Here is a 57671-nt window from a genome sequence, read left to right as displayed (position 1 = left end):
GTTGGTCGCCGCCAATAACTTTGCTAATAAGCTCATTATCATTCAGTCCGGTAGACATGTATCTATAAGACTACAATTGGTGAGTTTTGGTTACAACGTAAAGTACGATTTTATCCCGCAAACCATCCTTTGACAAGCTCGGGAGGGTTTCGAAGGATTTTCTACTCCTAACCTAATATATTATATTGGAAAATTGCTTGTAACCTGTTTGAAACAGGTGTAGTCATAGTTATTGTACAACGATTTTTAAAAAAGTTTGGAAATGACTGTAACCTGGGTTTAAAAGCTGTAGTCATAGAAGAACAAAACACAAACAAACTACTTAAAAAATAAAATTTACAATTATGAGCGGTCCAGAAGTTTTAGTTCCACTAACCATGTTCGCAGGCGGATTTGCTATGATATTCGGCATTGTTTATCTGAAAACAAGGCAAAATCTAGCCATGATAGAGAAAGGCATGAATCCCAAAGAATTTGCCAATAGGCCAGCACCCTACAAAAACTTGAAATGGGCCTTATTATTAATCGGTGCAGGCGTTGGTTTATTTTTGGCTTATTTGCTGGATAATTATGTGCTATATCAAAATCTCCGCAACGGTCACTATGACGATGATAAAAACATACCGATCTATTTTGCATTGATCGCTATCGGAGGAGGGTTAGGCCTTTTCGGTTCATATAAAATGGAAAAGAAATGGTGGGATGACAACAAAATAAATAATCAACAATAATCAACCAGTACTTTATCCTGCAAGCAGTCCGCCGGGGCGGACTGCTTTTTATTTCTTTACCTGTTCAAATGCCTTTGCAAAAACAGTGTCCTCGCTATTCAGCACCTGGAAGTAACCGCTGTTTCTCCAGCGAAACCTCGCCAGGTAGGCTTCTAATCTCTTTTGCAAGGTTTCTTTTTGTTTTGGGGTAACGCCTTCGAGCTTAGCAGAATCTTTTTTTGCATACACTACAAATTGCTTCCACATATCTTCCAACTGGTTAAATTTTTTTATATAGTCAGTTGGTGAACTATACTGGTCTATTTGCTTTTTATGCTGTAAATAATAGGTGTACACAAAACTATTGAAGCTGCCATTTACAAAAAGCTTATTCACACTTCTTGGATAAGTAGCTGTATCAATTGGCACAAAAATATCGGGCATGATGCCACCACCACCATACACAATCCTTCCTGCGGCTGTTTTATATTCTTTTCCATTATTGACTTTGTTGGAATCAGCATATAATGATTCACCGTTGGAATAGCGTTCCCATATCTCATCCATATACACTTTTTTCCCTTTATCATAGGGACGTTGAATGCTGCGGCCAAGCGGTGTATAATAGCGGGCAACGGTCAGGCGGATGGCTGATCCGTCACTCAGTTGATATTGTTCCTGCACTAACCCTTTACCGAAAGTACGACGCCCGATTATATCCGCCCTGTCCCAATCTTGTAAAGCACCGGCAAGCACTTCACTGGCACTGGCAGAAAGTTCATCTACAAGGATTGTCAATTTTCCTTTTTCAAAAAGCCCGGGACGCTTGCAACGATATTCTCTCTTCTTACTGTTTGTTCCTTCGGTATAAACAACCAGTTTATCGCCTTCTAAAAATTCATCCGCCATATCAATGGCTTCATTCATATAACCGCCGCCATTGCTGCGCAAATCGTAAATAAGCGCCTGCAAGCCCTGTTTTTTTAAACTCTCCAGGGCGGCCATAAATTCTTCGTAACTATTCTCGGTAAATTTATTCAGCTTGATATAGCCAGTGGTATTGTCAATCATATAAGCCGCATCAACAGCTGATACAGGAATACTTCCCCTGGTAACCTTGATGGTTTTGACATGGTCGTTTCTTGAAATTTGAATGGTCGCAACGGATCCTCTCTCACCTCTTATATATTCTTTTATTTTAGAAGTAGGCAAGCCGATCAATGATGAATCACCCACCTTCAAAAGTTTGTCGCCTATTTGTAAACCGGCTTTATCACTGGGGCCACCCGGAATGACGTAAACAATATTGACCGTGTCATTGAAAATATTAAACTCCACACCAATACCGTCAAAATTGCCGGCGAGGTCCTCATTCGCTGCCTTTAGTTCTACAGGGGGGAAATACACGGAGTGAGGATCCAGTTCATTCATCATTTCTTTGATAGCACCTGATTGAATAGAATCAGTGTTGACCTTATCGACATATTTTAACCTGATCAGATCAAGAGCTTCCTGCAGCGATGTAGTCTTAGAAACTTTTAAAAAACCTCTGCTGCTACCGCTATTACCCATTTTATATCCGAAGAACATTCCTGCTATCAATACCATTGAAAAGATCAGTGGTAGCCACACTTGCAGTTTTTTATTTCCCATCATCTAACTTTACATTAATTTGGCGCAAAATACTGGATTTGAACGGAATGTTTTTTTCGTTCATCCATTTCAACAAATCTTTATATGGATTCGGTAAAATTGATAGCTGATAGCGGTGCTACCAAGGCTGAGTGGAGTCTTATTACGAACGGAAAACGAAAAACATTTCTCACACAAGGTATTAGCCCTTATTTCTTGAACCAGGCAGAGATTAGTGCCTTGCTTTTGAAAGAATTAAAACCAAAGCTAAAAAATATCCAGGTAGACGAGATCTATTATTATGGTACCGGTTGCGCCAGCGCTGAAAATGCAAAACTGATGAAAAAAGCCATCAGGGCCGTTTTTCCTGAAGCAGCCATTGATGTAAATCACGACCTGTTGGCGGCAGCAAGAGCTTTGTGTGGTAACCAAAAAGGAATTGCCTGTATTTTAGGAACAGGATCTAACTCGTGTTATTATAGCGGAAAGAAAATTGTGACCAATAGCCCGGGCCTTGGTTATGTGCTGGGCGATGAAGGCAGTGGTGCCTATTTGGGCAAAAGGGTGTTGCAATATTATTTATACAACACCTTTGATGACGAATTGCGGGGCCGGTTTGATGTTACCTATCTGACCAATGCGGCGGAGATATTAGAAAATGTTTATAAAAATCCATTACCCAATCGTTATCTTGCCAGCTTTGTAATGTTTCTTGCAGAAAACAGGGGTCATTACATGATCGAAAATATCATTGAAGATTGCCTGAACGATTTTTTCTTTACACATTTATGTAAGTATAAAGAAATATGGAGTCACCCGGTCAACTTTGTGGGCAGTGTAGCCTTTGGATTTAAGGATGTACTGGAAGAATTGTGTCACAGTTATGAATTTGAATTAGGAAAAGTTTTAAAGAAACCTATGAGCGGCCTCATAGAGTACCATAGCTAAACGAAGATGTATGGCGTTTGAAAAAATTACAGAAAAGTCGAGTTCGTATCATCACCTGGAAAAAATGAGTGTGGCTGATCTGTTGTCCAATATCAATAAAGAAGATCAATTAGTACCCGATGCGGTTGCAAAAGCAATTCCCCAGATAGAAAAATTGGTAGAGGCCGTTAGCGACAAGATGCTCATGGGTGGCCGTTTATTTTATATTGGCGCTGGCACCAGTGGCCGTTTGGCTGTGGTCGATGCCAGTGAATGCCCGCCTACTTATGGTGTTCCATACGGATTGGTGATTGCGATCATTGCTGGTGGAGATAAAGCCATTACAACGGCTGTTGAATTTGCCGAAGATGATAAAGAACAGGGATGGAAAGATCTGCAGGCGCATAATGTATCCGATAAAGATGTGGTGATTGGCATAGCAGCAAGCGGAACCACTCCTTATGTAATTGGCGCATTGGATGAATGCCGCAGGAACGGGATTTTAACCGGGAGCATCTCCTGTAATCCAGACTCACCCGTTAGCGCAGCAGCCGATTTCCCAATAGAAGTGGTAGTGGGGCCTGAATTTGTAACCGGCAGCACCAGGATGAAAAGCGGAACCGCTCAAAAGCTTGTGCTGAATATGATCTCCACTTCCGCTATGATCCAACTGGGCAGGGTAGAGGATAATAAAATGGTGAACATGCAATTGACCAACGAAAAATTGGTTGACCGAGGAGTAAAGATGTTGATGGATAGGCTGGGTGTTACCGATTATGAGCAAGCAAAGAAGTTATTGCTACAATATGGCAGTGTAAAAAAAGCTGTTGCCGCAGCCGCTGCAAAATAACTAACAGTAGTTTGCTGTGCAATATTTGAATGGGCAGAAATTAAATTTTCTAATCATTCTTCTGTATATTGCGCCCTATTAAAAAATCGTGTTGAATAATAGTCATATCATCTCCTCCTCTGCAGTGGGCTCTACTTCCACTACCACTACTATTATTACAACAATCCGCTAAAGCGGATTATACTTATTATATCACCCCCGGGGCTTAATCGCTGAATCTTCAAAAGGAAGAACTTTGTTTACACATAATTGAAATCATTTAAATAAATAATCGGTCATGCAGGTTTTAAAATTTGGTGGTACATCAGTAGCCAATGCAGATAATATCAATAAGGTCATCGCCATTGTAAAAGAGTCAATAAAAAAAGATAAGACGATAGTGGTTGTTTCGGCACTGGGTGGTGTCACGGATCTGTTGCTGGGAGCGGCAGCACTGGCGGCTGATGGTGATGAAGCGTACAAGAATAAATTGAATTTACTCGAACAGCGTCATTTGGAAGCGGCCAAACAGTTGATACCCGTTGCCAATCAAAGCCAGTTGCTAAGCCTGGTGAAAAAAAGCTGCAATGAAATTGAAGACATCTGCAATGGTATTTTTTTGCTGCGTGAACTTACACCCCGTTCAAAAGATCGTATCGGCAGCTATGGTGAATGGCTCTCCTCACAAATTATTTCTGCTGCATTCAGGGCAGCAGGCGTAGAAAATGTGTGGAAGGACACAAGGGAACTGATCGTGACCAACGCCAATTTTACCAATGCAGAAGTTGATTTTGCGGCAACTTCTCAAAATATCACTGAATTCTTTCCTCACCAGGATGCTTCACTTTTTATCGTTCCGGGTTTTATTGCCGCAACAAGCAATGGTGTTACAACTACACTAGGCAGAGGCGGATCTGATTATACTGCTGCTATTATTGCAGCAGCGCTAACCTCTAAAAACCTGGAGATATGGACAGATGTCAGCGGTATGATGACAGCCGATCCGCGATTGACAGCCAATGCCCGCATCATTCCGCATATTTCTTACCAGGAAGCGATGGAGTTATCTCATTTCGGCGCCAAGGTTATCTATCCGCCAACCATACAACCGGTGATGACAAAAAACATTCCTGTATGGATCAAAAACACTTTTGCGCCGGAAGATAAAGGAACATTGATCGAGTCAATTGCCAACAAAAACGGAAACATCGTAAGGGGTATTTCATGCATCAACAATATTGCATTATTGAGTCTCGAGGGAAGCGGTATGATCGGCATACCTGGTTTTTCAAAAAGATTATTTGAAGCATTAAGCAATGAAAAAATCAATGTCATATTAATCACCCAAAGCTCATCGGAGCATTCCATCTGTGTAGCGGTAGACGCAGTTTCTGCCAGCAAAGCGAAACAAGCTGTTGATCATGCTTTCGCCAATGAGATCGCTTTGGAAAAAGTGGAGCCGCTGAAAATTGAAATAGAACACTCTATTGTTGCATTAGTGGGAGAAAATATGAAGAGCCACCCTGGTATCAGTGGCCGCATGTTCAGCGCCATGGGCAGAAATGGTGTCAATATCCGCGCCATTGCACAAGGTTCTTCCGAAAAAAATATTTCTGCGGTTATCGCCACCAAAGACGTTCGCAAAGCAATCAACGTGTTGCACGAAGAGTTTTTTGAAAAAACCTACAAACAGGTCAACCTCTTCATCATTGGCACCGGCAACGTCGGAGGTAAGTTATTAGATCAAATAAAACAACAGCTGGGCTTCCTGCAAAAACAAATGCAATTGCAATTAAGAGTAGTGGGATTGTCAAACAGCCGGAAAATGATCTTTAAAGAAGAAGGCGTCGATCCTGCAAAATGGAAGGAGCAACTGGAAGCAGGTGAAAATGCTGATCTGCAAAATTATGTACAGGAGATCATCAACCGCAACCTGCGCAATTCCATATTTGTTGATATCACAGCCAACGATAAAGTAGCGTCAGTATATGACCAACTCTTACAAAAAAGTATCTCGGTAGTTGCCTGCAATAAAATAGCCGCCTCTTCTGCGTTCGATAATTACAAACATCTGAAAGACCTTGCGGCTGAGTATAATTGCCAGTTTCTTTTTGAAACAAACGTTGGCGCCGGCCTCCCCATCATTGGAACATTAAACGACTTGCTGCGGAGCGGCGACCGGGTGCATCGGATCGATGCTGTTTTGAGCGGAACATTAAATTTTGTTTTCAATAATTATGACGGCAAACAAAGATTTGCGGATGTGGTGAAACAGGCGCAGGATGAGGGCTACACCGAACCTGACCCACGACTGGATTTGAGCGGAACTGATGTAATGCGTAAGATCATGATCCTCGCAAGAGAGTCCGGGGAAAAAATTGAAATGAATGATATCGCCAATAATTCCTTTATGCCGGCTTCATGCATGCAAGGTACCGTTGCTGATTTTTATTCGGCCATGGCGAAAGAAGAAGATCATTTCAAAAAGCTTTATGACAAGGCACATGCAGAAGGTTGTAAGTTAAAGTTTGTCGCCTCCTATAAAGACGGAAAAGCTTCAGTAGGCTTACAACATATCGATCCGAACCACGACCTTTATCACTTATATGGAAAGGATAATGTGGTGTTGTTTTATACCGACCGGTATAAAGAGCAACCATTGGTTGTAAAAGGTGCGGGGGCCGGGGCCGAAGTCACAGCCAGCGGTGTTTTTGCCGATATTATCCGTGCTGCAAAACAATAATGACGAGCTGAGTTTAAATAAATTTGAAAAATCTGCTGAATGGATAATAAACAGTTTGATGCAAAGGAAGGAGCTATTAAAGTATTTTGCCCGGGTACAGTTGCCAACCTTGTTTGTGGCTTTGATATTCTGGGATTGGCACTAAGCGATCCAAGTGATATCATGGAGGTAAAACTATTGGATGAGCCAAAGGTGATCATTCATAATCGTGACAATTATAACTTGCCCACCGAGCCGGAAAAAAATGTGGCCGGTGTCGTTCTTTTATCGGCTATGGAAAAAGCCGGCAATAATAAAGGCTTTGAAGTCATTATCGAAAAACACATTAAGCCCGGAAGTGGCATTGGGTCGAGTGCTGCCAGTGCAGCGGGTGCGGCTGTTGCTGCCAATCATTTATTCGGAAATATATTTTCGTCTGATGAAGTAGTACAGTTAGCAATGAATGGGGAAAAGCTGGCTTCGGGTGTGAAGCATGCCGACAATATCGCTCCCTGCATCCTGGGCGGCGTAAGCCTGATTCGCTCTATTCATCCTTTGGATATCGTATCTATTCCTTCGCCTGATTTGCATGTGACCGTTATTCATCCGCAAATAGAAGTAAGAACATCAGATGCCAGGCAGATATTGCGGCAACAAGTGCTGTTAAAAGATGCCATTCGCCAATGGGGAAACATTGCAGGTCTTGTCACGGGCTTTTTGAAGAATGATCTTGATCTTATTGGCCGGTCGCTGGAAGATGTAATCATTGAACCGGTAAGAAGCATTCTAATACCCGGCTTTGATGAAGTAAAAGCGAAATGCAAAGAGACCGGTGCGTTAGGTGGGGGCATTTCGGGTTCCGGGCCATCTATATTTATGCTGAGCCGTGATAAAGCAACGGCGCAGGCCGTAGAAAAGGTGATGAAGGATGTGTATGACAGGATCGGAATCGATTATCATACGTATGTCACCACTATTAATAAAAAGGGTGTAGAAATTGTCTGAACCATGACCTGCCTGTCGGCAGACAGGTTTATAGGATTTAAAGATTATTGAGATAAAAATGAAATATTACTCGACAAATAAACAATCACCATTAGTTGATTTTAAAGAAGCGGCGATACAGGGACAGGCGCCGGACAAAGGATTATATTTTCCCGAGCAAATACCGCAGGTAGATAAAAACCTGATTAGTGAAATCGAAAACACTTCCAACGAAGAAATTGCCTTCAGCGTAATCAAACCTTATGTTGGGAATACGATACCGGAAGATCGGCTTTTCAAAATTGTGAAGGAAACGATTAATTTCCCCATACCACTCGTTAAAGTAAATGATACGATAGCTTCCCTGGAGTTATTTCATGGGCCAACCCTCGCTTTTAAAGATATAGGCGCACGATTCATGAGCCGTTGCCTTGGTTATTTTTTGCAGGATAACACTAAAAAAGTAACGGTATTGGTAGCAACATCCGGAGATACCGGTGGTGCTGTGGCCAATGGCTTTTATAACGTACACGGAATTGATGTAGTCATTCTATACCCATCCGGCAAAGTAAGCCCGGTGCAGGAAAAGCAATTAACAACTCTTGGCAAAAATATCCATGCGCTGGAAGTGCAGGGAACATTTGATGATTGCCAGCAAATGGTAAAACAAGCTTTTACAGATGCTGAATTGAATCAAAAACTTTTTCTTACTTCTGCTAATTCTATCAACGTAGCACGTTGGTTGCCGCAGCAGTTCTATTATTTCTTTGCTTATAAACAGTGGGCTTATAAAAAATATCCGCCGGTAGTTTGTGTGCCCAGTGGAAATTTTGGAAATATTTGCGCCGGCATTTTAGCCAACAAATCCGGCTTGCCCGTTGATCATTTTATTGCGGCATGCAATGTAAATGATATTGTAAGTGATTATCTCGAAACAGCCGAACTGACACCGAAACAGGCTGTTCCCACGCTTAGCAATGCCATGGATGTGGGTAATCCAAGCAATTTTGTAAGAATACTGGAAATATTTCAACACCAATTCCCTGATTTGAAAAGCAAGCTTTCTTCCTATAGTATTTCCGACAAAGACACTCTCGCCACGATCAAAAAAGTGTACGATCAACATCATTATTTATTGGATCCCCATGGTGCGGTGGGTTACCTGGCTTTAGAAAAATACCTGGATTCGCATCCTTCTGCGAAAGGAATTTTCCTGGAGACGGCGCACCCGGTGAAGTTTCCGGATGCTGTTGAAAGCACCACGGGGAAAAAGATTGAAATACCATCCTCCCTGACAACCATCATGGCTAGTGAAAAGAAGAGTGTCCAAATGAAGAATAATTACAATGAGTTGAAAAGTTATTTACTGAGCTAGGGGATCAAAGAGTAAAGAAGAAAAAGAGCAAGGCTGTTTTGGATAGCAACTTGCATGATGAAATAAAAGAATAGCGGTTTGGCCAACTGGCTGGCCTCCGCAGGGCTCCATACGTAGAAAATGAATTTTCAACCAACTCTTTCTCTCTTTTTCTCCTTCATCTCTTAGCTATTCTCTCTTTCAACTCTTAGTCTATCTTTGCAGGAAGAATTTTTCTATGCATACCATAGAACCCTTTTATAACTGGCGACATATTTATGTAAGTGAGGAGGATCAGCTTTCGCCTTTCTATGGCCGGCAGTATTCTGAGTTTGAATTCACCCAAACTGTTTACAACTACTTTATACATCCGCAATGGGATGATTTTGGCAGCCGCACCCTGTATCTCAAGGTATTGATGGCAGACAGTGATGAGAAATACGCCATCATCGAAATGATAGGAGAGTGGAATGATGCAATCGAAAACGATATCATGGAGCTGAAAAGAGAAGTACTTGAGAAATTCATGTACGAAGGGATGGTGAAATTCATCCTCATCGCTGAAAACGTCCTGAATTTCCATAGTGGCGGTGCTGACTATTATGAAGAGCTTTACGAAGAACTGATGGATGAAAATGGCTGGATCGTTTGTTTGAATATGCCGTCACAAACGCAATATGATTTTAAAAAAGCGCATCTTAACCGGTATATTGAATTGATGGAAATTGAAAACTGGCGCACCTATAAACCTTACCACCTCTTTAAGAAAATAGACAATGAACTGGCTGCACGGTTGCAGTAAATATTAGCCAAAACAATAAACTTACAGTTGTTTTGATTGCAAAATTATTTTTTGTCATTGTTTGGTCATTGGATACTATTTTTGCGCAAAATTGAACAACCAAATTGATGATTGCTTATGAAGACCCCGGTCATTTATAGCAACACGCTAAATATCTGGCAACAGGTAAAACAAATAATACAAGATGAAACGCCCATGCTAAAATTTTCATTTTTATCACACAGGGGAATGAAAATTTTTACATGATAAGTTTCCCGAACAAGTTCGGGACCAAAATCAAATAAAAAATATACGGATGAAATGGTCTGATTTTCTCAAGTCTGCAGTTGGCAAGAAGTTAGTAATGGGTTTGACGGGTTTGTTTCTTATTTCTTTTCTGGTAGTACACGTTGGAGTAAATGCCTGTATCTGGGCCAATGATGGCGGAGTTATGTTTAACAAAGCCGCTCACTTTATGGGCGCCACTGTTGTTATCCGCATCATGGAGGTTGGGCTTTTTTTGGGTATTTTCCTCCATATCATACAAGGCTATATGCTTACAGCCAGCAACCAGTCCAAAAGAAAAGTAGGGTACGCGGTGCCTATGGGAAACCAGGGCAGTAAATGGTATAGCCGCAGCATGGGACTTTTAGGAACCATTCTTTTATTGTTTTTCATTTTGCATTGGTGGCATTTCTGGATTCCTTCACGGTTTACAGGCGTAGTACAAACGGCTATTGAGGGAAAAGAATTGCATGATATGTATACGTTGATGAAAGTAACTTTTTCGGAGCTGTGGGTGGTCATCGTTTACGTGGTTGCCTGTTTCTCTCTTTTCTGGCATTTATTACACGGCTTTCAGAGTTCATTCAGAACGTTGGGCCTGTCGAATACACGTCACATTGCAGTAGTTCAGTCACTTGGTGTCAGCTTTTCCGTCGTCGTTTCACTGGCATTTGCGATGATGCCGGTAAGTATGTATTTGGGTTGGGTGTAACCCCCCTGTCCCTCTAAAGGGGGAACTTAGGTCGGAGATACTTATAGAGTGTAAATATGTATAGAGGGTAAGATCGTACTGAGAGGTGATATTCGAAAGGCTGGGGTTGTGTGATGATGGTCCCGACTTAACGTCGGGATCAGGGAGGGTTATCAAGAATAATTTTTTAAAAGAACAATATGCTCGATTCAAAAATTCCTTCGGGGCCATTAGAACAGAAGTGGACAGATTACAAGGGACATTGTAAGCTGGTAAACCCGGCGAATAAGCGTAAACTGGAAATTGTTATCATTGGAACCGGTCTTGCCGGCGCTTCAGCAGCCGCTGCATTGGGCGAATTAGGTTACCAGGTAAAGGCATTTTGTTTCCAGGATTCTCCACGCCGTGCACACAGCATCGCAGCACAGGGCGGTATCAATGCTGCCAAGAATTATCAGAATGATGGTGATTCGGTTTTCCGCTTATTTTATGATACGATCAAAGGCGGTGACTATCGGGCAAGAGAAGCCAATGTGCACCGGCTGGCGGAAGTAAGTGCCAACATCATTGATCAGTGTGTGGCACAGGGTGTTCCCTTTGCAAGAGAATATGGAGGATTGTTGAATAACCGTTCATTTGGTGGCACACAGGTAAAAAGAACTTTTTATGCTGCAGGGCAAACCGGGCAGCAATTATTGATAGGCGCTTACCAGGCATTGGAAAGACAGGTTGCATTGGGTAATGTAAAAATGTACAATCGTCATGAAATGCTCGACATTGTACAGATAGATGGAAAGGCGAGAGGCATCATTGCAAGAAATCTAGTCACCGGTGAACTGGAAAGACATTTTGGGCATGCGGTGTTGCTTTGCAGTGGTGGCTATGGCAACGTTTTTTATTTAAGCACCAACGCCATGGGCAGCAATGTTACTGCGGCGTGGAAAGCGCATAGACGTGGTGCCTTTTTTGGTAATCCCTGCTTTACGCAGATACATCCTACCTGTATCCCGGTAACAGGCGATCATCAAAGCAAGTTGACGCTGATGTCGGAATCATTACGCAATGATGGTCGTATTTGGGTGCCTAAGAAAAAAGATGATCCCCGCAAAGCCAATGATATTCCTGAAGAAGAAAGGGATTATTATTTGGAGAGAAGATATCCGGCATTTGGTAACCTTGTACCCCGTGACGTGGCGTCGAGAGCCGCCAAAGAAAGATGTGATGCCGGTTATGGCGTAGGTACTACCAAACAAGCAGTGTACCTCGATTTTAAATACAACCTGATCAATAAATACGGTAAAGTAGAAGCCAGCAAACAAGGCATCGAAAATCCCGATTTGGAAACACTGGTACGTTTGGGAAAAGAAGTGGTGAAAGAAGAATACGGTAACCTTTTCGATATGTATGAAAAGATCACCGGCGAAAACCCCTACGAAGTGCCAATGAGGATTTATCCTGCTGTGCACTATACGATGGGTGGATTGTGGGTAGATTATGAATTGCAAACAACAATCCCCGGCTTGTATGCATTGGGTGAAGCTAATTTCAGCGATCACGGGGCGAATCGTTTGGGTGCGTCCGCATTGATGCAGGGATTGGCAGATGGTTATTTTGTAATCCCCTATACAATCGGTAATTACCTCGCCAACGAAATTGCAGTGAAACCAATCCCAACATCGCATCCTGCATTTGAAGAAGCAGAAAAAGCCGTGGGTGACCGCATCAATACACTGATGAATATAAAAGGGAAGCAGTCGGTAGAAAGCATGCACAAGCGGTTAGGAAAAATCATGTGGGAGAAGTGTGGTATGGCCCGTAATGAGCAAGGATTGAAAGAAGCGATTGCGGAAATTCAACAGTTGAAAAAAGAATTCTGGAGTGATGTTCGCATTCCCGGTGAAATCAAAGAAATGAATCCTGAATTGGATAAAGCCAACAGGGTAGCTGATTTTATCGAGCTGGGTGAACTGATGTGTTTGGATGCATTAAACCGAAACGAAAGCTGTGGTGGCCACTTCCGTGAAGAAAGTCAGACAGAAGAAGGTGAGGCAAAGCGTGATGATGAGAAGTATAGCTATGTGGCTGCGTGGGAATACAAAGGAGAAAGTCAATGGCAATTGAATAAAGAAGAGTTGAGATTTGAAGTAGCGAAGCCGACGCAACGGTCATACAAATAATTTAAAACGAAGAATATTTTTGTTTATGGAACATTACTTAATGAATCTTAAGTTGAAAGTGTGGAGGCAGAAAAATGCAAAGAGCCCGGGTCGTTTTGAATTATTTGAGGTTTCTGGCATTTCTTCCGAAATGTCTTTTTTGGAGATGTTTGACGTGCTGAATGAAAAGTTGATCAGCGAAGGAAAAGATCCCATTGCTTTTGATCATGACTGCCGCGAAGGTATCTGCGGCGCTTGTTCGATGTATATCAATGGCCGGCCACATGGTCCCTGGCATGCTAATACTACCTGCCAATTACACATGCGGGCATACAAAGATGGTGATACAATTACGGTAGAACCCTGGAGAGCTAATTCGTTTCCGGTTATAAAAGATTTAATGGTAAACCGGGATGCGTTTGATCGCATTATACAAGCGGGAGGTTATATATCGGTCAACACCGGTAATGCCGTCGACGCCAATGCCATTCCTGTTGAGAAAGACAAAGCGGACGATGCGTTTGCATCAGCCGCCTGTATAGGTTGTGGTGCTTGTGTGGCAGCTTGTAAAAATTCATCGGCCTTATTATTTGTATCTGCCAAAGTAAGCCACCTGGCCTTGTTGCCACAGGGAGATCCTGAAAGAAAAAAACGTGTAGTAAATATGGTTGCTCAAATGGACAAGGAAGGTTTTGGATCTTGTACCAATACAGGCGCCTGCGAAGCAGTATGTCCCAAAGAAATTTCCATCACCAATATTGCCCGCCTGAATGCTGAATACATGGTGGCAGGTGTTACTGCTGATAATAAATAAAAAAATTCTTCTTATTTTTTGAAAGCCTTTTTACAAAGGCTTTTTTTGTTTTCAGAAGGTCGTATATTCAAGGATAAACTTGTCTGCATGAGCCACAAAAACTTTTGGCCCCTGGCACTGTTATTTATTATGTCATGTCAAAACGCTTCAACTATCAGTAAAGAAACCTATAAATGGCCGGAGGGTGTAATAGCCCCGGTGGCAGAGAAAAAGCCGAAAGAACTGGTGGCACACGGTGACACACGGATCGACAACTATTATTGGATGAATGACTTTTTCAAGAAAGGTCCGGATAGCACCAAAGTAGTCGATTATCTGAAAGCCGAAAACGCCTACCTGGATACCATGTTATCCGGCGCAAAAAAACTACGGGACGATCTTTTTACCGAACTCAAGGCCCGGATAAAGGAAAAGGATGAATCAGTTCCCTATAAGGATAATGGATATTGGTATTATCGCCGTTTTGACGAAGGAAAACAATACCCGGTCTATTGCCGGAAAAAAGAAAAACTGGATGCGGCTGAGGAAGTTATTCATGATGCTAACAAAGCGGCAGAGGGAAAGACTTATTACAATGCTACAGGCCTTGTAGTAAGCGATAATAATGAATTGCTGGCAATCGGCGAGGATGACGTAAGCCGGCGTTTGTATAAGCTTCGCTTCAAAAGTCTCCAGACCGGCGAATACTTTCCCGAAACCATCATCAATACACAGGGTGGCGCTTATGCGTGGGCCACTGACAACAAAACGGTTTTTTACATAAAAAAAGATATCGTCACATTGCTGGGCTACCAGGTATGGCGTCATGAATTAGGCACCGATCCTTCAAAAGATGTATTGATCTATGAAGAAAAAGACAACCGCCATTATATCAATGTCAGCCGTACAAAATCGAAGAAATTTATTTTGATTGGTTCTGAGCTGAGCGAACAACAGAGTGAGAATCGCTTCCTTGATGCTGCTAATCCAACCGGTGCCTTCACTGTTTTTTATCCAAGAACCATGGGATTGGTATATGATATCGATCATTACAATGACAAGTTTTATATCCGCACCAACCTGGATGCCCAAAATTTCCGCCTGATGGAATGCCCGCTGGATAAAACGGCAAGAGAAAACTGGAAAGAAGTAATTCCTCACCGGCCGGATGTTTACCTGGCTTCTTTCAGTATTTTCAAAGATCACCTGGTTGTTTCGGAAAGAAAAACTGGCTTAATGAACCTGCGTGTGATCAATCAAAAGGATAAGTCAGAACATTATATACAATTTGATGAGCCGGCCTATGATGCGGCGGTTAATATCAATCCTGATTTCAACACCAATATTCTTCGTTTCAGTTACCAGTCCCTGGTAACGCCGCCTTCCATTTACGATTATAACATGGACGCTAAAACGAAGGAGCTAAAAAAACAGCAGGAAATATTGGGCGGATATAACAAGGAGGAATATGCCACAGAAAGAATTTTCGCTACTGCGCGGGATGGTGCAAAAGTTCCGGTGTCAATCGTCTATAAAAAGGGATTTAAAAAAGATGGTGGCAACCCCTTATTACTGTATGCCTATGGATCGTATGGCGCCAGTATGGATGCAGGTTTCGATCGGGATGTGATCAGTCTGCTAAACAGGGGATTTGTATATGCCATTGCACATATTCGTGGTGGGCAGGAGATGGGCCGTCAATGGTACGAGGATGGCAAGATGATGAAAAAGAAAAACACTTTCACGGATTTCATCGATTGTGGTGAATTTTTGATAAAAGAAAAATATACTTCAAAAGGGCACCTGTATGCGATGGGTGGAAGTGCCGGGGGCTTGTTAATGGGAGCTGTTACGAATATGGCGCCTGATCTCTGGAACGGAGTAGTGGCTGATGTGCCCTTTGTAGATGTAGTTACCACCATGAGTGACGCTGATATCCCATTAACTACCGGCGAGTACCTCGAATGGGGCAACCCGGCAAACAAGGACGAATATTTTTACATGAAATCTTATTCACCGGTTGATAACGTAGAAAAAAAAGGCTATCCCAATTTGTTGGTGTTGACAGGTCTGCATGACAGCCAGGTGCAATATTTTGAGCCGGCCAAATGGGTGGCTAAGCTCAGGGAACTAAAAACCGATAACAATAAAATATTATTTCATACTAATATGGATGCGGGCCATGGCGGAGCTTCCGGCCGGTTTGATTACCTCAAGGAGGTAGCGCTGCAATATACATTCCTGCTGGTGTTGGAGGGAATTAATAACTGATCTAAAAAAAATAACTGGCAGCTATACCGGCGCTCCATAAAGCAGCTGTGTTGGAAAATTTTCGAAAATGGATCGCCGGTCCTGCGGAGATTTTTTCCGTTAAATAATAACCCGTAAAAAGATTAGTGCCAACGCCAACCCGGATATTTTGTTTATAAAGGTTAGCACCTGGTCCTGCAGATAGCCTGACAATTGATCGTTTAAATGGATGATATATAAGTCCCGGCATGATATGGATGTCGAAGAAATTACCAAATTCAAATCTATAACCATTTACAGTAATACTCTTTCCGATAAAGTAATGGACACCGCCGTTAACGGCAAAATCAATCTGTTTTGAATCGTTGCTATCCTTATATGGATGAAAGGGTTTCCACCAATAGTCAATTCCGGCACCGATGATATGCGAGTCACTGAAGCCGGTCAGTGGAGCATACAGACCAACTGATAATGCATTATTTTTTTTATCAACCTGTGTTACCTGCGCCGAAGATGTAGAAACAACAAATACTAAAAGGAAAAAGCTGAAGACATTTTTTTTCATGACTGGCTCAAACCGACATTAAATTTTTCATCCCAAAATTACAGGCAGGATGAAAATTTAATCAAAGGTTCCTCCTGACCCTATAATAATAAAAATTTACAAGAGAAATTTGCTTCTTTTTCCCTGAAATAACAGGGGGAGATATTTTTGGCGCAATAAAACACCGAATTTTGCGCTTTTGATAAAAACTCACTGCTATTGAATGGTTTGCGAAGGATATCGTTGATTTTGTTCGCCCTAGTTTTGACCCTGTGTAGCAAAGCCCAGTTGCCCGGTAAAAACAGCTCCAATCTGCGCCAGCGGGTTTTTGCTGTTGCAGCTGACAGCATCATCGTGGACACCACCAGTATCATTCCACAAACATTCACGGTTCAGGGGATAGATCCTGCTGATTACCGTCTCGATTTTATCAACGCCATTCTTCATTGGAATAAGCGACCTGCTACTGATAGCATTCGTGTTACTTATCGTGTGTTCTTTTATAAACTCAATCCCGTCGTTCAGCGAATGCAGGTTGACAGCGTTATCAATAGCATGGCCGTTGCGCCTTATGAGTTCAACAATGAATTGAGTGAAGAGCAGAAAGGCATTTTCAATTTCGGCAATATAAAAGCGGAAGGAAGTTTTGGTCGTCAAATCGCATTTGGCAATAGCCAGGATGCGGTATTAAACTCGACGCTTAACCTGCAGTTGAGTGGCATGCTGGGTGACAGCATCGAAATTCAGGCTGCTATTACCGATAACAATATTCCCATTCAACCGGATGGCACCACACAACAACTCAATGAATTTGACCAGGTGTTTTTGCAATTTAGAAAGAGAAACTGGCAGCTTAATCTAGGTGATATTGACATCCGCCAAAACCAAAGTTATTTCCTGAATTTTTATAAACGTTTACAGGGAGTCGCTTTCCAAACGACTAACAAGATTGGCAAAAAAGTGGAATCGAAAACACTGGCCAGTGGATCCATTGCAAAAGGAAAATTTACCCGAAATGTGATACAGGCACTGGAAGGCAACCAGGGCCCTTACCGCCTTACCGGCGCCAACAATGAATTTTTCTTCATCGTACTGGCTAATACAGAAAGAGTGTTTTTAGACGGCCAATTGTTGCAGCGGGGCGAAGACCAGGATTATGTGATTAATTACAACACGGCTGAAGTGACATTTACTCCCAAACGAATGATTACAAAGGACAGCCGTATTCAAATTGAATTTGAATATGCAGATCGTAATTTTTTAAACGCCAATTTTTATGTGTCGGAAGAGGTTGATTTTAATAAAAAATTGAAGCTGCGTGTCGGCGCATTTACCAATAGCGATGCAAAGAACTCCCAGATCAACCAGGTACTCAGCGTAGAACAAAAACAATTTTTGGCTGGCATCGGTGATAGCATTCAACGGGCTCTTTATCCTTCTGCCGCCATCGACACTTTCGCAGCAGGCAAAATACTATACGAAAAAGTTTATAACGGCATTGATTCTTTTTATCAATACTCCACTGATCCTTCATTGGCCCAATATAGTTTGTCTTTTATTGACGTCGGTGTTGGCCGGGGTAACTACATTCCTGATTTCAACGGCGCCAACGGGAAAGTGTATAAGTATGTGCCACCGGCAGGCACTCAACGCCAAGGCAATTTTGAACCTGTGACATTATTGGTGACACCGAAGAAACAACAGTTGGTAAATCTTGGAGTGGACTACGCTTTCACGGATAATACATTGTTGAAAACAGAAGTAGCCATGAGTAATTATGATGCCAATACTTTTTCAAAAATCAGCAATGGCGATGATAAAGGCTTTGCCGCAAAGTTTCAACTAAATAACACAAAGCAACTACGTGAAAAAAATAAGCTGCAATTGTTAACCGGCCTGGACTATGAATACGTTCAAAATAAATTTAAGCCGCTGGAGAGATTACGAACTGTTGAATTTTCAAGAGACTGGGGCTTGCCCATCCTGGTTCAGGAGGAAACAGAAAATATCATTCGTGCAACGGCGGGGATTAAGAATAACAGGAACCAATCGCTGATTTATAAATTCACCAATTATAAAAGAGGAAGCAACTACAACGGGTTTCAAAATGCAATCAACCAACTGACGGAATGGAAAGGCTGGCAATTCAACAACGAGCTGGTCATTACCAGTTTTGATGCGCTGAATGATAAAGGTGTTTTTTTCAGACCTACATTCGATCTAAGCAAACAATTAAAAAAACTCAGCAACTATCGTATCGGTTTTCGTTATGCCGAAGAACAAAATACTGTCAGGGATAAATCAACTGATACCTTGTCGCCATCGGCGTTTTATTTCGATAGTTATTCTGTGTACGTGAAATCCGATGAGGCTAAAAAGAATCGCTATGGCATCACTTTTTTTACACGGGCTGACAAGTATACTTATGGCAAAAGTTTTTTAAAAGGCGACCGGAGTTATAACCTTAATCTCCAGACAGAATTATTGGCAAATTCCAACCGTCAATTTTTTCTGAACACCACCTTCAGAAAATTACACATCATTAATCCGCTTGTTTCAAAACAAGAGGCGGATGAAACAATCCTGGGTCGGGCTGAATATGTGATGAATGAATTGAAAGGTTTGATAACAGGAAATGTTTTATATGAAGTGGGAGCGGGGCAGGAGCAGAAAAGAGATATGACCTATATTGAAGTACCCGCCGGCACCGGCCAATATGCCTGGATCGATTATAATGCAGACGGCATTCAACAATTAAATGAATTTGAGCTGGCTGCTTTTCCAGACCAGGCAAAGTTTATTCGTATCCTTACACCGACTAATGAATTTATAAAAGCTAACTATATCACCTTTAACTATAGTTTGAATTTAAATCCACGTTCCCTGCTGAATAAAAGTGACATAAAAGGGATAAGAAAGTTTGTATCAAAGCTAAACCTGCTGACCTCATTGCAGATCAGTAAAAAGTCAGTTGCCAAAGGAAGTTTTGAGTTTGATCCATTTAAATACAATGTAAACGACACGGCATTAGTAACGCTCAACACGGTGCTTGCCAACACCATTTCTTTTAACCGCTTCAATGCCGATTGGGGTATTGATATAAGCAACCTTCGTAATAATGGTAAATCATTATTGACCTATGGTTATGAAAGCCGCAGTATCAAAGACTGGACAGCGAAGTTCAGATGGAACATTAGCAGGTCCCTGGCTTTTACGTTAAATGGAAGAAGAGGAACCAATTCTTTGTTTACCCCCAATGCGCAATTCGATAATCGAAATTATGACCTGGATATCTATAGTGTTGAACCCTTGTTGACCTTTATCCGCGGTACTTCCTTCCGGCTGGCAACCGGCTATAAGTACGAGAACAAAAAAAATCTGCCTTCGTATGGTGGAGAGAAGGCTAACTCCAATTCTATAAATGTTGAATCGAAATACAATGTTTTGCAAAACAGTTCAATCACCGGCAAGTTCACGTTCAACAATATTGATTATAAGTCTGCGGGCGGTGCTGCTACATCAACCGTAAGTTATATAATGCTGGATGGGCTATTACCCGGCAAAAATTATCTCTGGTCGGTTATTCTGACAAAACGATTGCTCAATAATCTTGAGTTGAACTTTCAATACGACGGCAGAAAACCCGCATCAACAAAGGTTGTACATATCGGCAGAGCGTCGCTTACGGCTTTATTTTAAATGAGCCGGTGTTTTATCATTACACAAGACTATTCAACGCAGCTATGATGCGTTCATATGTTTCTGTTTCTGATAAGGGTTCGGGAACAAATTTTTTGCCGATCACTTTTTCATATAGTTCGATATAACGCTGTGATATAGTATTTACCCACTCATCGCTCATCACCGGAACTGTCTGTCCTTCTTTACCCATAAAATTATTGGCGATGAGCCATTCCCGAACAAATTCCTTGCTCAATTGTTTTTGCCGTTCTCCCCGTGCTTGTCTTTCCGCGAATCCATCGGCATAGAAATAGCGGGAGCTGTCGGGTGTATGAATCTCGTCCATCAGGTAAATAGTATTACCAATTTTTCCAAATTCATATTTCGTATCTACCAGTATCAGACCTTGCTTTGCGGCAATCTCTTTTCCTCTTTCAAATAATTGCAGAGTATATTCACTTAGAATTTTCCATTCCTGTTCGGTCGCTAAACCTTTTTCAATGATTGCGGCTGGTGAAATATCTTCATCATGCCCCTGTTCTGCTTTTGTTGAAGGAGTGATAATCGGCGTAGGGAAATAATCATTTTCCCTCATACCGTTTGGCAGTGTAGCGCCACATAGCTCCCGTTTACCACTATCATAAGTTCGCCAGGCATGACCGGTAAGGTTTCCTCTTACTACCATTTCAATTTTAAAAGGCACACATTTCTTACCAATAGAAGCATTGGGAGCCGGCACTGATTCAAGCCAGTTCGGGCAGATATCTTCTGTAGCTTTTAACATGTATGCAGCGATTTGATTTAACACTTGTCCTTTAAATGGTATGGGCCTTGAAAGTATAACGTCAAAAGCAGAGATACGGTCGGAGGCAATCATCACTAATTTATCACCGATCGTATAAACATCACGGACTTTACCGCTATAGAAAGCTGTTTGATTTGGAAATGAAAAATGATTCATTGGTCGAAATTAAGGAGGTGCGAAATTACACCCAATAAAGGAGTTTCGAAGATTTTAACAATTTCTCCTTTTTGCTTAAAAATTAATTTTTGGATGAACAACACAATTCTTATTTTACTGATATATTCCAAATTAAAAATGCCATATATGAGAAAAAACCGCCGCTTATTGATTGCTCTATTAGTGGTACATCTTCTTGCTATTGCTGGCCTCGCTCAATCCGTTACCATCTCCGGTACTATTCGCAATGCCGTCTCAAAAGAACCTATCCCTTCCGTATCAGTTGTTGTAAAAGGAACTTCATCCGGTACCTACACAAATGAAAACGGTGCGTTTAAATTAACCGTTGATAAAATACCGGTTACACTGGTTATAACTTCTGTAGGAGGTTTTGAAGCCCAGGAAATAACAGTAAGCAATGCCGACGCACCCGTTGAAATTGCTTTAACTCCTGTTTCCACCCTCGGACAAGAAGTGGTGGTATCAGCATCGCGTACACCGGAAAGAATATTAGAGTCACCCGTATCAATTGAAAGGGTAGGCGCCGCAGCTATCCGGAATAACGCTACCGCCAACTATTATGATATTGTAAATAAACTTAAAGGCGTAAATGTCATTTACTCTTCGCTCACGTATGCTACACCTACAACCCGCGGTTTTTCAGGTAGCGGTAATACACGTTTCAACCAGGTTGTAAATGGTATGGATAACCAGGCACCCGGGTTAAACTTTGCCGTAGGCATGGTGATTGGTTTGACAGAACTGGATGTCGATAATATGGAATTGCTTCCGGGTGCCTCTTCGGCCTTGTATGGGCCTGGTGGCATGAACGGAACATTATTGATTAATGGAAAAAATCCTTTCAAATATAAAGGGCTAAGCTTTCAAATCAAGCAGGGCATCATGCATACAGATGGCCGTCAAAGAGATCTTTCGCCGTACTACAACTGGAGCCTTCGCTGGGCCGAACAGATAGGAAAGAAATTCGCTTTCAAAATTGGTACCGAGTTGATCCAGGCCAAAGACTGGCAGGGCGATGATTATAGAAATTATAAACGTTCCGGTTCCACGGGTGTAATAGCAGATGGCACCCGCGAAACGGACCCCAATTATGATGGTGTGAATGTTTATGGAGATGAGGTTTCAATTAATTTGAAACAAAGAGTACTGCTTCCCATCGCACAGGCGGTTCCCTTCTGGGCTGATTATATTAATTCACTTCCGGCTAATATACCTGTTTCCCGTACGGGTTATACTGAAAAAGAATTGGTTAATCCCAATACTTTGGTGTATAAACTATCCGGCGCCCTGCATTACAAATTGACTGACGACATTGAAGCCAGTCTGAGCGGCTATTGGGGTACGGGTAATACGGTATATACCGGCAGCCAGCGTTACTCACTTCGTGATTTGAAAATGGGCCAGTATAAACTCGAGTTGAATCATAAGAATTGGTTTATCCGCGGTTATACCACCCAGGAAAATGCCGGCGGCGCTCATAACCTTACTTTTAATGCTGTTAGATTTAATGACGGTTGGAAAGCAGACGCCACCTGGTTTCAACAATATGGTTTTGCTTATGTCAATGCAAAATTGGGTGGCCGTAGTGAGTTAGATGCTCATAATATTGCCCGGTCTGTTGCAGACCAGGGGCGGCCTGTAGCTGGTTCTGTTGCTTTCCAGCAATTGTGGGATGCAACAAGAAAAAAACCAATTCCGGCCGGCGGTTTGTTTCTTGATCGTACTGACTTATACATGGTGGAGGGACAGTATAACCTGACCGATGCTATCAATAACGTCGCCGAAGTAATTGTGGGTGCAAACTGGAAACAATATGTATTGAATAGTGAAGGAACCTTGTTTGCTGACGAGCCCGGTAATCCTATCAAAATAAATGAAACGGGAGCTTATGTCCAGGTCGCAAAAGAAATAGTAAAAGATGTATTGAAGCTTACCGCTTCCGGTCGTTATGACAAAAACGAAACATTTTCAGACGGCCGTTTTACTCCGAGATTCACCGCACTGATCAAACCGGCAAAAGATCACAACATCCGTCTTTCCTATCAAACTGCTTATCGGTTTGCTTCCACACAGCAACAGTGGATTGATCTTGATGTAGTAACCGGCCGGCTGCTGGGAGGTGTTAAGTTTTTGTGGGATAAATACGATATGACCAATAACCCCGTATATGACCCAACCACCTTGCAGGTGGTACCTTATGTCGAATTCAAACCTGAAAGCGTTCAGTCGTTTGAAGTAGGTTATAAAACATTGCTGGGTCAAAAATTATTGGTGGATGCTTATTACTATTTCAGCGAATACAAGGATTTTCTTTCCCGTCGCGATGTTGTACAGAATCCGGGCACTGCTAATCAGCGTGGATTTTCAATTGTTGTAAATTCTCCGAGCAAAGTGAAAGCATCCGGTTGGGGGCTTGGCTTGGACTATATTTTGCCAAGGAACTTTACTATTTCAGCAAATATCTCATCGGATGAGTTGGGCGATGTACCAGATAAATTCCTTACATCATTAAATACGCCTAAATATCGGACAAATGTGTCTTTAAGTAATAGCGGCTTTGGAGCGAAAAATCGTTTAGGCTTTAATGTATCATGGAGATGGCAGGATGAATTCTATTATGAGAATGATTTCGCCAGCGGTGACGTGCCTGCCTATCACACGGTGGATGCACAGATCAGCTATAGAAAACCGGAAATCAAATCCACCTTTAAAATTGGCGCCAGTAACTTGCTCAATCAATACTATCGTACTTCGGTAGGTAATCCATCAATCGGCGGACTTTACTATATAAGCTATGGCTATAACCTGTAAGCCTCGAAAAAACAGGAAACCAAAAACAAAAAATAATCACATGAACCGATTAATAAATAACTGGCTCCGGTTTCTTACCGTGTTAAGTGCAATCGTATTGTTTTTTACAGCCTGCAATAAAGATTTGCCGGACGCAACGCCGATTACACCGACGCCGCCGAGCGGATCTTCTATTGCAGAAACCATATCAGGCGATGCAAATTTTAGCTTGCTGAAATTTGCAATAAATCGTGCGGGGCTAAATAACCTTTTAGCTGATAAATCTGCAACATTTACCTTTTTTGCCCCTGACAACACGGCTTTTCAATTATCGGGATTTGCCGATACTAATGCGATTAAGTTTTTGCCAGCGGCTCAATGGAATGCTATTATAAGTTACAATTTAATTGGTGGTCAAAAATATACAGCCGCATCCATTACACCTGCAAACCCCAGCCAAAATGCCTATTTGCAAAGTACACTTGTGATACAGGCACCTTCGGCCGCATTGCCACCTGGACTAAGAATGCCGATTTTTCCTGGCAAAATCGCGACCGGGCTTGTAGTGAATAATATTCCAGTTACACAGGCAGACATTGCTGTTGCGAATGGCGTTATTCATAAAACTTTAGCGATAGTGGCTCCCCCGACGAGGGTATTAGCGGATACCATATACAGGGTTGCGGACCTGACATACTACAAGGCCGCTATAGCAAGAGCTGATAGCGGGGCCACAGGTTTATCCAGGTTTGACTCGCTATTAAAATATCCTGTAACTAATATGACAGTGCTGGTTCCAAATGATGACGCCTTCAGGACACTGATATTTGGATTGGCGTATGGAAAAGCGTTGGCGGCAACGGGTGACCCTGCTACGGCCAATGCGATGGCCGCCGGTGCGGTGGCGGCAGGGCCAGCTTTCTTAAGTACCGATAATATCACTACCGCTGATATCAGGGCTATATTGGCTTACCATTTTCTTGCATCGCCAAATGCAAAAGGAGCATATGAGCCTAACTACAGAGCTTTTTCCATCAATTTCAGTTCTACACCTACCGCTTTCAAAACTTTAATAAATGGAGCAGTAGCAGTACATCCGGGAGTAATGGCTCAATCGACGTTTACAGGGCCGTTGGTATCTGGACTTACATTTTCCAGTTATGGAAGTTTCCCTCCGGGTGGTGCACCATTTAGTTATACGGCGAACGTTGTCGGTAAGGATCGCAATGCTGTAAATGGTGTCTTTCATATTATAGATAAGGTTTTGTTGCCGCAATAAATAATTTGTTGAAAAAGAATCAAATCAGGTAGTCATTTTGGCTACCTGATTTTTATTATTGTCACCGTCCGGCAATACTTCATCTAAAAATAATTTACCCGCCGTTTTATTTTAAGTAACTTTTACCATGCGATTATTCTGTTAATGAATTGTCGCATTTCTAAAACTAAACCTATTTGTCATGAAAAAATTACTGTTCTTCCTGGTTGCAGCAATCACTCTTTCATTTACAGCTGCAGAAGGTGTTTCAAAAAAAGAAAAGAAATCAGCGATCAAATTTTTAAAAGAAACGGAAAAAGGAGTGCTGGAGTCGGTGAAGGGATTAAGCGAAGCCCAGTTAAAATTCAAGCCGGCAGAAGATAGATGGAGTGTTGAAGATTGCATGAAGCATATTGCAGCAACAGAAATTGCTCTCTGGCAAATGACCAGTGGTGCACTAAAACAAGCTGCCAATCCTGAAAAAAGAGCTGATATCAAAATGACAGATGAACAGGTAAAAACGAAGATTGAAGACCGCTCGGTAAAAGTGAAAACCTTCCCGCCAATGGAACCTCAAAACACGTCTTATAAATCGATGGAAGAAGCCATTGCTTCCTTTAAAGACAACCGCAGCAAACTGATTGATTATACCAAAGGCACATCTGAAGACTTGCGAAACCATGTTGCCACTTTGCCATTTGGTAGTCTTGACTGTTATCAAATGATCCTGTTTATTGCTGCTCACAGCAACCGGCACATGCAACAAATAAATGAAGTAAAAGCTGATCCGAATTTTCCAAAGAATTAAAGCGCCAGTCGAAAAAATAAAAGCCCTGGCAGCACTGCCGGGGCTTTTTCCTGGTGCTCTCCATGGCTGATTATTGCACGGTTAGGTTAATTGCAATAAGTGTAGTACTACTGCTCATTTCATTGTTATTGTAATTGCACCCATTATAGTTGGCGGACAAATTTGTTTCATTGGTATGAAGTAACAACACTTTGTCAGCACCTGTAAAGCCTTTTGCAGGGATATACTGATAAATTAATGTTCCATTTTCATTCGTCCCTGTCTGGCTTAGTGAATAGTGGGATGCCTGTTTGTAAATGTTGACCCCGCCGGTGTTGGCAACATCCAATACATAAGTTTCACCAGGAGCAACTTTTGCATTGATTACCTTGTCGGGATTGAGTGAGGCTGGCTCTGCCAGGCTTTCTTTTGCATTTTTTGAGCAGGAGAGAAGTACTACGAGGGAAAAGAAAGAAATCGCTGAATAAGTAAAAACTTTTTTCATCACGATTTTATTTACGATAAATTTAATTTATTTGACAGGATGTGGCAAATAAAACTATGCACATAGCAAAGCCAAACTTCACGGCACAAGAAATGCCCGGCAATTTTTCATGGCCGGGCATTTCTTGTATAAAATAAACAAAGACTTACTGCCGGGTTATATGCACGGTGATTTTCCCCCGTGATATGTTAACCATATTACCCAGTTCGTCATGCACATTGCCACTAAACGAAATCGTAACAATATCCCTTACTGCGTCATAGTGCGTGATCCTGTACGTCATTACAGCTCCCGGATCATTGTTTGTCGATGAGTAGATGCTTTGTCTGCTGGCTGCCGATGCTGAAAAATACATAGCCGTGGCATGATCAGATCCATTGACGCCCGATTGGTATGACTTCACGGTAAAATTTAAATCAGCAAGGGATAAGGCGGTTGTGAACAATTGACCTGTTATTCTTTCTGTACCGGTTATAGCCAGGGTATAAGTGTTGTTGGCCTGCATGGCAGTGTCGAGAACAGCACTCATCGCTATATTGCCTGAATAGTAACGATTGCCATCATAAAAGGCCCAGGTATTAAGCTCGTCGCCAAAGGCTTTGACGTCGTCATAAGCAAATTTGGAACAGGATGAAAAAATAATAAGCAAGGTTAACAAAGCTGTGAAAAGAGATGGTTTCATCTGATTGGATTTTATTGGTACCTGGGTGATTCTAAAAAGTCGGTTTAGTTTTTCAAGATGGTAAATTCTACTCTACGGTTCAGTTGCCTGTTCTCCGGGGTGTCGTTAAGCGCCACAGGCTTTGTTTCACCATAACCTTGCGAACGGATGCGATTAGGAGAAATACCTTTTGACAAAATATATTCCATCACAGATCTCGCCCTGTTGTCACTTAATTTGAAATTGTACTCGTCCGAACCATAACTGTCGGTATGGGCGCTCATTTCTATTTCTATCGCAGGATTTTCCTCCAATAATTTTACCACGCGGTTCAGCTCCAGATGTGATTCGGCCCGCAGATCCCATTTGTCAAAATCAAAGAATACATTATTTAGTCTCACTACCTGGCCAATTTCGATGGGTACCAAATAGAGGTCTTTATGGATTTCCTTATAACCCGCTTTTACGAGGGAATCAAGATTCAGGTTCTCGGATTGAGCAAAAAATTTATCTGCAGTAGCCCTGATCACATAATTTTTGTCATAAGGTAATACGATCTTAAAAGCACCGTCATCGGGATTGGAAATAGCATTACCAACTTCTTCTCCATCCGGCAAAGTTTCATAGAGCAATGAAGCGCTGAGCGGTTCGTTTGTTTTTTTGTTATACACGTTACCACTAACCAATACAACCGGATCCGGTTTTTCCCGCTCCAGCAGTTTTACCCTTACGATATCACTTTCGCCATACGTGTCGGTACTGTTGGTGAGATAAGCATATTCACCACCTGCGTCCAAAGTAAAGAAGGCATCCCATTCAGGGGTATTGATAGGAGCACCGAGATTGACGGGGTCACTCCATTTTTGCCAGGTACTGTCGAGACGTTTACTCATCCAAATATCATTATCGCCTTGTCCGCCGGGTCGGTCGCTACTGAAGTAGAGTGTTACACCATCTGCCGCGAGGTAGGGTGTCATTTCATCATTCTTCGGCAGGTTTATTTTTTTGCCCAGTGATTTAGGTTCGGTCCAATATTTATCCTTTTGTAAAAAACTAACATAGATATCGTTGTTCACACCATTTTTTTCTTCGGTCATATAAAGCAACAGGGTCTTTCCATCGTGTGCCATGGTAGCTCCATTCTGCCGGCCCCTGTCATACTTCTGGTAGTTTTTGATGCGTAGTGCTTCAGGTTTGCTCCAATAGCCATCTTTATCGAGATAACTCATGCTTACACCGTTGCCCATATAATCACCATCGATAAAGGCATTGCGGATAAGAATGCGGTTGTTATCAGGCGATATCCAAAACACCGCGTTGTAGAAATAGGTGTTCAATGGATATTCCATATGATAGGCTTCGCTCCATCTACCAAAACTATCCCGCACGGCGTACCAGATATCCTGTGAATTGCGGATAGAATTGTACTTGGTATTCTGCGGATGGTTTTCACAGATGAAGAAGAGAATATTTCCGTCAGCAGATACGGTTGGCCTTAGTTCCGGGTACTGTGTATTTACTTTTGGCCCCAGGTTTTCGATCTTGATGATTGTCTCTGCTTTGATTATATTTTCTTTTTGAGGTATCAATGCGCCGGAGGTATCCTGCGAAGGCTGTGCAATTGCGTCTGTTATCCAAATCAATAGGATAAAAAAGAGAGTGGCTTTTTTCAAGGCAGTGGATTTTGGTAAAGCGGGTGTAAATTAACAGAAATCAATACAGGATAATATCGAAAAACTACTTGTGATTCTACGATAACCCTTTATTCTTTTGCAACGTAATATATAAACAGGGTGTCAGAACTGATATGAAATATACACTTAAATTATTAGGCATCGCTTGCCTCACCACTTTTACATTCAGTTGCAATAAGTCCGGGAGTAAAGTTGAAGTTGCTGACTCCCTGGTTGGCGAATGGGAACTGCGCCAAACCTCGGCAGCCATGAACCCGTTGGCAGGAAATTATTCGCCGGGCAACGGTAAAATAGTAAAGTTTACAGAGACCCGCTATTCTATCTACGATGGAGGACAGGTGGTAAAACAAGGAGAATACCGCATTGTTGCCGATCCGGGTGTTGAAACCAGTGTGTGCCTGGTATTTCCCGCCGGACAGTTTGCCAACCGGATCATTTATGACAATGATACAACAAGTGAAAAACAGTTTTTTCAAATTACCAACAACAGGTTAAGTATCGTTGCTGGTTGCTATGCTATTGACGCGGGTCACCGGGCCGATTATGAAAGAGTGAGTACCGGTAGTCATAATTGAAGCCCCTGACTGAAAAGTTTATTTCGATTGCTTTATTTCCTGCATCCGAAATTTTACAATCTTTCGAATGACATCAAAAGGCATCGGCCTGGTTAACGGAAATTTGATGGTACCCTTGGCTCCTTCATAGTTGGCCAATTCTTTAATCGCAGCTTCCATGAGTCTTGTTCTGGGGTATAAACTGATATGTTCCTTCCAGGCCGCATACCAGATAAGACCTTTGTCATCCAGTTTAAAAGCAGGCATGTTGTAGCTGATCATATCTTCAGCAGTTGGCGATACTTGCCGGATCGTTTGTCGAAGCTGCCTGACAATACTTTTTGTTGCTGCAGGCAAAGTTGCTATATATTCTTGTACGGTTTTAAATTTGATGGCAACTGGTGTTTTCTTCTTTGCTGCTTTTTTAGTTTTGGCCGAAGCTTTTGTCGAAGTTGCCATGGTTCACAGTTTTAGGATATGAACTTACATCATTATACAATGGCTACAACTGTACAGAGGCGACAAAAAAAGGGCGATTTACGACAGCCGTCTTATTAATGCAAAGCATGATGATACTTTTAATGATGGGTAAATACAATCAGAGTGTCTCCATTTTTTCACGGATCAGTGTTTTTTCCGACTCAGTTTTCGCCAGGGAAAAGGCTTTTTGAAAATGATCTCTTGCTTTTGTTTTGTCGATGGTTTTATACAATTCACCGAGCAGCACAAAGTAAAAATGATTGCTGTCCAGCTTAAGTTTTTCAGCCTCGATCAATGCTGTTTGAGCGCCATATACTTTATATAACGCATAGGTTCTGTTCAGGGCAACGCCGGGTGAATAATTCACCATCAGCAATTGATTATACAATTGCAGAATTTCTTCCCATTTTTCGCGGCTATCATCTTTGATGCAATGCCAGTAAGCAATTCTTGCCTCCAGGTGATAAGAACTTATTTCATTGCCTTGTAATGAGCAGTCAAGGAAATGGATCCCCTGGCTGATCATTGATTGGTCCCATAGCGTTGCATCCTGCTGATCATACAATATCAGCGATTGATCATTTGCCTGGCGGGCATTGAAACGGGAAGCATGAAAACACATCAGGGCAATCAATGCATTTGTTTTTGGCAGATTGGTCGTTTCATAACCAGTTAATAATATTCCCAATCGCAACGCTTCAATACAAAGCTCCTGGCGAAGCACCTGGTTTTGCGTTTTAGAATAGTAACCTTCGTTGAACAAGAGGTAAATAATATGTAACACATTGTCGAGTCGACCGGCTATTTCATTGGTAGGCGGCATTTCTAACTGCACTTTTTCAGCCCGCAATTTTTCTTTAGCCCTGAAGAGTCTTTTATTGATCGCTTCCTTATTAGATAAAAAGGCTTCGGCAATTTCATCGATACCAAAACCGCAAAGTATACGCAACGCCAAACCGATTTGTGCTTCGCTGGCTATGACAGGATCACAAATGGCAAAAAGCATTTGCAGCTGGCTGTCTTGAATGTTTTGCATGGAAAAATCAGGTTCGATAGCGGCTATCTCTTTTTCCTCCTGCGATGCCAGGGCAGGGACAATTTTTGTTTCAAAAATTTTATTTCGCCGAAAGTGATACAATGTTTTTTGCCTGGCCACTGCATAGAGCCAGGCGGTAGGGTTGGGCGGAATGCCTTTCGCATCCCAGGTCTCCGTTGCCTGCAAAAAAGTTTCGCTGACGATATCCTCTGCTATTTCAATATGCTGCAGGCCAAACAGCTTGCTGATAACAGCCACCATTTTTGAAAACTCCTGCTGAAACAGGTGTTTGAGCGATAAGTGTTCTTCTTTCATTGTCATTCCGGGCTTGGCGAAATAAATCAGTTTGTTTGTCCTATTGAGTTTGTTGAAATAAGACAAGCAAACTGATTCTTGTTTACTATGGTTTAACTTCCGTAGACTGGCCGAATCTCCACGCTGCCGCCCTCATCAATGGCGGGACATCCATGCGCAAGGGTAGTGGCTTCCTCCAGGCTATTCGCTTTTACAACGATAAAGCTGCCTAGTATTTCTCTTGTTTCTACAAATGGTCCATCCGTGATAACACCACCTGTTTTCAGCACTTTGCCTTCCATCGACAACCGGTTGCCATTGCTGACCATTTTTCCCTGGGCAGCAATGCCACCAGCCCAGTCCTGCCATTTTTTTCCAAGGGCCTGCATTTTTTCGGGTGTAGCCTTGCTATAATCGTAGTTTGGCTGTCTGAATAATAACATAAACTCTTTCATATGTATTTATTTAATGGCCTGTCAATACTGCCTGACAATAGTTAGTTAAACAGGCCGTGATAAAAATTATCATTGAAAAATCCGGTTGCAACTTAATTTGATTTCGCTGCATATTGCCCCGGCTGATAATCACCGGCCGGTGTTCGAAACGCAATATTAATGCGATTGTAGCTATTTATCGTTACAACCGCCATCGTGAGTTCGATCAGTTCTTCTTCTGTAAACTGTTCGCTGGCTATGGCATACACTTTATCCGATACATGACCTTCGTGCAATTTTGTAATTGCTTCGGCCCACGCCAGCGCTGCACGTTCCTGCTCAGTATACATCGGTGCTTCACGCCAGGCGTCCAGCATATATAGGCGTTGCTCGGTTTCTCCTTTTGCCCTCAGGTCTTTCGAATGCATATCCAGGCACATGGCACAACCATTGATCTGTGATACGCGGAAGTAAATTAAGTTCAACAGTCCTTTGTCCAGTGATGATTTGGCCAAATAGCCGCCCAGTCCATACATTGCTTTCAAAGCAGCTTGTCCTTTTTCGAATAGATTGATTCTTTGTTCCATGTTGTTGTATTTTATTATTGAATGCTTGCCTGCCGCGGCAGGTTTGGGTTACACTTCAATAATGACTGAGATTGGACAAATTGGACAGGGAAGGAGAAATTTTTTTTTGAAGGAGTGCAGTCTGAAGATAACAGCTGCGAGACAAAATTATCTGGTACAAATTAACCGGGAATAATTTGAAATGTATAAGTCAAAGGTATTTTTTCAAGCTCTGTTCCAAATGGCAAATGTAAGTAAGGGATTATTGACCTGTCATAATTTGCAATTGTATTTACCTTATAAAAAGATGAATTTTCAGGATTATCAACATAGTCCTGATCTTCGGTTCCGGAAAAGAATCGCCAACCGCTGTCTACTTCGTTAATTGGTTCGTCCCGATACATATAATTGACCTTTTCTCCAGCTACCGTTATTTTATCAGTTGCAATACATGCACCCAGTGGTTCAATGAGTTTGACTATTTGATCAGCTTCTAATTTGAATTTTTTGTTTTCTGCCATATAAAACACAATAATAGCTAATAAGCGTATGTCACAAAAAAATCTTAATCTAGAATTTTCTTACTTGTACAATTCACCCTGCAGGTATTTCAATCCCGAATCAATCACGACCGTCACAATTCTTTTTCCCGCACCGATGATCCTTGCCCGTTGAATAGCGGCCCAGACATTGGCGCCGGAAGTAGTGCCGCCAAATATTCCTTCCTTTCTTGCTAACTCTCTTGCTGTGTGCATGGCATCCTCATCAGACACCGCCATTATTTCGTCGGCAAGGTCGAGCCTGCAGATAGAAGGTACAAAGCCTGCCCCTATACCTTCAAGTTTATGCTTGCCCGATACATCGCCACCCGACAACGACCGCACATGCAAGGGCTCGATCGGAATGCAACGAATGCCGGGAACTTCATTTTTAAAAATTTCAGCATTACCCGAAAAACAACCACCTGTTCCGACACCGGTGATAAACTCATCGATCCGGTTGCCCATTGCACCAATGATCTCCCTTGCCATTTTATGATAGGCATTTCGATTGTCAACATTATTAAATTGATCCGTCCAGAAAGTATTAGGATTGGTGCTTAGTTCTTTTGCCCGCTGTATCAAAGTATCAATCAGCTTTGCCGTTATCATTTTATTTTCACTGGGAATTATTTCCAGTTCGGCACCAAAAGCTCTCATTGTTTGCAGCTTCTCCTCGGCAAAAGCATCCGAGGTAATAAAATGTGCTCTATAACCTTTATGGGCGCACACCATTGCTAAACTGCTGCCAGTACTGCCGCCGGTATATTCTACGACGGTGCCACCCGTTTTTAGCTGACCTCTTTTTTCTGCGCCTTCGATCATCGAAAGAGCCATCCGGTCCTTCATGCTGCCCGTGGCATTAGCGCCTTCATATTTTACAAATATATCCGCACACCCCGGCTCTGATAGTCGTTCCAGTTTTATCAGTGGTGTGTTACCAATTGCTTTCATGTTATTTTGATTGAACTAAAAATGTTTTATTCGAAAGATACGGGTGATGTCTCTTTCGTACGGATATTTTTAATAACACCCTGTTTCCGGGATAGCGACTGTCAAATTTTCCGGCAGTTGGAATCTGTTATCATCTGCAACTGGATAATAGAATGCAGGAAAAATAAGGAAGTAATGCCAAAGAGATGCATCGCCCAATTGTCGCTTGCCGTTTTCTGAGTCAAACCCCTGAACGAAAAAATTACTGAATCTGCCAATTAGTGAAGAGATAGGATGCTTAGCTGGAAAACAAACGAGCCTTACTGTGTGGAGGTAAGGCTCGTTATAATAATTATTGTTTGCTGGTGCCGCTACGAAGAATGGCTACCAATAACAAAATAAAAACAGCAGCACCTACAATCCATACCCAGGGTTGCTGGTACCATGCGCTTTCTTTTTTTATATTGATATCGACATCCACACCCTTTTCCTGTGCAAATGCCAGGGCATTTGTCATACTTAGCATGATCGCCAGCACCAGTTTTGTAAAAACCTGCTTCAGCCCGGTGATTTCGCGTTTGAACATAATAATTGATTTTGTTTAAATGATCATCTTTTGTAACCCAAAAATGGTTCCAGTACGGTCCCCTGTGATATCGTCGTTTTTCCACCGGGAACCCTGCCGCATTGAGCAAAAAAATCTACATAATACAGTAGAAAGCAGGTGAAATGATGAGAGGAGTAGGTAAACTGCCGTATCAAAAACGGATAAATACGAAGGCTGATGAATAAATACGATGTTCGGCTGATGATAAGGCTCAATTTTTGAAGCCTGCATACTAAAGCGAAGATTATTCTTGTTATAAGGCAAATCCGGTACCATGAAAAAACTTGTACTTATATTACTTGTCTTACCCTGTTTGGCGAATGCGCAGTTTGAATGCGAAAATCACACTGCCATCGGCTTGTCGTATATACTGCCCAAATCGGCTTCAGCAGAAGTGGCTTATTTCACCAATATTGGTTTTACGGCCGGCATGGGTGTAGCTTATTCAACACCTGTCACTACTACTATAAAAAGCGGCACGGAGGAGATCACAGAAAAATCCAACATGCTGAATATTTTTGGTTATGTGGGTTATCGGCTGGTACAGGTAGACTATAAATTCTCGGGCTTTTTAAATGCCGGTTATGTCATGGGCGATGCCAGCAGCATCCAGCCGATGATTTCCTCTAAATTTTTGTTTCCTTCCGGACAAAAAGCATTTGCCATTGAACCGCTTTATATTTTCAACCGCGGGTTTAGTGGCCGGGCATCGCTGTATATTAAATTGTAAAGCCATTCAACTTTCACTGGCCTGGCTTACCGGTTCATAAAAAAGCGTGACAGTACCGGATAGGTGAGGCGTTGCTTTTAATAATTTCAACCCGATGATACGCTCAGTAATGTTTCTAAAAAGGGGCAAACCCTTTCCCAAATACGATAGGCTGAACACAGAATAGGCAATAGATTAATTGACGCAATACTACTCTATTGCATCTGATTATTCAATTAAGCAAAGATTGATCAGGCGGTTAGTTCATTGGCGGATACCATCCTAAATCCTAACTGCTGGTACATGCTGAGAAAATCAAAATTGTTCCAGCCTTCTGCGATCTTGCCATTGTTGATACGAACACAGGTCATACCCGTGAAATGTACAGGCTGTCCATTGGCAGTAGTAGCATCTACAGAGCAGCGGCCCGTTTCATAATCGTCCTGTGCCACTACTTCTTCCACATTGACATGAATTTGTGGAAACTGGTTTCGAAAATTGCGGAAAAATACTTTGAAACCATTGGTCCCGTTTTCTCTGATTTCATCAATACCATGAACGATAGCATCGGCTTCCATCATTTCATCAATAGCCTCTTCACGGCCATTGTTCCAGACTTCTTCCATCCAGCGATAAGTGAGGGTTGAATTTTTGGCAGGCATAAAAGGTTATTTAAGATTAGTAGCTGAAGGTAGAACAATTGGCGGAATCTGAACGCTGGCAGTGACAGGAGCTGCTGATAAGGTAGTGCAGCCTGGTGCATCGATCATTTCCCTTTTCGGTTTGATAAAGCTCATTTGCCCGTTGAAACAGGGCACACTACATTTGCCGGGCATGACAAATCAATTTCAATTAACGGAATCATCCATCCAAAATGCACTTTTTGTATTTGCGCTGGAATCGGAAGAAGCGGGTGAGTTTGATGGCCGCAATAAGCTGATCACCGGCATTGGTAAAGTGAACGCAGCGTATGCACTCACCAAACATCTCCATACACAAAAACCGGGCTTGATCATCAATCTGGGCTCGGCAGGCAGTAATGTTTTTAAGCGGGGCGAAGTGGTTTGTTGCACCCGCTTTATCCAGCGTGATATGGATGTAAGAGGGTTGGGTTTTGCCATGTACGAAACACCGCTGTCGGGTATCCCGCCGGTGCTGGAATATGGATTGAAGATGGACGGATTACAGCAAGGGATCTGCGGCACGGGTGACAGTTTCCAAATGGATCATTCGTCATCCGATTATAATATCATTGATATGGAAGCTTATCCCCTGGCGCTGACGGCGATGAAAGAACAAATCCCATTTCTATGTCTCAAATATATTTCCGACGGCGCCGACGGCTCGGCTGCCGAAGACTGGATGGTGCAGGTTCACCTGACAGCAAGGGCGTTTAAAAAAATCTTGTTCCCGAACGGATAAGGCAAATGGGAGGGAGCTCATGTTTATTTTTTTTAACCATACAAGGCATATAAGGCATTTAAGCACGAACTCCTTGGATTTCTTGTATGCCTTGTATGGTTAAAACTATTTGTTCATCCATGCTGGCACCGACGCTCATTTCTCATAAAACTCTATGGGTAAATTGTCAGGATCGCTGGTAAAGGAGAATCGTTTGTTAGTGATCTCGTCAATACGGATCGGTTCCACCTCAATATGGTGTTTTTCAAGATGGGAGATGATGGTTTCTAAATTATCCACTTCAAATGCCAGGTGGCGAAGGCCCGTTGCTTCAGGTCTTGAGAGTCGTTTAGGCGGATCAGGAAAGGAAAATAGTTCGATGATATAATTTCCATTTAAGGAAAGGTCAAGTTTGTAGGAAGCTCTTTCCTCCCTGTAGGTTTCGTTGATGACCGTTAAACCCAGTACATCAATATAAAATCTTTTGGATGCTTCATAGTCTGAGCAAATGATGGCGATATGATGAATGTTGTTTAGCATAAGTCGCAAATTGAAATTTTCCTTTTGTTAATCGGATATACAATCCGGGCTTTTTAGCTAGCCCGTATCGAATCACGATACTATTCCTTAGCTAACCCACCGACCAAGTGTTTTATATAGCCTCCATTTTCCATTTTGCCGTTTTAGAATAAGTAAACGACCCTCTCCACAAAGTTTTCCGCAATAATGGCCGATTTTAAGTATGCAAGCTTGTCTGTCAATACTAAAATAAGGGATTGATAAACTGAAACGATCAATTTTCCGGGAATCGCCAGCCCTTATGAAAGTAGTGCTGTCGAAAAGGGAGCTATCCCAAACTATATCCTTTGTTTGTGTAATTTGCCTCATTATAAATTCCACGTCTGCCTCCGAAAAAACAGAATCTATTTCAGCCAGGTGTTCAAGAAATCGTCTTGATAGGGTAGTATGTGGGACGCTTGAAAGTGTGGATATTGGTTTGTGGCTTAGCAACGACCTTGTTTCATTCAAAAAAGTCTTTATCTCTTTTTTGTTATAGTTAAAGAGTCCATTTTTTGAGCTATTGCGGCTTGTGATACAAAAGCCATTAGTATCGTCATCGTAAGCCTTAACTGGGGGCTCTTAAACATCTTAAATATCATCGATAAAACAATTAAAGCCATATATATTATAATCGATGGAAACATTATTTATTGACCAGAACTTTTGACTTTTTCATTTTACAACTTCCATAAGCCGGGTATCGGAAAATGTTTGAAAAAAAGCTTTTTTCGCTGCATGACGGACTGGCTTTTACATTATGAACGCTAAGACGTTGCTTATTTATTTTTTGAATTAATTTTAAATGATATGCCGCCGCCAAGAAAAAACTTTCGTGATTGACCAGCCTCAGCATATGCGCCAAATTTTTGATTTATCCAGTATCGAAATCCCAAAATGCCACCAACACTGAATGCATCAACCTTATAGTTCAAACTGTCGCGATAAATGTTTGATTGGTCATACGTGAGAGATCGGTGATATAGCCGGAAAATAAGGCGACATATAAATCTGTCTTTTCATCTTTTATAACAAGAGGACTAAGATGAATGGTATTTCGTATACCAATATCCCAGCCCTTCCAAACATCTTTATAACCTACTAATGGATGATCAAACTTGAAGAAACTATAAGTGTAAGTCCCGTACAATCCTAAACTTAATAGTTTACTGAATGAATACTCGCCGCTTGCATTTAATGACGGAATACCACTGTTTTCCGTTGATGTGAGCCCACTCGGATAACCATAACCCGAAGAAGCCCCGAAATTGATGATTAGGTCATGCTTTTTGTTTTGTGACTGCCCGGCAGATGTAAGAAATACGATGGCTGCAAGCGTCAGAAAATATGTAAGAAAATGTTTTTTCACTAAGGGTTGATTTGATTCACTGAATATCTATAACGTAGAAGGCAAAATGAAGTGACTCTGGACGGCAGAATTGGGTTACCACTTTAGTTGTAATGACTTCCACATCATATCAATAATTTTTTGGCCCTGGCTCCCTTCCTCTTCGTCCATGCGCATGGTAACGATCATTAAGCCGGAATCTTTCTTGCCAATTGAAGCTATTTCATAGATATTAACTTCATCCTTGTACCGCAGCGCTGCTTTTGTCACTACCAGTTCCTGCCCGGATCTTAAGATCTTTTTATAACTGGTTCGTTTTTCTTCAAAGCCATAACTAATACTTTCCTTCGTAACCTCGTTTAACATGAATTCGTTTAGCGTCGAGGGGTTCATTGATTGATAATTTTGAATCAATAAGCCGGCCCCCTCCGCCGTTAATAGAGAAATTTGTTCTATTCCTTCGTCAACCGAAGCATTGGAAATCTTAAAGCCTTTTGGATAAAGGAAACTATATAGGTTGTTGCTATAAGTCAGGGTGTCTTTTTGAATAAGTTTGAAGCCTATTTTTTTCCCCTTCACCACAAGATTGTAGGGTTTGTCAAGTGCCACATTCAGCGAAGTATCATTCCACTGCAGTATATAATCTTCCTGGCTGTTCGCTGCCAGGGTAAAAAAGACGGAAATAAAAATAAGTACAAGTTTCATTTTTTATTTTTTGAATCGGATGGTCAAATGGAGGAGAGTGTAGGAAATCTGCCGCGCATTAGTGGTTATTTTTGCATTGAAGCTTCCTTAACAATTTGATCAAAACCTTTCATGATTTCTTCTTGCAGAGCAGGCGTATATTTTGCAGACATAGCGGCCATAATGTCTTTCTGGATATCGGGAATGGTCTGTATCATCTTTTGGCCGGATTTGGTTTTATAAAAACTAATGTAGTCATCGATTTCCTGCTGTGTAAAGTATTTATCATAGATCTCCACCATATCCTCATTGAGCAGCTTCATGGCTATTTTTTTGGAAGACTCCATGCTTTTTTTAAATACGGCGGCCATTTCGCCTTGAATGGCTGTATCTCCTTTGAATTGCGCAGTCATGCTGGTAACGATAGATGAAGTTATTGCATCAAAGCTTTTATGCATCAGCGAATCCTGCTGCATCAATTCAAATAATGTTTTAATCGATTCCTTTTTGCTTTGTGCATGGCTGCAAAAGCAGACAGAGATAAATAATACAAGTGCGGCGAAAATTTTGTTCATAAGCTAATTGATTTTGGCAGGTTATACACCCGGGCATAAATGTATATCAGAGGTGCCGGTTTTTCAAGTAACTCACGCCTGTTTTTGGTGTTATTATTATTATTTATCATTTCCCTGCTGTAAAAAAGGAATTCTGCCCAGGCAAAGCAACTACCTATAGGGTTCTCCATCTGCCCCCGTTCACTTGCTCAATCAAAGAAAGGGTGGTGAAGCGGAGTTGTGCCGAACTTAATTTCACAGATGGCTGCAAAAATCGTCCGTGCAGGTGGAATTCCTGGGATGTATCAGGGTAATATGCGGTTGCTGTTGAGAATGAGATATCAAATGCGTTTCACGCAGACGCAATGTTCCAGGTTTTATTGTTTTCCGTTAAAACCCGGATGCTTTTCCCGGTATACACGCCGCCAGCCTGCCTCATTAACGTATCGGTCTTTCGGATAGAGTAACCTGAACCTGCTTTGTCTAAATAACCTCCCATGTGGTAAACTATGCCATTAGCATTGTCTGGTTCGACATAGTATAAATGTGTTTTACTATTGGTTTGGAAGAAAGCTCTTTCGCTATTCTGTTGGGCCGAAACAGTTGAGAGGTTGAATAAGAGAATTGTTACCGCTAACAGATGTTTCATAGTTAAGCTGCGTAGTTTACTTGCTTTTTACTAATCATCACCATTGTACCAAGCTGTTAGTCCGCGTTATTTAAAATGGTTAACATTTTCCTGAGCTGTGTCTCTCGTTTAACTTTATATGTTTTGCCCCAACGCACTAACAGTTCCGGAATAAGCTCCCGCTTAATTGCGGTCTTCGCAGTTTCTTTGAAGTCTTTGTCAATCGTCCCTTCCAAGTACAATTGGCCGAACGCAATAGCAACTATTGAAGCGTCAATGCCCGACATATAACGATTCCCTAATTCGCTCTGTGCTAAGTAAGGTTTTAACTTTTCCAGGTTTGTCTCGTTGATGTCAAAAGTTGGATAGCCCCAATCCTTAATTTGTTGCACTAAAAAGTCTTTTGGATTGTCACTCTTGTGTTCCTTTCTCCAATCCTTAAAACCTGCATATGTATCCGCGCCATCGTCACTACCAAAAGGTGCTGTTTCTTCAATAGGGCTGAAATAAAACTCTTCACTCATCAATTGTTTTGCGTTTGGATGCGCTTTTTCAACGGTTGGTAAATAGTCTGACATAGTTGTGTCAACAGTAGCATTACTGAATAATTCTTTATGCGCTCTTTCCTGGGTTTGGCCGAACGCGGTCATTGAGACCAGTAAAAATGCAATGAGTTGAAACTTCATGAAGTGATGTATAATTGGTGTGTTACCGAAAATACGAACCAATTTATTTACCTGGTCAAAAAAAAAGCTGCTTACAAAGATTGTCGCAACCAGCCCTTCACTTTGTCCTTATTGCACCCCAAAAGTTATATAGGGTGTATTGATATTTGTTCTATCAAATCAATTATTATGGCAACCGCATTCAATCGTAACAATATTGTAAAATCTTTTTGGGTGCTGCTGATCAGTACCATGCTGTCATCGCCTTCTTTTAGCCAGGCCCTGCAAAGCCCTCTCAAACCCACCGCTACCGGCTATGCGCCGGTAAATGGACTAAAGCTGTTTTACGAAACCTATGGATCGGGTAACCCGCTGTTGTTGATACACGGCAGCCTTCATGAACATCAATACCGCTTTTGCCAGCTCATCCCACGCTGGCAAAGACAAGAAAGGTGATTGATGTAGAATTGCAGGAGCATGGCCGCAGGGCCGAAATAAAGAAATAAACAAAGGCGACGTTCACTGGGAAAATCCAAAGGACACTAAGGCTTAAGCAAAACTGAGCCTTGTGTCCTTTATGCTTCGAAGTGTTACTATTAAAGTACATTAACCTTTTTCGGCAGGTAATATTTATTTTGCTTGTCCTCGTTTTGGGTGACGAATAACGGCTTCGGGTAAATGTCATCATTGCCGGCTCTATGGCATATTTTATGTAGCGCTTATGTTTTAGTCTGTACCGAAAGTCCTATCCTTTATTACAATCACGGATAAAAACTTTTTGTATGACAGCTAAAAATGCCGCACTTGTTATCGGTATCATCTTTATTGCAGTAGGATTATTAGGCTTTGTTAGCAATCCCATTATTGGTGACTCCGGCGATGCCATTTTTCATGCCGACACGGTGCATAATATGGTGCACATCATCAGTGGTGCTTTATTTGTATTGGTGGCGATGGCTGCCCCCGCTTTTTCAGGTACGTTTCTTATCGTGTTTGGGATCGTGTACCTGGTTATCGGGTTGATCGGATTTGCCAATTTTGGGGGCCAGGGCATGGGCAAAGTCTTAGGCTTCCTGCATGTGAATGGTGCTGACAATTATCTGCACATTGCGCTTGGTATAGTAATCCTATTACTGGGATTGAGCACCCGGAAAAGAGTGGTTGCCTGATCAACGTGCACAACGCAACAATAATTTTTTTTGCTATTTCTTCTTTCCCAGCCATAGCAGGGCATCAATGATCAACCGGTTTTGCGTTTCATTGGCAAACCGGAATGATAATTCTTTTTGAGTCCTGTTTTCATAGTCAATAGCATTATGTCCCATATTGATGTATTGCTTGCGATAGCCAGGTAAAAGAGAGGGTGCACTCCAACTGCGACGAAAAGAAATGTGGGGAAAATTGTTCCCGTGCAAAAACATGCGAAAGCCTTGCAGGATTATTTTTTAATTTTAAAACTATGTTTCGCCAGCTTTAATTAAAAAACATGGATACGGGTAAAACAATTTTTGTAACAGGTGCAACAGGAAAACAGGGGGGAGCCGCAATAAGACATTTGCTGCAACGCGGTTTTGCTATCAAAGCATTTACCCGGAATAAAGAAAGTAAAGCTGCTCAATTACTCCGTCAACCGAATGTTGAAATTATAGAAGGTAATTTGAATGAACCTTCTACCTATACTGGTCACCTGGATAATATCCATGGCATTTTTGCTGTTCTTGATTTTAAACAGGGAGCCAAAAAAGAAACGGAACAGGGATTTGATCTTATCACAGCCGCGAAAGAAAAAAGCATTGCTCATTTCCTTTATTCTTCCGTGATTGGCGCCGATGCTAACACCGGCATTCCACATTGGGAAAGCAAAAACAAGATTGAAATTTTATTGAAGCAAAGTGGCGTACATCATACTGTCATCCGTCCTTGTTACTTTATGGAAAACTTTTTACTGCCACAGGTAAAGAGCCGGTTGTTAAAAGGAAAATTAGTAACACCATTACATAAGAAAAAAATACAACAATACATCAGCACCGAAGATGTGGGTCGCATTGCGGCAATCATCTTTTCCGATCCGCAAAGCTATATGGGCAAAACGATCACTCTTGCTTCCGAACAAATGGATGGAGAACAGCTGGCAGAGCATTTTTCAAAAGTTTGGAACCGACCGGTAAAATATCAACAATTGCCCGGCATCATCACACGATTGGTAATGGGAAAAGATCTTTATACCATGTTTAACTGGATCAACCAGCATGATGCCATTTTTGTAAAAGACCTGGAAGCCTTCAAAAAGGAATTTCCCGGTATGCTTTCGCTGGATGAATGGATCAAACAAAAGTTTACTTAACGGTAGCTGTTGCTGCGGTTCGCTGCTTTACATGCTTTCTTACTTCCGGCGCCACTTTGGTTCCGAGCAATTCAATCGAGTGCATCATTTTACTGTGTGGAATGCTACCTACACTCATTTGCGCAAGAAAACGGGTATTGCCAAACAATTCATATTCGTACAAAATTTTATCGATCACCTGTTGCGGACTGCCAACCAGCAATGAACCTTCATTCGATCGCATCATTTCATATTGCTGGCGGTTCATCGGGTTCCAGCCACGTTCTCTTCCCAGTCTCGTCATCACATCGGCGTAAGAAGGATAAAAGTCATCAGCGGCCTGTTGCGAAGTATCCGCGATAAATACATGTGAGTTGATGCCCAACTGCAATGTCTCCGCCGCATGTCCTGCTTTCACCGCACTCTCACGATAGAGTTTTGTCAACGGCGCAAAACGTGCCGGCATACCACCAATGATTGCCAGCGCCATGGGTAATCCATATTGCGCAGCCCTCACCACTGATTCGGGTGTACCGCCGATAGCTACCCAAATTGGTAATTTGTTTTGATAGGGACGGGGATACACACCGCGGTTTTGAATAGCGGGACGATGATTTCCTTTCCAGTTTATCTTTTCTGATTCATTCAACTTAACCAACAGGTCAAGTTTTTCTGAAAACAATTCATCATAATCTTCGAGGTCATAACCAAATAACGGAAAGGATTCAATAAACGAACCACGGCCAGCCATGATCTCGGCCCTGCCTTTAGACAAAAGATCGATGGTAGCAAAATCCTGGAACACTCTCACTGGGTCATCGGAACTCAGTACAGTAACAGCGCTGGACAGTTTTATCTTTTTTGTTTTAACTGCCGCGGCGCCAAGGATCACAGCGGGGGAGGAAATGGCATAATCGGGACGATGATGTTCACCTACTGCAAATACATCGAGACCCACCTGTTCAGCTAATTCAATTTCTTCCATCAGGTTGCTGATTCGCTGATAGGCGGAGATGGTTTTGCCTGTGCTGGTATCAGCCGTCATTTCCGCAAACGTATAAATGCCTATTTCCATGAGTGTCCTTTTTATTTCAAGTATAACAAGAACCAGTTGCTGTTTGTTAAGAATTGTACCAAAAAAAGTACTCCAAGTATAATAGGGCTGCCCTTAAAACAAAAAGGCTGAGTTTATTAAAGTGTGGCGCAGGCCGATTAACTGTAACGATCATTCCGCCATGGATAAGCCGTATTGGAATAACCACGTTCTTCCCAGAATCCCAGCTTGTTCTTTTTCAAAAATTCAATCCGGTTGATCCATTTGGAGCCTTTCCAGGCATATAATTGTGGAGTAATCATTCGCACCGGACCGCCGTGTTCTCGTGGCAATGGTTTTCCTTCAAACATGTGAACCAATAACACATCCGGCTTCAGTGCTTCTTCCAGCGAAATATTGGTGGTATAATCATCATACCCGTAACATAAAATATGCGTTGCTGTCTCTTTGGGTTGAGCCAACGCAGCCAGGTCCAGTAGCCGAACGCCTTTCCAATTCATATTTAGTTTTGACCAGGTAGTGACACAATGAAAATCGGAAATATCTTCTGTTTGCGGTAATGCCATGAATTGTTTCCAATTTAGGGTAACAGGGTTCTCCACTTCGCCATCTAATACCAGCTTCCATTCATTCAGCGGGATATCCGGCTGCAAGCCCAAATCCAGCACCGGCCATTTTTGTGTAACGACCTGCCCAATGGGAACCATTGGCATCCCGTGACGATTCGGATTGCCTTTGCCCATTGGCCTGTCATCTGCTACAGAAGGCGTCTGTTTAATCTTTTCCTCAAACCTTGCTTTCAGTTTCATCCTGGCTTCTACGACCCGGTCGAGTTTGTCTGATTGTTCCATATTACCAAATTAGAATAAAATCCAGCGTTGGAGTTATAAAATTGCTGTGCAAAATTATCGATATGGTGCCTTTGAACTGTCGTCTTCCTAACAATTGAACCAAATGAACCACATAGGCAGATAGATTCTTAGGTGTTCACATAGTTTGTATTCATTCATCAGGCAAATTTTTATTTCTCAAAACAAACAATCAACCTGTTTGTTGAAAAAGATACTAATGCACACACTAAAAAGACTAACATGAATAAAGTATGGTTTATAACCGGCTGTTCTACGGGCTTTGGCCGTGAACTGGCCAAACTGGTATTAGCTTCAGGCTATAAAGCAGCAGTAACTTCCCGTAATCCCGACGATGTAAAAGACATTGTAACCCAATATCCGGATACTTCCATGGCAATACAACTGGATGTAACAAAACCTGCAGAGATCAAAAATGCAGTGAAGCAAGCGAGGGAAAAATTTGAACACATTAATGTATTGGTCAATAATGCAGGCATCGGTTATTTTGGCGCCATTGAAGAAAGCGAGGACGAAGAAGTGCGTCGCATGTTTGAAATAAATTTTTGGGGACTGGCCAATGTTACCAAAGAAGTCCTGCCAATCATGCGCAAACAACGCAGCGGGCATATTATCAATATTTCTTCTATAGGAGGATTAGCTGCTTTTCCCGGAGTTGGCTTTTACAACGCTACTAAATTTGCGGTGACAGGGTATTCGGAAGCACTCGCAAAAGAAACAGCACATTTAGGTATTAAAGTAACCGTGATTGCCCCCAGTGGCTTCCGCACCGATTGGGCGGGTCGCTCGGCCAATGATTCAAAAATTGTTATAGAAGATTATGCTTCTTCGGCGCATGCCAACCAAAATACCATTCGTGGATATAGCGGTAATCAGCCCGGTGATCCGGTACGGGCAGCTGAAGCTATTGTAAAAGTGGTGGAAGCTGCAGAGCCGCCGGTCAGGTTATTATTAGGTGTAGGCGCACTAAGAGGTGCACGCAACAAAATAAAAGAAATGCAAAAAGATTTTGATGCATGGGAGGAAATAACTGTTGGAGCCGATCAACCCAAACAAGAGATAAAATGATTTGGTCGCAGCAAGTTAATTAACTTGCCTATCATGGATGCATACCAGTTACAGGCAAAAAAAGAATTAAAAGGATGGCAGAAACAGATGCTGCGGAGGCCATCTTTTTTTAATAAGCTTTCGAAGCGAACGCAGGATAAAATAAATTCCTGGATACCCGAGAAAGTACACAATGCCGTCACAGTCGCCATCAAACAAATGATCCGTGGCGTATTATTTGGCGCAAAGTACACTACGGCTGATCCTATCATCAATGCCAGCCTGGAAGTACGTGAAGCGAGAGTCGAAGAGAAAATAAAATTTTATAAGACAACCGCAGCAGTGGAAGGTGGTATTACCGGGGCGGGTGGTATTTTATTAGGACTCGCTGATTTCCCGTTACTGATCGCTATCAAAATAAAATTCCTGTTTGACGTGGCAGCTGCTTACGGATTTGATACTCATGATTACAAGGAACGGGTTTACCTGCTGCATATTTTCGAACTGGCATTCTCCAGCCATGAACATCGCAAGCAGATCTATTTAAAAATGGAAAACTGGGATCAGAAAAGTAAAGAATTGCCGGCCGATATTCACCAGTTTGACTGGCGCAATTTTCAACAGCAATACCGCGATTATATTGACCTGGCCAAGATGGCACAATTGGTTCCTGTGATAGGTGCACCCGTGGGTGTGTTGGTTAACTACCGGTTGATCCGAAAACTGGGTAAGACAGCGATGAATGCTTACAGGATGCGGCTACTTGATTAACGAAATGAGGTAAAGCGAAAAGTATATTGTTTTAGCCAGATAGGCTTAATTGACTATTTCTAATAGGGATTTTTTGCAGGATTTATTCTTGTATCATACAAATTAAGGATAATGACGGTATCTCCCTTTATTTTATAGTACATCCTGTTATGTTTTGTAATCAGCATACCTCTTATATCTTTAATTTTTTTTGAAGGTGCCCCAATATAAGGCTGTTTTGAAAGCAAATCAAAGCGCCTGTCAATTTTGATGAGAAAATCAACCGCAATTTTGTGTGACTATTCTTTTTCGAGGTAGGCGAGAACTTTCTGTACTTTATTGGTAAATCGCTTCTTAACAATTATTTGGTACGCCATTGTGATGTGGCCTGTTTAAATTCCTCCTGGGTCATTGTATCTTTCTGTTCATCTTCTTTTGATAAAGCCTTCAATTCTTTCAATTGCTCTTCGGTCAGGTTGTCTGTAATGTCAGCATCTTTTATCGTTCCATAAAATACCAGGTCTTCTTTCAGGAGTGAAAGTATTTCTTCATCATTGGAACTTTGGATATAAGAGACCAGTTCTTTTTTAAGCTCATTCAGCGACATAAAAGCGATTTTTCCAAATTTACAAAAATATATTGGCAAGGATAAATGTTGACTTATCCCGTTGGCAAAATGTTTCTACATTTGATTTTAACCATTATGAACACAACTGATATCCTCCGCTTCCGGTTGTTCAATCAACAAATAGCAAAACCCGTTTTTAACAAGCCGGCTGAAGTCGTCAGTTGGTTGGTGGCCATGCAGGCACAGGAATATGCAATGGCCAAATGGGCGATTGGTTTACGGTTACCGCAGGCAACCGACAGCATGATTGAAACAGCTTTTGCCAAAGGCGATATTCTACGAACTCACCTGATGCGGCCTACCTGGCATTTTGTAACGCCAAAAGACATACGCTGGTTGTTGCAGTTAACCGCTCCACGGGTTGAAGCAATCAACGCTTATACTTATCGTGAACAAAACCTGGATAGCAAAATATTCAAACGCAGCAATGATATTATTGCCAAAGCACTGGAAGGTGGCAACCACCTGATGCGAACAGAATTACAGGCCATACTAAAACAAAAAAAGATCATCGCAGATGGTGTACGTTTATCCTGCCTGATGATGAAGGCAGAACTGGAAGGCATTATTTGCAGTGGCGCAAGACGAGGCAACCAGCATACTTATGCGTTGCTGGACGAAAGGGCAAAGCCAGTGAAAGCCCTCACCAAAAAGGAAGCCTTATTTCAATTTGCTCAACGTTATTTCACCACCCGTGGGCCTGCCACCGTAAAAGATTTTGCAAGCTGGTCGGGTTTATCCATTACCGAAGCAAAAGAAGGAGCAGGAATGCTGCCGAAAAAGTTTATCCGTGAAAAAATAAATGAACAGGAATACATTTTCCTGCCGGCTATTACCGATGCAGGCAACATACAATCCAGTTTTCTTATGCCGGATTATGACGAGTATGGCATGAGTTATAAAGACCGAAGTGCTTTGTTTAATGGATCAGTTGATCTTTCTTTATTTAAAAATGGAAATCCTTTTTTCAATCGGATGATTATTTTGGATGGAAGGATAGAAGGAACCTGGAAAAGAACGTTTAAGAATAATAAAGTAGTTGTTGAAACAGTTCCGTTCAAATCACTGAATAAAACCAAGCAACAGGCATTGAATGAGGCGATAAAAAAATATAGTGAGTTTGTAGGAAAGGTCTCCCATTTCTAGTATTATTTCAAATTATTTTTGAAAATTGCTAAGGTTAATCTTAAAGCTAAATTTTCTATGTCAAATTCGAAGAAAAAGTCTGGAAAAGCAGAGTTTACAAATTGGTTTGGTCCATTACTAGATGCTTTGCGAGCACTCGGTGGGTCGGGGCGTCCAAAAGAAGTTGTGGCTCAAATAGCAAAGGATCTTAGCATACCTGATAAACAATTGGAGGAAACAATGAAATCTGGCATCCCTAGATTTCAAAATCAAGTAGCATGGGCTCGACAATATTTAGTATGGGAAGGGTTGTTGGATGATTCTAAAAGAGGGGTATGGACCTTGACTACTCTGGGACGAAACACCATGTTAACAAAAGAGCAGGGCTATCAAATATTTCTTAAATGGGTTGATATTCATCAGAAGGCGCGCAAAGACAAAACATCGAAGGATATTGTACAAGAACAAGAACAAGAAGAACCAGAAAATATAGAACATACCATTGCCCCCAACCTACTTGAAGTCTTGCAGAGTGTTAGTCCAAAAGGCTTTGAAGATATTTGTAAAAGATTATTGCGAGAACACGGTTTTGAAGATGTAGTAGTAACCGGGAAATCGCATGATGGAGGCTTAGATGGGTATGGAACATTAGAATTAAATCCATTTGTAAGTATCAAAGTTTTATTTCAAAGTAAGCGATATAAGGGCACGGTTTCTCGGGCTCAAGTAGGAGATTTTAGAAATGCAATGCTTGGCCGTGCGGAAAAAGGTATTATTATAACCACTGGAACATTTTCCGAGGATGCTAAACGAGAAGCTTCAAGAGATGGAGCACCTCCAATTGAATTAATTGATGGCAAAAAACTCGTTGAGCTTTTTGAATCGGTGCAACTTGGAGTTAAGCCAAAAACAGTTTTTGAGGTTGATTTTGCATTTTTTGAACCGTATATAGAAAGAAAATAATTCGACACCTTACCTCCTGATCAAATAACCAGGATCGTTAAACTCGGACCTTCCCATTCTGGCACATTTTTTACCCCACTTTATAAAAAAGCATGCCATGAGAGCGATCTGGACGGGTTCCATCGGCTTTGGGCTGGTGAATATTCCCATAAAAATGTACAGTGCTGTGGAAGAAAGTACCCTAGATCTCGATATGCTGGACAAAAAGGATCATGCCAATATCAAATTTAAGCGGGTAAATGAAAATACCGGTAAGGAAGTGGCCTGGGAGAATATTGTACGGGGCTACCTGGTGAATGAAAAATATGTAGTGCTGGATAAAACTGATTTTGAAAAAGCCGCTCCTGAAAAAACAAAACACATCGAGATCACCCAGTTTGTCAACGAAAAAGAAATTGACAGCACTTATTTCGAAGTGCCCTATTTCCTGGAACCGGATAAAACAGGCACCCGGGCCTATGCCTTGCTCCGGGATGCCTTGCAAAAAAGCGGTAAAGCCGGTGTAGGTATGTTTGTGATGCACAACCGGGAGCATGTAGCCATTATCAAGGCAAAGGAAGATGTGATCATTTTGAACCGCATCCGTTTTGCACAGGAGATACGTTCACCAAAAGATTTGAATTTACCGACAGATAAAAGTAAACCCGCTGAATTAAAAATGGCGGTTGACCTGGTCAACCAGCTGACCAAAAAGTTTGATCCCAAATTGTACAAAGACGATTACACCGATAAATTGCTAAAGATTATCAAGGCCAAATCGAAGGGCAAATCAACCCCATTCAAACCGATGAAAGTGGTACATTCCACTACCAAAGACCTGATGGAACAATTGAAGGCCAGTCTATCTGCCGGAAAACGTAAAGCAGCATCATGAGCCTGGCTACCTACAATAAGAAAAGAGATTTTAAACGAACAGCGGAACCGGCGGGCAAAAAAGAAACCGCCAACAAGTTCCGCTTTGTTGTGCAGCGGCACCAGGCATCCCGCCTCCACTATGATTTCAGGCTGGAGCTCGGTGGTGTGTTGAAAAGCTGGGCCGTACCCAAAGGGCCGTCGCTGAATCCTTCACAAAAAAGATTAGCGGTAATGGTGGAAGATCACCCGGTCAGTTATATTGGATTTAAGGGCACTATTCCAAAAGGCAATTATGGTGCAGGCTCCGTGGCCATATGGGACAATGGCTATTTCCAGCCGGTGAATGAAAAGCATGAGGCCATTTCAGAACGACAAGCCCTGCAAGCTATCCGGAACGGTGAATTAAAATTTTTATTAAAAGGGAAAAAACTGAAAGGAGAGTTTGTATTGGTGCGTTTAAAAAATGATGAAAAAAACTGGCTGTTGATCAAACATAAAGATGAATATGCCGCAAATACGATCTACGATGCTGAAGAACCTGCCTACCGGACAGGCAGGCAAAACGGGAAAGCAGTACCCGAAAAAACAATTGCCTCCATCCGTCATGGAAAAGCTAAGAAGGTTAAAACTTTTATTAAACCCATGCTGGCTTCTATCACCAAAAACCCATTTGACGACGAAGATTGGCTATTTGAAATAAAATGGGATGGCTACCGGGCTATATCGGAAATAAAAAAAGATGGGATCCGATTTTATTCCCGCAACGGTATCGATTTCAGTGAACGGTTCCCCGCTATTTACCAGGCATTAAAAAAAATAAAGCATGAGGTGATATTGGACGGTGAAATTGTTTTATTAAATGAAAAAGACCTGCCTGATTTTCAGAAACTGCAACACTATGAAAACCATTTGAATTACCCCCTGATTTATTACGTGTTTGATGTGTTGGAACTGGAAGGAAAGAATACCGAAAAGCTGCCACTGACTGATCGTAAAAAACTGGCGAAACAATTATTAAAAAATAACAAGATCATCCGCTATTGCGATCATATCGAAAAAGACGGAATCGCTTTCTTGGAAAAAGCCAAAGAACAGGGCCTGGAAGGAATCATTGGCAAGAAAAAAGAAAGCACTTATGCGGAAGGTGTAAGAACGAAAGAATGGCTGAAGATAAAAAATGTGCAGAGCACGGAAGTAGTGATCGCAGGCTATACTGAACCAAAGGGTGGCCGCAGTCATTTTGGATCGTTGGTGCTGGCCAATAAAAAGGGAAACACATGGGAATACCGCGGGCATGTTGGCACAGGTTTCTCCCATGAGCTATTGGCGGAGCTGAAGAAAAAAATGAAGCCGCTTGAAACCAGTGAATCACCATTCAAAAGTGAAGTGCCGTTAAATGGTAAAGTAACCTGGTTAAAGCCAAAACTGGTAGCGGATATCGCTTATACCGAAATGACAAGAGATAAAATATTTCGTCACCCCGTATTTCTCCGTTTGCGGGATGAAAAGAAAACCAAAGATGTAAACGAAGAAGTAGTAGAAGAAATAACCGAAGTGAAAAGAAGTGAAGAAATGAAGGCAGGAAAACATACCGTTGCGATTACCAACCGGCACAAAATATTCTGGCCCGATGAAGGTTATACCAAGGGCGATGTAATCGATTATTACGATAAAATGGCGGATTATATTTTGCCGCATCTGAAAGACAGGCCGCTTTCATTGAAAAGAAATCCAAATGGCATCAGGGATGAAGGATTTTTTCATAAAGACGCCGGAGAAAAAGCGCCATCTTATGTTGATGTGTTCAAGGTAAAGAGTGACAGCAACAACAAAATCATCGATTATATTGTTTGTAACAACAGGGCTACTTTATTATACCTGGCTAATTTGGGTTGTATTGAAATAAATCCCTGGAACAGTACCACCCAAGCCCCGGACAAGCCAAGCTGGATGGTGATCGATATTGACCCGTCTGCCAAAGATAAATTTACGGATGTAGTAGATGTGGCGTTGGCTACCAAACAGGTACTGGATAAAGCCGGTGTGGATTGTCATTGTAAAACCTCCGGTTCATCGGGACTCCATGTATATGTACCGATGAAAAATAAATATGATTACAAGACAGTAAAAGATTTTGCCCATATAATTGCCTCGCTGGTGCAGGAGCAATTACCCAAAACAACTTCCCTGGAAAGATCATTAAGCAAACGGGGATCTAAAATATACGTCGACTACCTGCAGAATCGCAGTGGCCAGACATTAGCTTCTGTCTATAGCCTCCGGCCAAAAAAAGGGGCGACAGTTTCAACACCGCTTGATTGGAAGGAAGTGACACCCAAACTACATCCCTCACAATTCACGATTGAAAATATCCTCGAAAGAGTAGAAGAGAAAGGTGATCTCTTCAAGCCTGTGTTGACAGGTTTCACCAATATCGATAAGGCCCTAAAAAGTCTGAACCGGGATTTATAAGATTATGGAGATTTATTGGGATTAAGGAGACTTGATTTGATCTTTTAGTTTTATGAATATTACAGATTCCCTTATCTCATAAATCCCCAAAATCCTCCTCATCGTGGTTCAGACTTTGCGTTCCCTGCCTGGCAGCAGGCGAGTTTGCGTGAAACTTTTGTAATTTCCTCGCATGAAAAAAATTCGTTGGGGTATTATCGGTTGTGGCGATGTAACCGAAGTAAAAAGTGGCCCCGCTTTCAATAAAGTAGCCGATTCAGAATTGATAGCCGTCATGCGGAGAAATGCTGACAGGGCTGAAGATTATGCAAAGCGGCACCATGTTCCTAAGTGGTATAATGATGCGAATAAGCTGATCAATGATCCCGATATCAATGCCATTTATGTTGCTACTCCGCCGTCCACGCATGAAGAATATGCGATTGCAGCTTTGCGGGCAGGCAAACCGGTGTACCTGGAAAAGCCAATGACGATGAATGCCGCATCAGCCGAAAATATCGCCAGGACAATAAAAGAAACAAATGGAAAATTAGTTGTCGCACATTATCGCAGGGGACAACCGCTGTTTCAAAAAATAAAACAACTGATCGATGACAAGGCCATCGGTGAGACACGGCTTGCCCGTTTGTCATTGTATAAAAAATCGCTTTCGAGCCAGGATATGACTGTTGAAAAAACAGCGTGGCGAATTGATCCGGCTTTTGCAGGCGGTGGTTTATTTCATGACCTGGCGCCGCACCAGCTCGATTTGCTTTATTATTTTTTTGGAGCCATCAATAAAGCTACTGGTATAGCAAGCAACCAGGCCGGATCGTACGCGGCAGACGATATCGTAACGGGGACCATCTTATTTCAAAATGGTGTACACTTTAGTGGCACCTGGTGCTTCAACGTCTCAGCTGCTGATGAAAAAGATGAATGTGAAATTGTCGGTGAAAAAGGTTCTATCATTTTTAGTTTTTTTGAACAGCATCCCATTACAGTAATGGCCAACGGCTCGATCGATAAATATTCATTTGACCCGTTGCAGCATGTACAGCAGCCAATGATCGGGAATGTGGTGGATTATTTTTTGGATAGAGCGCCTAACCCCTGTTCTGCGGAAGAAGGAGTGGAGGTGATGAAGCTGATTGATAGTTTTACGGCAAAATAAAAATCTTTCAATCATACTCTCCTTATGATGACTTTAAGAAGAATATTGCTTTGCTGCCTCGTAGTTTATGGTGGCATGGCAGAAGCCCAAACCGCTTCCACATCTAACGGAAAGTTATTTATCATTGGTGGCGGAGACAGATCACCCGCATTGATGCGTTCCATGGTAACGACTGCGGGGCTGGCAAGCGACGACTATGTTGTTGTATTGCCGATGTCAAATGCCAGTCCTTATTCATCTTATTATTATTTCAAAGCAGACCTGGAGCTTGTTTGCAAAAATTCCATCGTTAATTTCAATTTTACTCCTGCCAACATTACTAACAGGAACAGGCTCGACTCGTTAGAGAAGGCCAAATTGATTTTTATTACGGGTGGTGACCAGGATCGTTTTATGAAAGCGGTACTAAATACACCCGTTTATACTGCTATTCATAAAGCCTATAAAAATGGAGCAACCATCGCCGGCACCAGCGCAGGGGCCGCGGTGATGAGTGAACATATGATTACCGGCAAAGAGTTGACCGATACAACTTACCACGCAACGTTTAGAAAAATAAAGAAAAATAATATCGAGTTTAAGCCGGGCCTTGCCTTGCTTACCACCGCGATTATTGATCAGCATTTTATTGTTCGCAGTCGTTATAACCGATTGTTATCCGCGTTGGCACAATATCCATCGCTTAGTTGCATCGGTATTGATGAAGCTACAGCAATCATTGTGCAGGGGAATAAAATTAAAGTGGCTGGCGAAAGCCAGGTTATTGTGATGAGAAAACCGGATGACTTGCAGGTAACAAAAGAAGGATTGATAAAATTAAAAGAGATGCAATTCAGTATTTATACCGCCGGTGACGAATTTGATATCAGTACCACCAAATAGTTTGCTCGGTCAACAATAATCGTAAACGATAAAAACAAAGCCTGTATCAATTTATACTTAGTAGAAAGATTGTACAGGCTTTTTACCGGCTAAACTGCGGCACGCATCTGTGCAGCAATATGAGATTCGAATTTCTCTTTATTTCTTTCCAGCCAGGTTTTAAATCGCTGCATAGATGGGTTCAACCCATAGCTTTCGATAAGATCAAGCTGGCGTTCCTTTATATAAAGCCGTTGCACTTCAAACATATTTGCCAACTCTTCGGCACCGGGGAAGCCAAAGCCGGCATAAATGTCACGAGGTATATGTTTGTAGTAAACTTTTCGTTGTAAGACTTGTGAGAAAATGGCAGCATACTCTTGGCAAGGCAGATCTTCACCTACTACCCCCACCACACGTCCTATATATTCCCGCGGGTGATTGAAAACAGGAGTAACAACGCCACCCATATCTTCAGCACCGACGATAGACAGTTTGGTATCTCCCTGCGGGAAGCCAAAGAAGAAATCACCATTCTCATCTTTTTGCAGAGGAAAAAAGTTTAAAAAGTTTTCATAATAGAAAGCAATGCGCATAAAAGTGGCAGGAATTTTCAGGCTCCGGGTATACTCTTCCAGCTCCGCTTTCAGATCGCAATGAGTAACGAAATATTTTCCACCACTTAACTGGTGATAATTGGCAAGAGTGCTAAAAACAAAATGTTTAACACCCGACTGATGAACAGCGTCCACCAAATTTTTGCCGTGACGAAACTCCTGTTCATAATGTTCCCAGAAACTGGTGACACCGAAAACGCCGTAGACTCCTTCCATAGCGTTTTTTAAGCTTTGGAGGTCGTCCATGTCACCTTCGGCTATTTCAGCTCCTGCCTGTAGCAATGCCTGTGCTTTGGATGATTGTGCATTGCGGGTCAGAATGCGGACGTTGAATTTTTTTTCGTGCAATAATGCTTTCGCAACACTGCCGCCCTGGGCGCCGGTGGCACCTGTTACGAGGATTGTTTTTTTCTGATTCATGGTTAAGGTTTTTTGATTAATGAGAATTAAAATGATTATTTGAAATCAGTCAATTTTTTGGGCGCAGGCACTATGTTTCTTACCGGCCTGGTTGATTTCAAAAAAGTATAAATAGCTTTTATATCAGCGTCATTTAAAATACTGAACTGTGGCCATGGCATGGGAGGTAATAAGTCACGGCTATTGTCCAATCCTTTGTATTTGCCTTTGGTGATAGCTTTTTTAAATTGCTCTTCTGTCCAATTACCGATACCTGTTTCGTCGCTGGTGAGATTACCGGCAAATGAAACGCCCCATGCGCCGGCGATAGAAGTGAAGTCTTCGTTGAACAGGGTCCAGCCTTTTTCTATTTGCGATACATCCAACGGGGGAAGTTTACCATCCTGCCGGGCTCCCGAAAGCCGAAGTTCGGGGATGATCTCCGGACCCTTTAGTCCCATTCGTTTCGGCGAATGACAATCATCACAGAGCATGGTGTAAACGAGATAAGAACCCCGTTTGACCAGGCTGTCTTTGCTTATGACAACCGGTTTTTCGATCTTGGTACCGGCAGCACCCGGCTGGCAGGCGATCAGTGTTGCAGTGGTTATGGCAGCCAGCGCAAGCACAATTAAAAATGACTTTTTCATAATGAATAATGTTTAAACTTTGAATTGGTTTGCAAGCTAACCCCGGCAGCTGCGGATAGCAATTGGAGGCGACATGAAATGTATAAAGTGGTTGATGAAGTGTTGAAAAGGCTTTGCTGTTTTCTAGGCGGAGTTTTATTTAAACCAGTATCAGCAATTTTTTTTCTGACTAGATTTGAAAGAAATTTTTATCGGATGCAACAACAAATTGTACAACTGGCCCTGGTTGTAAATGATTATGACGAAGCGATTGATTTTTACACTAAGAAGCTGAACTTCATTCTGAAAGAAGATACTGTATTAAGTGAAACAAAAAGATGGGTAGTAGTGAGCCCACCCGGATCGGGCGGATGTAGTTTATTATTGGCAAAAGCAGCAACAGCGGAACAAAAGACAAGAGTAGGAAATCAAACAGGCGGCCGGGTATTTTTATTTCTACACACAGATGACCTGGATAGAGATTACCAGCAAATGAAACAACAAGGAATATCATTTGTACGAAAACCAGCAAAGGAAGAGTGGGGCAAAGTAGCCGTATTCAGTGACCTGTATGGAAATCTGTGGGATTTGATTGAGCCAATTAAAAAATAAAAAGAGCCCTGCTTATTTTCATTACAGCAGGGCTCTTTTTCAAAACTTATTATTTTGCATTAAACCTGACTGCTGAAATACCAGCACCAGTAACAGCTTTTCCAGCTTGTGGTTTATATACAAAATAGAGTGTGTGAAATTTTTGGTCACTGATTGGATCGATTGAAATGTTGACCAATCCTTCCTTTTTATCTTTTTTCGGAACCGATAGTTTTCCTTTGCCCAGCAATTTACCATCTGGTGCATCAAGATGAAGCTCCAGTTCAATGTCGGCAGGAGTGATGTTTTGCCAACCAACAATGGCTGAC

At 41.9% G+C, this 57671-nt stretch carries 58 protein-coding genes (2 of these 58 cut by a window edge); 30 read left to right on the top strand and 28 right to left on the bottom strand.

What is annotated here, in order from left to right; all coding sequences use genetic code 11:
* Positions 1-58: the 5' end (the start) of an RNA polymerase sigma factor gene (locus tag ACFEL9_RS22715; protein WP_385894865.1), read on the bottom strand. It extends 524 nt beyond the left edge of the window; only the first 58 of its 582 coding nucleotides appear in the window; it begins with the start codon at positions 56-58; its stop codon lies off the left edge, out of view.
* Between the two features lie 286 nt (positions 59-344).
* Here ACFEL9_RS22715 and ACFEL9_RS22710 point away from each other — a divergent pair, with 286 nt between their 5' ends.
* Entirely contained in the window at positions 345-731 is a 387-nt protein-coding gene (locus ACFEL9_RS22710) for a DUF6249 domain-containing protein (protein WP_385894864.1), read from the top strand.
* A gap of 48 nt (positions 732-779) precedes the next feature.
* Here the strand turns inward: ACFEL9_RS22710 and ACFEL9_RS22705 are convergent, their stop codons facing one another.
* A complete protein-coding gene (locus tag ACFEL9_RS22705; protein ID WP_385894862.1) occupies positions 780-2342 on the bottom strand; it encodes a S41 family peptidase in 1563 nt (520 codons plus the stop codon).
* 105 nt (positions 2343-2447) lie between these two features.
* Here ACFEL9_RS22705 and ACFEL9_RS22700 point away from each other — a divergent pair, with 105 nt between their 5' ends.
* The 10 genes from ACFEL9_RS22700 to ACFEL9_RS22655 all read left to right on the top strand — a co-directional run bounded on the left by ACFEL9_RS22700 (position 2448) and on the right by ACFEL9_RS22655 (position 16135).
* A complete protein-coding gene (locus tag ACFEL9_RS22700; protein WP_385894861.1) occupies positions 2448-3290 on the top strand; it encodes an N-acetylglucosamine kinase in 843 nt (280 codons plus the stop codon).
* A 10-nt stretch (positions 3291-3300) separates the two neighbouring features.
* Positions 3301-4119: an N-acetylmuramic acid 6-phosphate etherase gene (gene murQ, locus ACFEL9_RS22695; protein ID WP_385894859.1), complete on the top strand. Its 819-nt coding sequence runs from the start codon at positions 3301-3303 to the stop codon at positions 4117-4119.
* Positions 4120-4396: 277 nt separating this feature from the next.
* Entirely contained in the window at positions 4397-6841 is a 2445-nt protein-coding gene (gene thrA / locus ACFEL9_RS22690; RefSeq protein WP_385894857.1) for a bifunctional aspartate kinase/homoserine dehydrogenase I, read from the top strand.
* A gap of 39 nt (positions 6842-6880) precedes the next feature.
* Positions 6881-7825 carry a homoserine kinase gene (locus ACFEL9_RS22685; RefSeq protein ID WP_385894855.1) on the top strand — a complete coding sequence of 315 codons (945 nt, stop codon included), beginning with the start codon at positions 6881-6883 and terminating at the stop codon, positions 7823-7825.
* 58 nt (positions 7826-7883) lie between these two features.
* On the top strand, positions 7884-9179 hold the full coding sequence (gene thrC, locus ACFEL9_RS22680) for a threonine synthase (protein WP_385894853.1): 1296 nt from the start codon (positions 7884-7886) through the stop codon (positions 9177-9179).
* A gap of 217 nt (positions 9180-9396) precedes the next feature.
* The gene (locus ACFEL9_RS22675) at positions 9397-9960 is read left to right on the top strand and encodes a hypothetical protein (RefSeq protein WP_385894851.1); all 564 of its coding nucleotides are present in this window, start codon (positions 9397-9399) and stop codon (positions 9958-9960) included.
* Between the two features lie 295 nt (positions 9961-10255).
* Positions 10256-10936 (top strand): succinate dehydrogenase cytochrome b subunit, encoded by a 681-nt coding sequence (locus tag ACFEL9_RS22670; RefSeq protein WP_385894849.1) that lies wholly within the window; start codon positions 10256-10258, stop codon positions 10934-10936.
* A gap of 179 nt (positions 10937-11115) precedes the next feature.
* Positions 11116-13092, top strand: coding sequence for a fumarate reductase/succinate dehydrogenase flavoprotein subunit (locus tag ACFEL9_RS22665; RefSeq protein WP_385894848.1), 1977 nt, complete (start codon positions 11116-11118; stop codon positions 13090-13092).
* A gap of 25 nt (positions 13093-13117) precedes the next feature.
* Positions 13118-13885 carry a succinate dehydrogenase/fumarate reductase iron-sulfur subunit gene (locus ACFEL9_RS22660; protein WP_385894846.1) on the top strand — a complete coding sequence of 256 codons (768 nt, stop codon included), beginning with the start codon at positions 13118-13120 and terminating at the stop codon, positions 13883-13885.
* An 87-nt stretch (positions 13886-13972) separates the two neighbouring features.
* Entirely contained in the window at positions 13973-16135 is a 2163-nt protein-coding gene (locus ACFEL9_RS22655) for a S9 family peptidase (RefSeq protein ID WP_385894844.1), read from the top strand.
* A 1-nt stretch (position 16136) separates the two neighbouring features.
* Here ACFEL9_RS22655 and ACFEL9_RS22650 read toward each other — a convergent pair whose 3' ends face one another.
* Entirely contained in the window at positions 16137-16679 is a 543-nt protein-coding gene (locus tag ACFEL9_RS22650; protein WP_385894842.1) for a hypothetical protein, read from the bottom strand.
* 228 nt (positions 16680-16907) lie between these two features.
* On the opposite strand from ACFEL9_RS22650, the gene ACFEL9_RS22645 reads away from it, so the two are divergent.
* The gene (locus ACFEL9_RS22645; protein ID WP_385894840.1) at positions 16908-20357 is read left to right on the top strand and encodes a DUF8818 domain-containing protein; all 3450 of its coding nucleotides are present in this window, start codon (positions 16908-16910) and stop codon (positions 20355-20357) included.
* Positions 20358-20376: 19 nt separating this feature from the next.
* On the opposite strand, the gene ACFEL9_RS22640 is transcribed toward ACFEL9_RS22645, so the two are convergent.
* Positions 20377-21300 (bottom strand): phosphoribosylaminoimidazolesuccinocarboxamide synthase, encoded by a 924-nt coding sequence (locus ACFEL9_RS22640; protein WP_385894838.1) that lies wholly within the window; start codon positions 21298-21300, stop codon positions 20377-20379.
* 147 nt (positions 21301-21447) lie between these two features.
* Here ACFEL9_RS22640 and ACFEL9_RS22635 point away from each other — a divergent pair, with 147 nt between their 5' ends.
* From ACFEL9_RS22635 to ACFEL9_RS22625, 3 genes are all read left to right on the top strand, one after another.
* Positions 21448-24132, top strand: coding sequence for a TonB-dependent receptor (locus ACFEL9_RS22635; protein ID WP_385894836.1), 2685 nt, complete (start codon positions 21448-21450; stop codon positions 24130-24132).
* 40 nt (positions 24133-24172) lie between these two features.
* The gene (locus ACFEL9_RS22630) at positions 24173-25390 is read left to right on the top strand and encodes a fasciclin domain-containing protein (RefSeq protein ID WP_385894835.1); all 1218 of its coding nucleotides are present in this window, start codon (positions 24173-24175) and stop codon (positions 25388-25390) included.
* A gap of 181 nt (positions 25391-25571) precedes the next feature.
* The gene (locus tag ACFEL9_RS22625) at positions 25572-26177 is read left to right on the top strand and encodes a DinB family protein (protein WP_385894833.1); all 606 of its coding nucleotides are present in this window, start codon (positions 25572-25574) and stop codon (positions 26175-26177) included.
* Positions 26178-26247: 70 nt separating this feature from the next.
* Here the strand turns inward: ACFEL9_RS22625 and ACFEL9_RS22620 are convergent, their stop codons facing one another.
* The 3 genes from ACFEL9_RS22620 to ACFEL9_RS22610 form a co-directional block, all read right to left on the bottom strand.
* Positions 26248-26661 (bottom strand): hypothetical protein, encoded by a 414-nt coding sequence (locus ACFEL9_RS22620; RefSeq protein ID WP_385894832.1) that lies wholly within the window; start codon positions 26659-26661, stop codon positions 26248-26250.
* A 145-nt stretch (positions 26662-26806) separates the two neighbouring features.
* Complete coding sequence (locus ACFEL9_RS22615; RefSeq protein WP_385894831.1) at positions 26807-27343, bottom strand: hypothetical protein; 537 nt, start codon at positions 27341-27343, stop codon at positions 26807-26809.
* A 44-nt stretch (positions 27344-27387) separates the two neighbouring features.
* Positions 27388-28995 (bottom strand): OmpA family protein, encoded by a 1608-nt coding sequence (locus tag ACFEL9_RS22610; RefSeq protein ID WP_385894829.1) that lies wholly within the window; start codon positions 28993-28995, stop codon positions 27388-27390.
* Between the two features lie 134 nt (positions 28996-29129).
* Between ACFEL9_RS22610 and ACFEL9_RS22605 the strand changes: the two genes are divergently transcribed.
* Positions 29130-29591, top strand: a complete 462-nt coding sequence (locus ACFEL9_RS22605) for a hypothetical protein (protein ID WP_385894827.1) — start codon at positions 29130-29132, stop codon at positions 29589-29591.
* Between the two features lie 18 nt (positions 29592-29609).
* Here the strand turns inward: ACFEL9_RS22605 and ACFEL9_RS22600 are convergent, their stop codons facing one another.
* The 7 genes from ACFEL9_RS22600 to ACFEL9_RS22570 form a co-directional block, all read right to left on the bottom strand.
* Complete coding sequence (locus tag ACFEL9_RS22600; RefSeq protein ID WP_385894825.1) at positions 29610-30029, bottom strand: iron chaperone; 420 nt, start codon at positions 30027-30029, stop codon at positions 29610-29612.
* A 139-nt stretch (positions 30030-30168) separates the two neighbouring features.
* Positions 30169-31401 (bottom strand): RNA polymerase sigma factor, encoded by a 1233-nt coding sequence (locus ACFEL9_RS22595; RefSeq protein WP_385894824.1) that lies wholly within the window; start codon positions 31399-31401, stop codon positions 30169-30171.
* A gap of 92 nt (positions 31402-31493) precedes the next feature.
* Positions 31494-31835 carry a YciI family protein gene (locus ACFEL9_RS22590; protein ID WP_385894822.1) on the bottom strand — a complete coding sequence of 114 codons (342 nt, stop codon included), beginning with the start codon at positions 31833-31835 and terminating at the stop codon, positions 31494-31496.
* Between the two features lie 92 nt (positions 31836-31927).
* Positions 31928-32401 (bottom strand): carboxymuconolactone decarboxylase family protein, encoded by a 474-nt coding sequence (locus ACFEL9_RS22585; protein WP_385894821.1) that lies wholly within the window; start codon positions 32399-32401, stop codon positions 31928-31930.
* 161 nt (positions 32402-32562) lie between these two features.
* Positions 32563-32901 (bottom strand): DUF2185 domain-containing protein, encoded by a 339-nt coding sequence (locus ACFEL9_RS22580; RefSeq protein ID WP_385894819.1) that lies wholly within the window; start codon positions 32899-32901, stop codon positions 32563-32565.
* A gap of 60 nt (positions 32902-32961) precedes the next feature.
* Complete coding sequence (locus tag ACFEL9_RS22575) at positions 32962-33873, bottom strand: PLP-dependent cysteine synthase family protein (protein WP_385894817.1); 912 nt, start codon at positions 33871-33873, stop codon at positions 32962-32964.
* Between the two features lie 331 nt (positions 33874-34204).
* The gene (locus ACFEL9_RS22570) at positions 34205-34438 is read right to left on the bottom strand and encodes a hypothetical protein (RefSeq protein WP_385894816.1); all 234 of its coding nucleotides are present in this window, start codon (positions 34436-34438) and stop codon (positions 34205-34207) included.
* Between the two features lie 295 nt (positions 34439-34733).
* On the opposite strand from ACFEL9_RS22570, the gene ACFEL9_RS22565 reads away from it, so the two are divergent.
* Positions 34734-35189 (top strand): hypothetical protein, encoded by a 456-nt coding sequence (locus ACFEL9_RS22565; protein WP_385894814.1) that lies wholly within the window; start codon positions 34734-34736, stop codon positions 35187-35189.
* Between the two features lie 230 nt (positions 35190-35419).
* Here ACFEL9_RS22565 and ACFEL9_RS22560 read toward each other — a convergent pair whose 3' ends face one another.
* Positions 35420-35830, bottom strand: a complete 411-nt coding sequence (locus ACFEL9_RS22560) for an ester cyclase (protein ID WP_385894812.1) — start codon at positions 35828-35830, stop codon at positions 35420-35422.
* A gap of 172 nt (positions 35831-36002) precedes the next feature.
* Between ACFEL9_RS22560 and ACFEL9_RS22555 the strand changes: the two genes are divergently transcribed.
* Complete coding sequence (locus ACFEL9_RS22555; RefSeq protein ID WP_385894810.1) at positions 36003-36590, top strand: 5'-methylthioadenosine/S-adenosylhomocysteine nucleosidase family protein; 588 nt, start codon at positions 36003-36005, stop codon at positions 36588-36590.
* Positions 36591-36725: 135 nt separating this feature from the next.
* Here ACFEL9_RS22555 and gloA2 read toward each other — a convergent pair whose 3' ends face one another.
* From gloA2 to ACFEL9_RS22525, 6 genes are all read right to left on the bottom strand, one after another.
* A complete protein-coding gene (gene gloA2 / locus ACFEL9_RS22550) occupies positions 36726-37109 on the bottom strand; it encodes an SMU1112c/YaeR family gloxylase I-like metalloprotein (protein ID WP_385894809.1) in 384 nt (127 codons plus the stop codon).
* Positions 37110-38058: 949 nt separating this feature from the next.
* Positions 38059-38496: a hypothetical protein gene (locus ACFEL9_RS22545; RefSeq protein ID WP_385894807.1), complete on the bottom strand. Its 438-nt coding sequence runs from the start codon at positions 38494-38496 to the stop codon at positions 38059-38061.
* Between the two features lie 75 nt (positions 38497-38571).
* Positions 38572-39180, bottom strand: coding sequence for a hypothetical protein (locus ACFEL9_RS22540; protein ID WP_385894805.1), 609 nt, complete (start codon positions 39178-39180; stop codon positions 38572-38574).
* 65 nt (positions 39181-39245) lie between these two features.
* Entirely contained in the window at positions 39246-39734 is a 489-nt protein-coding gene (locus ACFEL9_RS22535; protein ID WP_385894803.1) for a DUF2059 domain-containing protein, read from the bottom strand.
* A gap of 331 nt (positions 39735-40065) precedes the next feature.
* A complete protein-coding gene (locus tag ACFEL9_RS22530; RefSeq protein ID WP_385894801.1) occupies positions 40066-40362 on the bottom strand; it encodes a hypothetical protein in 297 nt (98 codons plus the stop codon).
* Positions 40363-40418: 56 nt separating this feature from the next.
* Positions 40419-41027, bottom strand: coding sequence for a hypothetical protein (locus tag ACFEL9_RS22525; RefSeq protein ID WP_385894799.1), 609 nt, complete (start codon positions 41025-41027; stop codon positions 40419-40421).
* A 168-nt stretch (positions 41028-41195) separates the two neighbouring features.
* On the opposite strand from ACFEL9_RS22525, the gene ACFEL9_RS22520 reads away from it, so the two are divergent.
* Both ACFEL9_RS22520 and ACFEL9_RS22515 read left to right on the top strand, forming a co-directional pair.
* Positions 41196-41462: an alpha/beta fold hydrolase gene (locus ACFEL9_RS22520; protein WP_385894797.1), complete on the top strand. Its 267-nt coding sequence runs from the start codon at positions 41196-41198 to the stop codon at positions 41460-41462.
* Positions 41463-41788: 326 nt separating this feature from the next.
* Positions 41789-42175 (top strand): DUF4383 domain-containing protein, encoded by a 387-nt coding sequence (locus ACFEL9_RS22515; protein ID WP_385894795.1) that lies wholly within the window; start codon positions 41789-41791, stop codon positions 42173-42175.
* Between the two features lie 33 nt (positions 42176-42208).
* Here ACFEL9_RS22515 and ACFEL9_RS22510 read toward each other — a convergent pair whose 3' ends face one another.
* The gene (locus ACFEL9_RS22510) at positions 42209-42427 is read right to left on the bottom strand and encodes a hypothetical protein (protein WP_385894793.1); all 219 of its coding nucleotides are present in this window, start codon (positions 42425-42427) and stop codon (positions 42209-42211) included.
* Positions 42428-42492: 65 nt separating this feature from the next.
* Here ACFEL9_RS22510 and ACFEL9_RS22505 point away from each other — a divergent pair, with 65 nt between their 5' ends.
* Positions 42493-43350 (top strand): NmrA/HSCARG family protein, encoded by an 858-nt coding sequence (locus ACFEL9_RS22505; protein WP_385894792.1) that lies wholly within the window; start codon positions 42493-42495, stop codon positions 43348-43350.
* Here the strand turns inward: ACFEL9_RS22505 and ACFEL9_RS22500 are convergent.
* Together ACFEL9_RS22500 and ACFEL9_RS22495 are read right to left on the bottom strand one after the other, a co-directional pair.
* On the bottom strand, positions 43343-44404 hold the full coding sequence (locus tag ACFEL9_RS22500; protein ID WP_385894790.1) for an LLM class flavin-dependent oxidoreductase: 1062 nt from the start codon (positions 44402-44404) through the stop codon (positions 43343-43345). The genes ACFEL9_RS22505 and ACFEL9_RS22500 overlap by 8 nt on opposite strands.
* A gap of 137 nt (positions 44405-44541) precedes the next feature.
* Entirely contained in the window at positions 44542-45234 is a 693-nt protein-coding gene (locus tag ACFEL9_RS22495) for a molybdopterin-dependent oxidoreductase (RefSeq protein WP_385894788.1), read from the bottom strand.
* Between the two features lie 240 nt (positions 45235-45474).
* Here ACFEL9_RS22495 and ACFEL9_RS22490 point away from each other — a divergent pair, with 240 nt between their 5' ends.
* Positions 45475-46320: an oxidoreductase gene (locus tag ACFEL9_RS22490; protein WP_385894786.1), complete on the top strand. Its 846-nt coding sequence runs from the start codon at positions 45475-45477 to the stop codon at positions 46318-46320.
* Positions 46321-46353: 33 nt separating this feature from the next.
* Positions 46354-47070 carry an EcsC family protein gene (locus ACFEL9_RS22485; protein ID WP_385894784.1) on the top strand — a complete coding sequence of 239 codons (717 nt, stop codon included), beginning with the start codon at positions 46354-46356 and terminating at the stop codon, positions 47068-47070.
* Between the two features lie 340 nt (positions 47071-47410).
* Here the strand turns inward: ACFEL9_RS22485 and ACFEL9_RS22480 are convergent, their stop codons facing one another.
* Positions 47411-47656 (bottom strand): hypothetical protein, encoded by a 246-nt coding sequence (locus ACFEL9_RS22480; protein WP_385894782.1) that lies wholly within the window; start codon positions 47654-47656, stop codon positions 47411-47413.
* Between the two features lie 96 nt (positions 47657-47752).
* On the opposite strand from ACFEL9_RS22480, the gene ACFEL9_RS22475 reads away from it, so the two are divergent.
* From ACFEL9_RS22475 to ACFEL9_RS22450, 6 genes are all read left to right on the top strand, one after another.
* Positions 47753-48823, top strand: a complete 1071-nt coding sequence (locus tag ACFEL9_RS22475; protein WP_385894780.1) for a winged helix DNA-binding domain-containing protein — start codon at positions 47753-47755, stop codon at positions 48821-48823.
* An 18-nt stretch (positions 48824-48841) separates the two neighbouring features.
* Positions 48842-49765: a restriction endonuclease gene (locus ACFEL9_RS22470; RefSeq protein WP_385894778.1), complete on the top strand. Its 924-nt coding sequence runs from the start codon at positions 48842-48844 to the stop codon at positions 49763-49765.
* A gap of 97 nt (positions 49766-49862) precedes the next feature.
* A complete protein-coding gene (ku, locus tag ACFEL9_RS22465; protein WP_276502081.1) occupies positions 49863-50639 on the top strand; it encodes a non-homologous end joining protein Ku in 777 nt (258 codons plus the stop codon).
* Positions 50636-53092 carry a DNA ligase D gene (gene ligD / locus ACFEL9_RS22460; RefSeq protein WP_385894776.1) on the top strand — a complete coding sequence of 819 codons (2457 nt, stop codon included), beginning with the start codon at positions 50636-50638 and terminating at the stop codon, positions 53090-53092. The genes ku and ligD overlap by 4 nt, the downstream gene beginning before the upstream one ends.
* Positions 53093-53264: 172 nt before the next feature.
* Positions 53265-54245: a Gfo/Idh/MocA family protein gene (locus ACFEL9_RS22455; protein WP_385894774.1), complete on the top strand. Its 981-nt coding sequence runs from the start codon at positions 53265-53267 to the stop codon at positions 54243-54245.
* Between the two features lie 24 nt (positions 54246-54269).
* The gene (locus ACFEL9_RS22450) at positions 54270-55127 is read left to right on the top strand and encodes a cyanophycinase (protein WP_385894772.1); all 858 of its coding nucleotides are present in this window, start codon (positions 54270-54272) and stop codon (positions 55125-55127) included.
* An 89-nt stretch (positions 55128-55216) separates the two neighbouring features.
* Here the strand turns inward: ACFEL9_RS22450 and ACFEL9_RS22445 are convergent, their stop codons facing one another.
* Positions 55217-56143: an NmrA/HSCARG family protein gene (locus tag ACFEL9_RS22445; protein ID WP_385894770.1), complete on the bottom strand. Its 927-nt coding sequence runs from the start codon at positions 56141-56143 to the stop codon at positions 55217-55219.
* A 35-nt stretch (positions 56144-56178) separates the two neighbouring features.
* Entirely contained in the window at positions 56179-56772 is a 594-nt protein-coding gene (locus ACFEL9_RS22440) for a c-type cytochrome (protein WP_385894768.1), read from the bottom strand.
* Positions 56773-56967: 195 nt separating this feature from the next.
* Between ACFEL9_RS22440 and ACFEL9_RS22435 the strand changes: the two genes are divergently transcribed.
* Positions 56968-57363: a VOC family protein gene (locus ACFEL9_RS22435; RefSeq protein WP_385894766.1), complete on the top strand. Its 396-nt coding sequence runs from the start codon at positions 56968-56970 to the stop codon at positions 57361-57363.
* A gap of 49 nt (positions 57364-57412) precedes the next feature.
* Here ACFEL9_RS22435 and ACFEL9_RS22430 read toward each other — a convergent pair whose 3' ends face one another.
* Positions 57413-57671, bottom strand: partial view of a ThuA domain-containing protein gene (locus tag ACFEL9_RS22430; protein ID WP_385894764.1) — the end only. It continues 3137 nt past the right edge of the window; only the last 259 of its 3396 coding nucleotides appear in the window; its start codon lies off the right edge, out of view; its stop codon occupies positions 57413-57415.

The organism is Terrimonas alba, from assembly GCF_042434975.1.
In the GTDB taxonomy this organism is placed as follows: Bacteria; Bacteroidota; Bacteroidia; order Chitinophagales; family Chitinophagaceae; genus Terrimonas_B; species Terrimonas_B alba.
The sequence above is the reverse complement of the archived record's forward strand: the minus strand, read 5'-3'. Positions and strand labels throughout refer to the sequence as shown.

Excerpts from the sequence above, each read along its gene's own strand:
- ACFEL9_RS22495 (WP_385894788.1), bottom strand. The coding sequence starts at position 45,234 with ATGGAACAATCAGACAAACTCGACCGGGTCGTAGAAGCCAGGATGAAA.
- ACFEL9_RS22540 (WP_385894805.1), bottom strand. The coding sequence starts at position 39,180 with ATGAAACTTGTACTTATTTTTATTTCCGTCTTTTTTACCCTGGCAGCG.
- ACFEL9_RS22710 (WP_385894864.1), top strand. The coding sequence starts at position 345 with ATGAGCGGTCCAGAAGTTTTAGTTCCACTAACCATGTTCGCAGGCGGA.
- ACFEL9_RS22555 (WP_385894810.1), top strand. The coding sequence starts at position 36,003 with ATGACAAATCAATTTCAATTAACGGAATCATCCATCCAAAATGCACTT.
- ACFEL9_RS22535 (WP_385894803.1), bottom strand. The coding sequence starts at position 39,734 with ATGAACAAAATTTTCGCCGCACTTGTATTATTTATCTCTGTCTGCTTT.
- ACFEL9_RS22565 (WP_385894814.1), top strand. The coding sequence starts at position 34,734 with ATGAAAAAACTTGTACTTATATTACTTGTCTTACCCTGTTTGGCGAAT.
- murQ (WP_385894859.1), top strand. The coding sequence starts at position 3,301 with ATGGCGTTTGAAAAAATTACAGAAAAGTCGAGTTCGTATCATCACCTG.
- ACFEL9_RS22650 (WP_385894842.1), bottom strand. The coding sequence starts at position 16,679 with ATGAAAAAAAATGTCTTCAGCTTTTTCCTTTTAGTATTTGTTGTTTCT.
- ACFEL9_RS22480 (WP_385894782.1), bottom strand. The coding sequence starts at position 47,656 with ATGTCGCTGAATGAGCTTAAAAAAGAACTGGTCTCTTATATCCAAAGT.
- ACFEL9_RS22450 (WP_385894772.1), top strand. The coding sequence starts at position 54,270 with ATGATGACTTTAAGAAGAATATTGCTTTGCTGCCTCGTAGTTTATGGT.
- ACFEL9_RS22685 (WP_385894855.1), top strand. The coding sequence starts at position 6,881 with ATGGATAATAAACAGTTTGATGCAAAGGAAGGAGCTATTAAAGTATTT.
- ACFEL9_RS22620 (WP_385894832.1), bottom strand. The coding sequence starts at position 26,661 with ATGAAAAAAGTTTTTACTTATTCAGCGATTTCTTTCTTTTCCCTCGTA.
- ku (WP_276502081.1), top strand. The coding sequence starts at position 49,863 with ATGAGAGCGATCTGGACGGGTTCCATCGGCTTTGGGCTGGTGAATATT.
- ACFEL9_RS22605 (WP_385894827.1), top strand. The coding sequence starts at position 29,130 with ATGAAATATACACTTAAATTATTAGGCATCGCTTGCCTCACCACTTTT.
- ACFEL9_RS22500 (WP_385894790.1), bottom strand. The coding sequence starts at position 44,404 with ATGGAAATAGGCATTTATACGTTTGCGGAAATGACGGCTGATACCAGC.
- ACFEL9_RS22635 (WP_385894836.1), top strand. The coding sequence starts at position 21,448 with ATGAGAAAAAACCGCCGCTTATTGATTGCTCTATTAGTGGTACATCTT.
- ACFEL9_RS22675 (WP_385894851.1), top strand. The coding sequence starts at position 9,397 with ATGCATACCATAGAACCCTTTTATAACTGGCGACATATTTATGTAAGT.
- thrA (WP_385894857.1), top strand. The coding sequence starts at position 4,397 with ATGCAGGTTTTAAAATTTGGTGGTACATCAGTAGCCAATGCAGATAAT.
- ACFEL9_RS22505 (WP_385894792.1), top strand. The coding sequence starts at position 42,493 with ATGGATACGGGTAAAACAATTTTTGTAACAGGTGCAACAGGAAAACAG.
- ACFEL9_RS22515 (WP_385894795.1), top strand. The coding sequence starts at position 41,789 with ATGACAGCTAAAAATGCCGCACTTGTTATCGGTATCATCTTTATTGCA.
- ACFEL9_RS22475 (WP_385894780.1), top strand. The coding sequence starts at position 47,753 with ATGAACACAACTGATATCCTCCGCTTCCGGTTGTTCAATCAACAAATA.
- ACFEL9_RS22510 (WP_385894793.1), bottom strand. The coding sequence starts at position 42,427 with ATGTTTTTGCACGGGAACAATTTTCCCCACATTTCTTTTCGTCGCAGT.
- ACFEL9_RS22640 (WP_385894838.1), bottom strand. The coding sequence starts at position 21,300 with ATGAATCATTTTTCATTTCCAAATCAAACAGCTTTCTATAGCGGTAAA.
- ACFEL9_RS22600 (WP_385894825.1), bottom strand. The coding sequence starts at position 30,029 with ATGGCAACTTCGACAAAAGCTTCGGCCAAAACTAAAAAAGCAGCAAAG.
- ACFEL9_RS22455 (WP_385894774.1), top strand. The coding sequence starts at position 53,265 with ATGAAAAAAATTCGTTGGGGTATTATCGGTTGTGGCGATGTAACCGAA.
- ACFEL9_RS22560 (WP_385894812.1), bottom strand. The coding sequence starts at position 35,830 with ATGCCTGCCAAAAATTCAACCCTCACTTATCGCTGGATGGAAGAAGTC.
- ACFEL9_RS22670 (WP_385894849.1), top strand. The coding sequence starts at position 10,256 with ATGAAATGGTCTGATTTTCTCAAGTCTGCAGTTGGCAAGAAGTTAGTA.
- thrC (WP_385894853.1), top strand. The coding sequence starts at position 7,884 with ATGAAATATTACTCGACAAATAAACAATCACCATTAGTTGATTTTAAA.
- ACFEL9_RS22630 (WP_385894835.1), top strand. The coding sequence starts at position 24,173 with ATGAACCGATTAATAAATAACTGGCTCCGGTTTCTTACCGTGTTAAGT.
- ACFEL9_RS22570 (WP_385894816.1), bottom strand. The coding sequence starts at position 34,438 with ATGTTCAAACGCGAAATCACCGGGCTGAAGCAGGTTTTTACAAAACTG.
- ACFEL9_RS22445 (WP_385894770.1), bottom strand. The coding sequence starts at position 56,143 with ATGAATCAGAAAAAAACAATCCTCGTAACAGGTGCCACCGGCGCCCAG.
- ACFEL9_RS22580 (WP_385894819.1), bottom strand. The coding sequence starts at position 32,901 with ATGGCAGAAAACAAAAAATTCAAATTAGAAGCTGATCAAATAGTCAAA.
- ACFEL9_RS22520 (WP_385894797.1), top strand. The coding sequence starts at position 41,196 with ATGGCAACCGCATTCAATCGTAACAATATTGTAAAATCTTTTTGGGTG.
- ACFEL9_RS22485 (WP_385894784.1), top strand. The coding sequence starts at position 46,354 with ATGGATGCATACCAGTTACAGGCAAAAAAAGAATTAAAAGGATGGCAG.
- ACFEL9_RS22575 (WP_385894817.1), bottom strand. The coding sequence starts at position 33,873 with ATGAAAGCAATTGGTAACACACCACTGATAAAACTGGAACGACTATCA.
- ACFEL9_RS22490 (WP_385894786.1), top strand. The coding sequence starts at position 45,475 with ATGAATAAAGTATGGTTTATAACCGGCTGTTCTACGGGCTTTGGCCGT.
- ACFEL9_RS22700 (WP_385894861.1), top strand. The coding sequence starts at position 2,448 with ATGGATTCGGTAAAATTGATAGCTGATAGCGGTGCTACCAAGGCTGAG.
- ACFEL9_RS22665 (WP_385894848.1), top strand. The coding sequence starts at position 11,116 with ATGCTCGATTCAAAAATTCCTTCGGGGCCATTAGAACAGAAGTGGACA.
- ACFEL9_RS22585 (WP_385894821.1), bottom strand. The coding sequence starts at position 32,401 with ATGGAACAAAGAATCAATCTATTCGAAAAAGGACAAGCTGCTTTGAAA.
- ACFEL9_RS22625 (WP_385894833.1), top strand. The coding sequence starts at position 25,572 with ATGAAAAAATTACTGTTCTTCCTGGTTGCAGCAATCACTCTTTCATTT.
- ACFEL9_RS22530 (WP_385894801.1), bottom strand. The coding sequence starts at position 40,362 with ATGAAACATCTGTTAGCGGTAACAATTCTCTTATTCAACCTCTCAACT.
- ACFEL9_RS22655 (WP_385894844.1), top strand. The coding sequence starts at position 13,973 with ATGAGCCACAAAAACTTTTGGCCCCTGGCACTGTTATTTATTATGTCA.
- ACFEL9_RS22590 (WP_385894822.1), bottom strand. The coding sequence starts at position 31,835 with ATGAAAGAGTTTATGTTATTATTCAGACAGCCAAACTACGATTATAGC.
- ACFEL9_RS22440 (WP_385894768.1), bottom strand. The coding sequence starts at position 56,772 with ATGAAAAAGTCATTTTTAATTGTGCTTGCGCTGGCTGCCATAACCACT.
- ACFEL9_RS22615 (WP_385894831.1), bottom strand. The coding sequence starts at position 27,343 with ATGAAACCATCTCTTTTCACAGCTTTGTTAACCTTGCTTATTATTTTT.
- ligD (WP_385894776.1), top strand. The coding sequence starts at position 50,636 with ATGAGCCTGGCTACCTACAATAAGAAAAGAGATTTTAAACGAACAGCG.
- ACFEL9_RS22595 (WP_385894824.1), bottom strand. The coding sequence starts at position 31,401 with ATGAAAGAAGAACACTTATCGCTCAAACACCTGTTTCAGCAGGAGTTT.
- ACFEL9_RS22435 (WP_385894766.1), top strand. The coding sequence starts at position 56,968 with ATGCAACAACAAATTGTACAACTGGCCCTGGTTGTAAATGATTATGAC.
- gloA2 (WP_385894809.1), bottom strand. The coding sequence starts at position 37,109 with ATGCTAAACAACATTCATCATATCGCCATCATTTGCTCAGACTATGAA.
- ACFEL9_RS22525 (WP_385894799.1), bottom strand. The coding sequence starts at position 41,027 with ATGAAGTTTCAACTCATTGCATTTTTACTGGTCTCAATGACCGCGTTC.
- ACFEL9_RS22660 (WP_385894846.1), top strand. The coding sequence starts at position 13,118 with ATGGAACATTACTTAATGAATCTTAAGTTGAAAGTGTGGAGGCAGAAA.